Annotated in this window: 56 protein-coding genes (2 of these 56 cut by a window edge); 33 read left to right on the top strand and 23 right to left on the bottom strand. The window is 70.5% G+C overall.

The window, feature by feature from the left end; translation table 11 throughout:
- Positions 1-376, top strand: partial view of a hypothetical protein gene (locus BJY18_RS34625; protein ID WP_184784042.1) — the 3' portion only. The gene continues 182 nt to the left of window position 1, outside the view; the window shows 376 of its 558 coding nt (coding positions 183-558); the start codon falls outside the window, past its left edge; the stop codon is at positions 374-376.
- 217 nt (positions 377-593) lie between these two features.
- Here the strand turns inward: BJY18_RS34625 and BJY18_RS34620 are convergent, their stop codons facing one another.
- Together BJY18_RS34620 and BJY18_RS34615 are read right to left on the bottom strand one after the other, a co-directional pair.
- Positions 594-1,583 (bottom strand): CPBP family intramembrane glutamic endopeptidase, encoded by a 990-nt coding sequence (locus BJY18_RS34620; RefSeq protein ID WP_184784041.1) that lies wholly within the window; start codon positions 1,581-1,583, stop codon positions 594-596.
- A gap of 29 nt (positions 1,584-1,612) precedes the next feature.
- Positions 1,613-1,825: a hypothetical protein gene (locus tag BJY18_RS34615; protein ID WP_184784040.1), complete on the bottom strand. Its 213-nt coding sequence runs from the start codon at positions 1,823-1,825 to the stop codon at positions 1,613-1,615.
- A 164-nt stretch (positions 1,826-1,989) separates the two neighbouring features.
- On the opposite strand from BJY18_RS34615, the gene BJY18_RS34610 reads away from it, so the two are divergent.
- The 4 genes from BJY18_RS34610 (at position 1,990) to BJY18_RS34595 (ending at position 5,543) form a co-directional block, all read left to right on the top strand.
- Complete coding sequence (locus BJY18_RS34610; protein ID WP_184784039.1) at positions 1,990-3,261, top strand: sensor histidine kinase; 1,272 nt, start codon at positions 1,990-1,992, stop codon at positions 3,259-3,261.
- Between the two features lies 1 nt (position 3,262).
- Positions 3,263-3,922: a response regulator transcription factor gene (locus BJY18_RS34605; protein WP_184784038.1), complete on the top strand. Its 660-nt coding sequence runs from the start codon at positions 3,263-3,265 to the stop codon at positions 3,920-3,922.
- A gap of 174 nt (positions 3,923-4,096) precedes the next feature.
- Positions 4,097-5,317 carry a cytochrome P450 gene (locus tag BJY18_RS34600; protein WP_184784037.1) on the top strand — a complete coding sequence of 407 codons (1,221 nt, stop codon included), beginning with the start codon at positions 4,097-4,099 and terminating at the stop codon, positions 5,315-5,317.
- Between the two features lie 25 nt (positions 5,318-5,342).
- A complete protein-coding gene (locus BJY18_RS34595; RefSeq protein WP_184784036.1) occupies positions 5,343-5,543 on the top strand; it encodes a ferredoxin in 201 nt (66 codons plus the stop codon).
- 45 nt (positions 5,544-5,588) lie between these two features.
- Here the strand turns inward: BJY18_RS34595 and BJY18_RS34590 are convergent, their stop codons facing one another.
- Genes BJY18_RS34590 through BJY18_RS34580 form a run of 3 tightly spaced genes read right to left on the bottom strand, consistent with a single transcriptional unit; the run spans position 5,589 to position 10,258 of the window.
- Positions 5,589-7,355, bottom strand: a complete 1,767-nt coding sequence (locus tag BJY18_RS34590; protein ID WP_184784035.1) for a 3-keto-alpha-glucoside-1,2-lyase-like domain-containing protein — start codon at positions 7,353-7,355, stop codon at positions 5,589-5,591.
- A gap of 48 nt (positions 7,356-7,403) precedes the next feature.
- Positions 7,404-9,218: a glycoside hydrolase family 2 protein gene (locus tag BJY18_RS34585; RefSeq protein WP_312874064.1), complete on the bottom strand. Its 1,815-nt coding sequence runs from the start codon at positions 9,216-9,218 to the stop codon at positions 7,404-7,406.
- Positions 9,215-10,258, bottom strand: a complete 1,044-nt coding sequence (locus BJY18_RS34580) for a LacI family DNA-binding transcriptional regulator (RefSeq protein WP_312874063.1) — start codon at positions 10,256-10,258, stop codon at positions 9,215-9,217. The genes BJY18_RS34585 and BJY18_RS34580 overlap by 4 nt, the downstream gene beginning before the upstream one ends.
- A 157-nt stretch (positions 10,259-10,415) precedes the next feature.
- Between BJY18_RS34580 and BJY18_RS34575 the strand changes: the two genes are divergently transcribed.
- Both BJY18_RS34575 and BJY18_RS34570 read left to right on the top strand, forming a co-directional pair.
- Entirely contained in the window at positions 10,416-11,768 is a 1,353-nt protein-coding gene (locus BJY18_RS34575; RefSeq protein WP_184784033.1) for an MFS transporter, read from the top strand.
- Positions 11,765-13,219 (top strand): sulfatase family protein, encoded by a 1,455-nt coding sequence (locus BJY18_RS34570; protein ID WP_184784032.1) that lies wholly within the window; start codon positions 11,765-11,767, stop codon positions 13,217-13,219. The genes BJY18_RS34575 and BJY18_RS34570 overlap by 4 nt, the downstream gene beginning before the upstream one ends.
- Positions 13,220-13,291: 72 nt before the next feature.
- Here the strand turns inward: BJY18_RS34570 and BJY18_RS34565 are convergent, their stop codons facing one another.
- Entirely contained in the window at positions 13,292-14,377 is a 1,086-nt protein-coding gene (locus BJY18_RS34565) for a saccharopine dehydrogenase family protein (protein WP_184784031.1), read from the bottom strand.
- Between the two features lie 90 nt (positions 14,378-14,467).
- Between BJY18_RS34565 and BJY18_RS34560 the strand changes: the two genes are divergently transcribed.
- Entirely contained in the window at positions 14,468-15,043 is a 576-nt protein-coding gene (locus tag BJY18_RS34560; protein ID WP_184784030.1) for a TetR/AcrR family transcriptional regulator, read from the top strand.
- Positions 15,044-15,047: 4 nt separating this feature from the next.
- On the opposite strand, the gene BJY18_RS34555 is transcribed toward BJY18_RS34560, so the two are convergent.
- Both BJY18_RS34555 and BJY18_RS34550 read right to left on the bottom strand, forming a co-directional pair.
- Positions 15,048-16,205 carry an exo-alpha-sialidase gene (locus BJY18_RS34555; protein WP_184784029.1) on the bottom strand — a complete coding sequence of 386 codons (1,158 nt, stop codon included), beginning with the start codon at positions 16,203-16,205 and terminating at the stop codon, positions 15,048-15,050.
- A 123-nt stretch (positions 16,206-16,328) separates the two neighbouring features.
- Positions 16,329-16,973, bottom strand: coding sequence for a DUF1345 domain-containing protein (locus BJY18_RS34550; protein WP_184784028.1), 645 nt, complete (start codon positions 16,971-16,973; stop codon positions 16,329-16,331).
- 221 nt (positions 16,974-17,194) lie between these two features.
- Between BJY18_RS34550 and BJY18_RS34545 the strand changes: the two genes are divergently transcribed.
- The 10 genes from BJY18_RS34545 (at position 17,195) to BJY18_RS34500 (ending at position 28,669) form a co-directional block, all read left to right on the top strand.
- Complete coding sequence (locus BJY18_RS34545; RefSeq protein WP_246459060.1) at positions 17,195-17,707, top strand: MarR family winged helix-turn-helix transcriptional regulator; 513 nt, start codon at positions 17,195-17,197, stop codon at positions 17,705-17,707.
- 463 nt (positions 17,708-18,170) lie between these two features.
- Positions 18,171-19,439, top strand: a complete 1,269-nt coding sequence (locus BJY18_RS34540) for an FAD-dependent monooxygenase (protein ID WP_184784027.1) — start codon at positions 18,171-18,173, stop codon at positions 19,437-19,439.
- A 42-nt stretch (positions 19,440-19,481) separates the two neighbouring features.
- The gene (locus tag BJY18_RS34535) at positions 19,482-20,873 is read left to right on the top strand and encodes an MFS transporter (RefSeq protein WP_184784026.1); all 1,392 of its coding nucleotides are present in this window, start codon (positions 19,482-19,484) and stop codon (positions 20,871-20,873) included.
- On the top strand, positions 20,870-21,739 hold the full coding sequence (locus tag BJY18_RS34530) for an FAD binding domain-containing protein (protein ID WP_184784025.1): 870 nt from the start codon (positions 20,870-20,872) through the stop codon (positions 21,737-21,739). The genes BJY18_RS34535 and BJY18_RS34530 overlap by 4 nt, the downstream gene beginning before the upstream one ends.
- Positions 21,736-24,135, top strand: a complete 2,400-nt coding sequence (locus BJY18_RS34525; protein ID WP_184784024.1) for a xanthine dehydrogenase family protein molybdopterin-binding subunit — start codon at positions 21,736-21,738, stop codon at positions 24,133-24,135. Before BJY18_RS34530 ends, BJY18_RS34525 begins: the two co-directional genes overlap by 4 nt.
- On the top strand, positions 24,132-24,638 hold the full coding sequence (locus BJY18_RS34520) for a (2Fe-2S)-binding protein (protein ID WP_184784023.1): 507 nt from the start codon (positions 24,132-24,134) through the stop codon (positions 24,636-24,638). Before BJY18_RS34525 ends, BJY18_RS34520 begins: the two co-directional genes overlap by 4 nt.
- On the top strand, positions 24,635-25,312 hold the full coding sequence (locus BJY18_RS34515; protein ID WP_184784022.1) for an SRPBCC family protein: 678 nt from the start codon (positions 24,635-24,637) through the stop codon (positions 25,310-25,312). The genes BJY18_RS34520 and BJY18_RS34515 overlap by 4 nt, the downstream gene beginning before the upstream one ends.
- On the top strand, positions 25,299-26,810 hold the full coding sequence (locus BJY18_RS34510; RefSeq protein WP_184784021.1) for an isochorismatase family protein: 1,512 nt from the start codon (positions 25,299-25,301) through the stop codon (positions 26,808-26,810). Before BJY18_RS34515 ends, BJY18_RS34510 begins: the two co-directional genes overlap by 14 nt.
- 33 nt (positions 26,811-26,843) lie before the next feature.
- The gene (locus BJY18_RS34505) at positions 26,844-27,890 is read left to right on the top strand and encodes a 2,5-dihydroxypyridine 5,6-dioxygenase NicX family protein (protein ID WP_184784020.1); all 1,047 of its coding nucleotides are present in this window, start codon (positions 26,844-26,846) and stop codon (positions 27,888-27,890) included.
- The gene (locus tag BJY18_RS34500; RefSeq protein ID WP_281393732.1) at positions 27,887-28,669 is read left to right on the top strand and encodes a maleate cis-trans isomerase family protein; all 783 of its coding nucleotides are present in this window, start codon (positions 27,887-27,889) and stop codon (positions 28,667-28,669) included. Before BJY18_RS34505 ends, BJY18_RS34500 begins: the two co-directional genes overlap by 4 nt.
- A 35-nt stretch (positions 28,670-28,704) precedes the next feature.
- On the opposite strand, the gene BJY18_RS34495 is transcribed toward BJY18_RS34500, so the two are convergent.
- A complete protein-coding gene (locus BJY18_RS34495; RefSeq protein ID WP_184784019.1) occupies positions 28,705-29,688 on the bottom strand; it encodes an alpha/beta hydrolase family protein in 984 nt (327 codons plus the stop codon).
- 230 nt (positions 29,689-29,918) lie between these two features.
- Here BJY18_RS34495 and BJY18_RS34490 point away from each other — a divergent pair, with 230 nt between their 5' ends.
- Genes BJY18_RS34490 through BJY18_RS34475 form a run of 4 tightly spaced genes read left to right on the top strand, consistent with a single transcriptional unit; the run spans position 29,919 to position 34,867 of the window.
- Entirely contained in the window at positions 29,919-31,229 is a 1,311-nt protein-coding gene (locus BJY18_RS34490) for an MFS transporter (protein ID WP_184784018.1), read from the top strand.
- A 28-nt stretch (positions 31,230-31,257) separates the two neighbouring features.
- The gene (locus tag BJY18_RS34485; RefSeq protein WP_184784017.1) at positions 31,258-32,034 is read left to right on the top strand and encodes an SDR family oxidoreductase; all 777 of its coding nucleotides are present in this window, start codon (positions 31,258-31,260) and stop codon (positions 32,032-32,034) included.
- A 29-nt stretch (positions 32,035-32,063) separates the two neighbouring features.
- Positions 32,064-33,509 (top strand): FAD-binding oxidoreductase, encoded by a 1,446-nt coding sequence (locus tag BJY18_RS34480; protein WP_184784016.1) that lies wholly within the window; start codon positions 32,064-32,066, stop codon positions 33,507-33,509.
- Positions 33,509-34,867: an FGGY-family carbohydrate kinase gene (locus BJY18_RS34475; protein WP_184784015.1), complete on the top strand. Its 1,359-nt coding sequence runs from the start codon at positions 33,509-33,511 to the stop codon at positions 34,865-34,867. The genes BJY18_RS34480 and BJY18_RS34475 overlap by 1 nt, the downstream gene beginning before the upstream one ends.
- 1 nt (position 34,868) lies before the next feature.
- Here BJY18_RS34475 and BJY18_RS34470 read toward each other — a convergent pair whose 3' ends face one another.
- Positions 34,869-35,426 (bottom strand): glycerol-3-phosphate responsive antiterminator, encoded by a 558-nt coding sequence (locus BJY18_RS34470; protein WP_184784014.1) that lies wholly within the window; start codon positions 35,424-35,426, stop codon positions 34,869-34,871.
- 96 nt (positions 35,427-35,522) lie between these two features.
- Here BJY18_RS34470 and BJY18_RS34465 point away from each other — a divergent pair, with 96 nt between their 5' ends.
- Positions 35,523-35,912 (top strand): hypothetical protein, encoded by a 390-nt coding sequence (locus tag BJY18_RS34465; protein ID WP_184784013.1) that lies wholly within the window; start codon positions 35,523-35,525, stop codon positions 35,910-35,912.
- Positions 35,913-35,921: 9 nt separating this feature from the next.
- Here the strand turns inward: BJY18_RS34465 and BJY18_RS34460 are convergent, their stop codons facing one another.
- The gene (locus BJY18_RS34460) at positions 35,922-36,362 is read right to left on the bottom strand and encodes a nuclear transport factor 2 family protein (RefSeq protein WP_184784012.1); all 441 of its coding nucleotides are present in this window, start codon (positions 36,360-36,362) and stop codon (positions 35,922-35,924) included.
- 1 nt (position 36,363) lies between these two features.
- Positions 36,364-37,239, bottom strand: coding sequence for a TIGR03619 family F420-dependent LLM class oxidoreductase (locus BJY18_RS34455; protein WP_184784011.1), 876 nt, complete (start codon positions 37,237-37,239; stop codon positions 36,364-36,366).
- Between the two features lie 140 nt (positions 37,240-37,379).
- Here BJY18_RS34455 and BJY18_RS34450 point away from each other — a divergent pair, with 140 nt between their 5' ends.
- Positions 37,380-38,192 carry a hypothetical protein gene (locus BJY18_RS34450; protein WP_184784010.1) on the top strand — a complete coding sequence of 271 codons (813 nt, stop codon included), beginning with the start codon at positions 37,380-37,382 and terminating at the stop codon, positions 38,190-38,192.
- A gap of 685 nt (positions 38,193-38,877) precedes the next feature.
- On the opposite strand, the gene BJY18_RS34445 is transcribed toward BJY18_RS34450, so the two are convergent.
- Complete coding sequence (locus tag BJY18_RS34445; protein WP_184784009.1) at positions 38,878-39,687, bottom strand: Fpg/Nei family DNA glycosylase; 810 nt, start codon at positions 39,685-39,687, stop codon at positions 38,878-38,880.
- Entirely contained in the window at positions 39,687-40,160 is a 474-nt protein-coding gene (locus BJY18_RS34440; RefSeq protein WP_184784008.1) for a ribose-5-phosphate isomerase, read from the bottom strand. The genes BJY18_RS34445 and BJY18_RS34440 overlap by 1 nt, the downstream gene beginning before the upstream one ends.
- 97 nt (positions 40,161-40,257) lie before the next feature.
- Between BJY18_RS34440 and BJY18_RS34435 the strand changes: the two genes are divergently transcribed.
- Complete coding sequence (locus BJY18_RS34435; protein ID WP_184784007.1) at positions 40,258-41,049, top strand: MBL fold metallo-hydrolase; 792 nt, start codon at positions 40,258-40,260, stop codon at positions 41,047-41,049.
- A 42-nt stretch (positions 41,050-41,091) separates the two neighbouring features.
- Here the strand turns inward: BJY18_RS34435 and BJY18_RS34430 are convergent, their stop codons facing one another.
- The gene (locus BJY18_RS34430) at positions 41,092-41,709 is read right to left on the bottom strand and encodes a mycothiol-dependent nitroreductase Rv2466c family protein (protein ID WP_184784006.1); all 618 of its coding nucleotides are present in this window, start codon (positions 41,707-41,709) and stop codon (positions 41,092-41,094) included.
- Positions 41,710-41,893: 184 nt separating this feature from the next.
- Between BJY18_RS34430 and pepN the strand changes: the two genes are divergently transcribed.
- Positions 41,894-44,461 carry an aminopeptidase N gene (pepN, locus tag BJY18_RS34425; protein WP_184784005.1) on the top strand — a complete coding sequence of 856 codons (2,568 nt, stop codon included), beginning with the start codon at positions 41,894-41,896 and terminating at the stop codon, positions 44,459-44,461.
- A 76-nt stretch (positions 44,462-44,537) separates the two neighbouring features.
- Here pepN and BJY18_RS34420 read toward each other — a convergent pair whose 3' ends face one another.
- A complete protein-coding gene (locus tag BJY18_RS34420; protein ID WP_184784004.1) occupies positions 44,538-45,032 on the bottom strand; it encodes a DUF5130 family protein in 495 nt (164 codons plus the stop codon).
- A complete protein-coding gene (ctaJ, locus tag BJY18_RS34415; RefSeq protein ID WP_184784003.1) occupies positions 45,019-45,270 on the bottom strand; it encodes an aa3-type cytochrome oxidase subunit CtaJ in 252 nt (83 codons plus the stop codon). The genes BJY18_RS34420 and ctaJ overlap by 14 nt, the downstream gene beginning before the upstream one ends.
- A gap of 420 nt (positions 45,271-45,690) precedes the next feature.
- Here ctaJ and BJY18_RS36495 point away from each other — a divergent pair, with 420 nt between their 5' ends.
- Positions 45,691-46,008, top strand: a complete 318-nt coding sequence (locus tag BJY18_RS36495) for a hypothetical protein (protein WP_221458106.1) — start codon at positions 45,691-45,693, stop codon at positions 46,006-46,008.
- A gap of 175 nt (positions 46,009-46,183) precedes the next feature.
- Here BJY18_RS36495 and BJY18_RS34405 read toward each other — a convergent pair whose 3' ends face one another.
- Positions 46,184-46,681 (bottom strand): HNH endonuclease, encoded by a 498-nt coding sequence (locus BJY18_RS34405; protein ID WP_184785029.1) that lies wholly within the window; start codon positions 46,679-46,681, stop codon positions 46,184-46,186.
- 365 nt (positions 46,682-47,046) lie between these two features.
- On the opposite strand from BJY18_RS34405, the gene BJY18_RS34400 reads away from it, so the two are divergent.
- Genes BJY18_RS34400 through BJY18_RS34390 form a run of 3 tightly spaced genes read left to right on the top strand, consistent with a single transcriptional unit; the run spans position 47,047 to position 50,019 of the window.
- Positions 47,047-48,024, top strand: a complete 978-nt coding sequence (locus tag BJY18_RS34400) for a mechanosensitive ion channel family protein (protein ID WP_312874062.1) — start codon at positions 47,047-47,049, stop codon at positions 48,022-48,024.
- A gap of 34 nt (positions 48,025-48,058) precedes the next feature.
- Positions 48,059-48,448, top strand: coding sequence for a globin (locus BJY18_RS34395; protein WP_376774747.1), 390 nt, complete (start codon positions 48,059-48,061; stop codon positions 48,446-48,448).
- Positions 48,448-50,019, top strand: a complete 1,572-nt coding sequence (locus tag BJY18_RS34390; protein ID WP_184783999.1) for a glycoside hydrolase family 13 protein — start codon at positions 48,448-48,450, stop codon at positions 50,017-50,019. The genes BJY18_RS34395 and BJY18_RS34390 overlap by 1 nt, the downstream gene beginning before the upstream one ends.
- Positions 50,020-50,094: 75 nt before the next feature.
- On the opposite strand, the gene BJY18_RS34385 is transcribed toward BJY18_RS34390, so the two are convergent.
- Both BJY18_RS34385 and BJY18_RS34380 read right to left on the bottom strand, forming a co-directional pair.
- Positions 50,095-50,538: a DUF6292 family protein gene (locus BJY18_RS34385; protein ID WP_184783998.1), complete on the bottom strand. Its 444-nt coding sequence runs from the start codon at positions 50,536-50,538 to the stop codon at positions 50,095-50,097.
- A gap of 137 nt (positions 50,539-50,675) precedes the next feature.
- Positions 50,676-50,933 carry a hypothetical protein gene (locus BJY18_RS34380; RefSeq protein WP_184783997.1) on the bottom strand — a complete coding sequence of 86 codons (258 nt, stop codon included), beginning with the start codon at positions 50,931-50,933 and terminating at the stop codon, positions 50,676-50,678.
- Positions 50,934-51,099: 166 nt separating this feature from the next.
- On the opposite strand from BJY18_RS34380, the gene BJY18_RS34375 reads away from it, so the two are divergent.
- The 3 genes from BJY18_RS34375 to BJY18_RS34365 are packed head-to-tail and all read left to right on the top strand — an operon-like array spanning position 51,100 to position 53,009.
- Positions 51,100-51,639, top strand: coding sequence for a YbaB/EbfC family nucleoid-associated protein (locus BJY18_RS34375; protein WP_184783996.1), 540 nt, complete (start codon positions 51,100-51,102; stop codon positions 51,637-51,639).
- A complete protein-coding gene (locus BJY18_RS34370) occupies positions 51,632-52,084 on the top strand; it encodes a hypothetical protein (RefSeq protein WP_184783995.1) in 453 nt (150 codons plus the stop codon). The genes BJY18_RS34375 and BJY18_RS34370 overlap by 8 nt, the downstream gene beginning before the upstream one ends.
- Before the next feature lie 4 nt (positions 52,085-52,088).
- Positions 52,089-53,009: a hypothetical protein gene (locus tag BJY18_RS34365; protein WP_184783994.1), complete on the top strand. Its 921-nt coding sequence runs from the start codon at positions 52,089-52,091 to the stop codon at positions 53,007-53,009.
- Positions 53,010-53,013: 4 nt separating this feature from the next.
- On the opposite strand, the gene BJY18_RS34360 is transcribed toward BJY18_RS34365, so the two are convergent.
- The 3 genes in view from BJY18_RS34360 to BJY18_RS34350 are tightly spaced (each overlapping or abutting the next) and all read right to left on the bottom strand, a layout consistent with a single transcriptional unit that may run on beyond the window.
- Complete coding sequence (locus BJY18_RS34360; RefSeq protein ID WP_184783993.1) at positions 53,014-53,652, bottom strand: DUF8010 domain-containing protein; 639 nt, start codon at positions 53,650-53,652, stop codon at positions 53,014-53,016.
- Positions 53,645-54,067 carry an acyl-CoA thioesterase gene (locus tag BJY18_RS34355; protein WP_184783992.1) on the bottom strand — a complete coding sequence of 141 codons (423 nt, stop codon included), beginning with the start codon at positions 54,065-54,067 and terminating at the stop codon, positions 53,645-53,647. Before BJY18_RS34355 ends, BJY18_RS34360 begins: the two co-directional genes overlap by 8 nt.
- Positions 54,064-55,737: the 3' end of an NAD-glutamate dehydrogenase gene (locus BJY18_RS34350; protein ID WP_184783991.1), read on the bottom strand. It continues 3,300 nt past the right edge of the window; only the last 1,674 of its 4,974 coding nucleotides appear in the window; its start codon lies off the right edge, out of view — the gene reads right to left on this strand; the stop codon is at positions 54,064-54,066. Before BJY18_RS34350 ends, BJY18_RS34355 begins: the two co-directional genes overlap by 4 nt.

Here is a 55,737-nt window from a genome sequence, read left to right as displayed (position 1 = left end):
CTCCGGAGCCACGCTCCGCGCAGGGCTCGCACTCGGCATCGGGCTCACGCCCGGTACCGGGGCCGCACTCACCGTGGGGACCGCGCTCGCCGCGGGAACCGCGTTCGGCACCGCACTCCCGCCCTGCATCGGGGCCGCGCTCGAAACTGCGCTCGGCACGGCACTGCCGACCGGCACCTGCGCCCCACTCGGCACCGCGCCCCCACTCGGCACCGGACTTCCGCCCGGGACCGGAGCTGCAGTCGGTACCGTGGCCGCGGGCGGGGCTGGAGCGTCCTCGGCACCGGTGCGGGCCTGGGGGACGGCGGCTGGGGTGGGTACCGGTGCGGGGCCGGGCTGGGGGACCGCACGGGGTCCGTCGGGCTGGGGGTCGTAGCCGCCGTCGTTGTGGAGCATTTCCGGGGAGACTCGCGGCAGCATGAGCGGCGTGTGCGCCGCGTCGGCGTTCGGGAGCGCCGGTTCCTGCGCGACCGGGTAGCGCGCCAGCGGATCACGTCCGGCCGGCGACCGGGCCGCGGCCGCGCGGAGCACGCCGTACACCCCGGGCAGTCCTGCCAGACCCACCAGTCCCCACCAGGCCGTCATGACGCTCCTCACTTCCCTCGTGCCAACGGGTCCGCACCGAATAACCGGTCATCGCCCGGACAACCGTCATCCACCCGGATGAGTGACAAGTCGTCCCGGTCCCGCCTCGGCACGCCGAGCCGGCCGCGGGTGAGGGCCAGGACGAGCACCGCCGCCACCGCGGAGGTGAGCAGGAACGCGTGGGTCGTGACGTCCGGCGCGACGTTCGGGAACATCGACGCCCACGCCACCGAAACGAAGTTGTTGACGCTGGTGTGCACCAGCATGACCAGCGGCATGCTTCCCGCACTCCGGTTGAAGACCCAGGTCATCACGAAACTGAAGGCCACGACGGTGACCAGGAACTCCACCGGTTCGACGAGGCTGCGGGCCGGGCCGCCGCCCCAGTCGGTGAGGAACAGCGGCAGGTGCCAGGCACCCCAGATGACGCCGACGGCGAGGGTGGCGGCGACCGGCCCGAGGCGACGCTGCATGCGCGGCATCGCGAACTCGCGCCAGCCGGGTTCCTCGGCCAGGCCGGTGGTGACCATCTGCAGCACCAGCCCCGGCAGGAACGCGGCCAGCACGGTCGCCGGGGGCACCAGCGGCGCCTGACCGCTGAGCACGACGGTCCCCAGTGTCAACGCGGCCGGTACCGCGAGCAGCACCACGAGGTACCAGTACCAGCGCACCCGGAAATTGGTCATTCGCCGACGCCAGACGCGCAGCCCGGCGCGGCCCTCGGTCGCCGCGGTCACGATGAGGGCCGAGGCGATCGGGCCGAGATAGGCGCCGGGAAGCACGCCAAGGAGCTGGCTGCCCAGCGCCTCACCGGGGAACGTGAAGTGCCACACCCCCAGGCCGTTGCGGGACAACACATACGGCACCCAGGCCAGCCAGCTGAGGGTGATCGTCAGCACGAAGAACGAGAGCAGCGGGCGGCGGCACAGGACGTTGTTCCGTGGGGCGGCCGGGGATCGCCGGTCACGCCTGTCCTCGTTCGGGGCGTTCGTGGTCATTTCTGTCCTTTCCGGACGGTGCGGGTTCTTCAGCTCCGAAGCCGGGTCACGAGCAACGCGGTCGCGCAGGCGGCGGTGACGAGCCCACAGGCCAGATGCGGCCAGGTCGGGACGTCGATGAAGGAGGCGACCATGTTGGCGAGCACGCTGATCACCAGCAGTGCCCACAGCAGGGTGCGGACGACGCTGCCGCGCGATACGGGAGTCACGTCGTGCCGCGGCGGCGGTTGTGTATTCGTCATTGCTTCTCGCCTTTCGTGGTGTGCCCTGTCGTCCGGAAACGCTATGAGCTGCGAAGGCGCCCTCCCATCCCGTAGGCGGCCCACTCGCAGGTACAGCAGGCTGTACTTCCGTAGCCGCCGAAGCGCCGGGGCGCTTAAGGTTGCCCACGACGGAAGGAGGGCGGATGGCAGCGCGCGCAGAGGCGTCCGAAGAGCGGAAGCCGGGGTTCGGGCAGATCGTCCGGCGTTCGGCGAGCGCCGGCGGCACCGCGCTCGGGCACCTCGGCAGTGGGCTCACCACGGCGGCCCCGGCGCTGGGCGTCCTCGTCCTCGCCGTGCTCGCCGCGGTGTCCTCTGTGGTCGGTGTCGGTCTGCTGCTGGCACCGCTGGTGCTGCGTGCCGTGCACGCCCTTGCCCGCCGGGAACGGCAGCGGCTCGCCCGGATCGGTGCCGAGCTCATCCCCCCGGACCGTCCTCCGCTGCGGCTGCGGCTCGCCGTCGCGGACCCGGTCACGAGGCGGGAGCTGCGCTGGCTCGCCCGGCATGGCACAGCTGGTCTGCTGCTGGGGCTGCTCGGTGTCGTGCTGCCGATGCTCGCCGTGCGAGACCTCGCTTTTCCGCTGTACTGGCGGTTCGCCCCGCAGGACACGACGGCCACTTCGCTCGGTTTCGGTGTCGCACACTCCTGGCCGGACGCGTTCGCCGTCGCCCTGCTCGGAGTGGGCTGGATCGCGCTCATCGTGGGATTCGGGCCGGCACTGGCCCGGCTCCAGGCGAACCCGGGCCGGCGGCTGCTCGCGGCCGACCCCGGCACCGACCTCTCGATGCGGATCTCGGAACTGACCGCCAGCCGTGCCGCCGCGCTGGACGCGCACGCCGCGGAACTGCGCAGGATCGAACGTGCACTGCACGACGGGAGCCAGAACCGGATGGTCACGGTGACCGTGCTGCTCGGTGCCGCACGCCGGCAGGTCACCCGCGATCCGGACCACGCCGGGGAAATCCTCGAGCGCGCGCAGTCGGCCGCCGAACAGGCGCTGGCGGAACTCCGTTCGGTCGCGCGGAGCATCCTGCCCCCGGTGTTGACCGACCGGGGTCTGGAGAGCGCGCTGTCGGGGCTGGCGGCCGAGTCGGTGGTGCCGTGCCGGATCGACGTGGACACGCCCGAACGGTGCGCCGCCTCGGTCGAGGCGACTGCCTACTTCGTCGCGGCCGAAGCCTTGACGAACGTCGCCAAGCACAGCGGCGCCGGCCAGGTGACGATCACCGTCCGCGCGCGCGGCGGCCGGCTGCGTCTTGTCGTGACCGACGACGGCCGGGGTGGCGCCGACGAGAGCGGCGGTTCCGGGCTCACCGGTATCCGCCGCCGGCTGGCCGCCCAGGATGGCACCCTCCGCCTGGACAGCCCGCCTGGCGGCCCGACGATCCTCGAAATGGAACTGCCCAGTGGAGCGTGACGTGCGCATCGTGATTGCCGAGGACGACCCGTTGCTGCGTGAGGGGCTCGCCCTGCTGCTGCGCGCCGAGGCGCTCGACGTGGTCGCCACCGCCGGCACTGCCGACGGCGTGCTGTACGCCATCGAGGAGCACCGGCCCGACATCGCCATTCTCGACGTCCGGATGCCGCCTTCGCACACCGACGAGGGCATCCGCGCAGCCGTCGAGGCCCGGCGGCGCAGGCCCGAGCTGGCCGTGCTCGTCCTGTCCGCCTACGTCGAGCAGAGCTTCGCCACCGAACTGCTCGGCAGCGGGGCCGGCGGGCTCGGCTACCTGCTCAAGGAGCGGGTCGGCCGGGTCGAGGAGTTCCTGACGGCGCTGCGGCGGGTGGCCGCCGGCGGTACCGCCATCGATCCCGAGGTCGTCGCCCAGCTGTTCACCCGCTCCCGCCAGGACGACCGCCTGGAACGGCTCAGCCCGCGGGAACGGGACGTGCTCGCGCTGATGGCGCAGGGACTGGGCAACACCGCGATCGCCGAACGGCTCGTGGTCACCGACGGCGCCGTGCACAAGCACATCCGCAGCATTTTCGCCAAACTCGACCTGTCCCCCGCCGACCAGGTCGACCGGCGGGTGGCCGCCGTCCTGCGCTACCTCGAGAACGCCCGGCGCCGGAACTGAGCGCGAGACGGGCCGAGCCCGTGCGGGCAGCCCGTCGCGTGGCGAGAACCGTGGGGCACTACTTTCCGCGCACTCTCTCATTACCGCACCGCCATCGCTAAGTCAGCTGATTGACTTATCGTGGCTCCTCGGCCATGCTCGGGCGCAGAGGCCACAGGCGAGGAGGAGTCCGCGATGACCCGGAGTGACATCGAGCAGCCGCCGCGTTTCCCGTTCGAAGCGGCGGGCGCGCTGGACGCACCGGCGGAATGGGCCGAGTTCCGGGAACGCTGCCCGGTCGGGAAGGTGGTGCTGGCCAGTGGCGACGAGGCCGCGCTGATCACCCGCTACCAGGACGTGAAGGCGGTGCTGTCCGATCCGCGGTTCACCCGGCCCACGCCGGGCGACGACGCGGCCCGGGTCGCCGACACCGAGAGCGGCGGAGTGTTCAACAGCGACATGGCCGCCGTGATCCCGCAGCACGGGCCCGCGCACCTGAACTGGCGCCGGACGATCGGGAAGTGGTTCACCGCCAAGCGGATGAACGCGTTGCGGCCGGCGATCGCCGCGATGGCCGAGCAGCTGATCGACGAGATGACCGCCGCGGGCGCACCGGCGGACCTCAAGGCCGGCCTCGCGTTTCCGCTGCCGGTGTGGGTGATCTGCGATCTGCTCGGCGTCCCGGACACCGACCGGGACCTGTTCGCGCACTGGTCCGACGTGATGCTCAGCATGACCCGCTACACCCAGCAAGAGTTCGACGCCGCGCAGGCGGAGTTCGGCCGGTACCTGGGCGGGCACCTCGCGGTCAAGCGCGCCGACCCGGGCGAGGACCTGCTCAGCGCGCTGCTCTCGGAAACCGACGCGGACGGCGAACCCTGGTCCGACGCGCTGCTCGCCGCCACCGGCATCGGGTTGCTCATCGCCGGGCACGAGACCACCGCGAACATGATCGCCAAAATGGTGGCGATGCTGCTCGTCGACCGCACCCGGTGGGAGGCGCTGCTCGCCGACCCGGCGCTGGTGCGCACCGCGGTCGAGGAATCGCTGCGCCTCGACGCCAACGCGGGCGTCGGCATGTCGCGGTACCTCACCGAGGACCTCGAGGTCGGTGACGCGGTGCTGCCGAGCGGCACCACCGCGATGTGCAGTATGGCCGCGGCCAACCGGGACGAGCGCGCGTTCGGCGGCGCCGCCGAGATGGACCTGCGCCGCAGCCCGAACCCGCATCTCGCGTTCGGCGCCGGCGCGCACGCCTGTCTCGGCCAGCCGCTGGCGCGCACCGAACTGCAGGTGACGCTGGAGGTTCTGCTGCGCAAGCTGCCGGGACTCGAACTCGCCGTGCCGGAGACCGGGCTGCGCCGGGTCGAAGGCCTCGCGGTCGGCGGATTGCGGGAACTGCCGGTGCGCTGGTGACGACTGTGCCAAGGAAGGAACGAGGATGAAGGTCACTGTGGACGAAGACCGGTGCTGCGGCGCCGGAACGTGTGTGCTGCTCGCGCCGGAGGTGTTCGACCAGCGCGAGGAGGACGGCATCGTGCTCCTGCTGGACGAGCAGCCGGGCGAGGACAACCATGCACTGGTGCGCGAGGCCGCCAGCGTGTGCCCCGGAGCGGCGATCACGGTGGCCGGAGAGGCGTGAACGGCACGGATCCGGTCTCCGGCGGAGACCGGATCCGTACTTGGTTCAGGCACGCACGCTGAGGTTCCGCCAGCTCGCGGTACCTGACTGGGCGCGGACGCCGATCGCGCCGTGCGTGGCCGCGCAGCCCGGATCGGTGTGCGTGAAGTGCGCCTGCTCCGGTGAATCCGGGCGAGTGCCGGTCACGGTGAAGGTGCAGCCCTTCGCCTGGACAGAAACGTGGTACCAGGCACCGGTGGCCAGCCCGCCGGGGATCGGCGCCGAGGCCAGTTCGGTCCAGGAACCGTTCTCCCGGCCGAGGAACAGCCGCGAAGCGGTGGCGCCGACGTAGTAGCCGTGGAGCGCGTCGGCGCCAATGCCAGGATCCGTCGCGCGCACCACGAACCCGGCCTGCGTGCCTTGGTCGATGCGGACGTCGCCGGTGAGCGTGTAGTCACCCCACCCGGTCGAACCGGCGAGTGACTTGTTTCCCCCGTCGCCGCCGCAGGTTTCGGACAGCACACCGTCCGAAGTGGACCAGCAGCCACCGTAGTCGATCCAGCCGGACCGGCTTCCGCCGAACGTCGCCGGCAGCGCGGCGACCGAACCCACGGCAGTGCCCTCCATACAGCCGCTCGCGCCGGACGCGGTCGCCGTGGTGTAACGCACGCGTTCGCCGTCGGGGCTCAGCAGCAGGTCCGGGCTGTAGCTGGTGCTGCAGTTCGAGGCGGTACGCGGCTGAAACGGCGCCGGCATCCACGACCACGGGCCCTTGGCGCCGCTGGTGCTGACGAAGATCGCCTGCCGGTCCTCCGGGGTGAACGCGTTGTCCGCGGCGTAGCGGGTGCGCATGCCAGTGAGCAGCAACCGGCCACCGCCGGCCGGGCTCCACACGAGATACGGGCTGCTGCCGAGATAGCGCCCGTCGGTGGTGACCGCCTCGGTGCCCAGATCCGACGGACCGGCACCCCACGTCTGACCGCCGTCGGATGAGGTCTTCACGTGCGCCTCGCAGTTGCGCCCGTCGCCGCAGATCTCATACGCCATCGCGATCGTGCCATCGGGCAGCTTGGCCAGCGTCGGCATACCCGGACGGTCGGTCGGCGAGGTGCTCTGCACGTCGATGACCCGGCCGGGGGCGAAGTTCGTCGAGCCGTCGGGGTGGGCGCTCCAGGTGACTCCGCCGTCCTCGGACACGATGTGCGCGAGCACCTGCGCGTGCTCGGGTTCGGTGCGCTCGTCGGAGAAGTACAGGGCCAGCCGGCCCGCACCGTCCACGATCACGAACGGCTCCCACACACCGGAACCGCCGTGTGGTGCGCCGACACTGCCGCCCCCGGTCTGGATCACCGACTGGAACTGCCAGGTGGCGCCGTGGTCGGTACTGCGCCACGACACGAAATCGGTGCGTTTCTTGGTGCTCGGTGCGACATTGCCGAACAGCAGCAGGGTGCCCGCGGGAAACGCACCCATCGCGGTGGGCAGTTCGAACAGGAACGGCTGCCACATCTGGTCGGACGGGTGGTCCGGACCGGTCAGCGGATCGCCGAGGGTGGTCTTCGTCGTCCACGTCGCACCGTCGTCCGTGGACTCCCGCAGCACGAACTCGGCCGGCGCACCGTCCTTTCGCGCGTGCTCGAAGCTGCCCAGCAGTGTTCCGTCGCGGGAACCGCTGTGCTGTAACCGGATCACCCGCGCGTACGCGAGCAACTCGGCGTCCGAGGACCGGGTGTACATGCTGTCGCCGCGGCCATTGGCCGAGGCGACCGGCGGGGCGAACGCCCCGAACAGCAGTGTGGCGAACAAGAGCAGCAGTACGCGTGAGCTTCGCATCCGTGTCCCTTTCCCAGTCCTGCAACGGAAACGCACCGGTTACTCAGGTTATCGCTCGGGCGTGTCGAGCCCCAGCAGCTCCGCGGCCACCGAACGGGCCGGGCGTGCGGTGATCTCGCGCAGTACCGCCGGATCGGCCTTCGGCTCACGGGCGGCGGTGAGCAGGCCGTTGGTCTCCTGCTCGGTGTCGGTCAGCTGCGTGTAGCAGAATCCGGCCACTGCGGCGCAGTCGAGCAGCGCGGTGGTGAGGTCGCGGTAGCGCTCGACCAGGTCGTCGGCGGAGGCCGCGGTGCTGTAGTTGTACCAAAGCTCGTCGCCCGGCGCGTAGCTCACACCGCCGTACTCGCTGAGCATGATCGGCTGCCCGTCCCGGCGCACGTCGCCGAGATGCAGCCGGCGACCGCCGGGCCGGATCGTGCGCAGGACGTCGTTGATCGCCGCCGGGTCGGCGTAACGCCGGCGCAGCACGTCCCCGGCCGGCGCGTAGTCGTGCACGGTCCAGATGTCGCTGCTGACGTGCTCCCAGCCGTCGTTGGAGATCACCGGACGGCTGGGGTCGAGCGCACGGGTGAGCCGGTACAACGCGGCCACGTAGTCCTGCTGGTCCCGCCGGGTGGCCACTTCGGACACTCCCCAGCTCTCGTTGACCGGTACCCAGGTGACGATCGAGGGATGACTCGCGTCGCGCTCGAGCACCTCGGTCCACTCGCGACTGAACCGGTCGATCGCGGACGGCGAGAAGGCGAAGCTGCTCGGCATCTCCCCCCACACCGCGAGGCCGAGCCGGTCGCACCAGTACAGGAAGCGGGAGTCCTCGACTTTCTGGTGGATGCGCACGCCGTTGAAGCCGAGCGACTTGATCAGCTCGACCTCCTCACGCAGCGCTTCGCCGCTGGGCGCGGTGAGCTGGCTCTGGGGCCAGTAGCCTTGCTCCAGCACCATCCGCAGGAAGTAGGGACGCCCGTTGAGCAGGAAATGCCCATCCGAGGTCCCGACCTCGCGGAGTCCGAAGTAGCTGCGCACGGAGTCGGCACCGGCGCCCTCGCTGAGCAGGGTGATCTCGGCGTCGACCAGCGCCGGATGCTCGGGGCTCCACAACAGCCGGCCGCCGCTCCGGCTGTCCCGTGCGGCGGGAATCGCGATCCGCTCGGTGAGCTCGCCACCTTCGGGCAGCCGGAACGTGCTGTCCGCCAACGTTTCCTCGCCGAGCCGGAGCACGACGCGGACTGCCGCGCTCTCGTTCCGCTTCACTCGCGCGCGCAGTCGCAGCGCGACGCTGCCGTCCGGCACGTCCGGGGTCCAGCGGAGGGCTTCGATGTGCCGGGCCGGCACGGTCTCCAGCCACACCGGCTGCCAGATCCCGCTGGTGCGGTGGTACCAGATGTCCGTGGGCGCGTCGTCGGAGTGCTGTTTGCCGCGCGGCTGCGTCGGATCACGCGGCTCGTCCTCGGCACGCACGACGACGACCTGGTCCTCGTCCGCGGGACGCAGCGCGGCGGTGATGTCGGCGTGGAAGCCGACGTGCCCGCCCTCGTGCGTGGTCACGACGTGGCCGTTGACCCAGACGGTGGCGCGGTAGTCGACCGCGCCGAAGTGCAGCAGGACCCGCTCCCCCGGCTTCGCCGCGACGCGGAACTCCCTGCGATACCACAGGATCGGGTGCTCCCCGCGATCACCGATCCCGCTCGCGGGGGACTCCGGCGGGAAGGGCACCGTGATGGTCCGGGAGAAGGCGTCCCGGCCCCGCCACCAGTGCCCGTCGCGGCCCTCGTCGGTGTCGTCGTAGCCGAACTCCCACTGTCCACACAGGTCGGTCCAGTGCTCGCGGACGAGCTGCGGGCGGGGGTGCACCGGGTCAGTCACAGGGAACCTTTCGTCGTCCGGGCGGGTGCGGAGCTTTCCCGCACCATGAGTTCATAGCCGACCTCGGTGCGCACGGGCTTGCGCCCCGGGCGGCCCTCGGAGTCGATCCGATCGGCCAGCAGCGCCACCGCCTGCCGGGCGATCTCGGGCTTGTCGGGCGAGACCGACGTCAGCGAAGGAACGCCGTAACGCCCCTCCTCGGTGTCGTCGAAGCCGGCGATCGCCAGGTCCTCGGGCACCCGGACGCCGGCCTCGTGAGCCGCCCGCAGCGCACCGAGCGCGAGCATGTCGCTGAAGCAGAAGACCGCGTCGGGCGGCTCGGGCAACGCGAGCAGCTGCCGCATCGCCTCGGCCCCTTCGGTGGGGGAAAACTGGGTGGCCGGCGCCATCAGCTCGGGCAGCTCCGGCGCACCGGCCGACCGCACGGCCTCCTGGTACCCGCGCATCCGCAGGTGCGCGGTGGCCGATGCGGGACCGCGCTGCGCCCCGATCGCCGCGACCCGCTTCCGCCCGGTCGCCAGCAGGTGCGCGGTGGCCTCCCGGGCCGCGGCGACGTTGTCGATCAGCACGTGGTCGAAGGTGTGCGCGTAGTCCCGCTCCCCCAGCAGCACCACCGGCACCCGGCCCGGCTTGCCCGAGAGGTCCGCCTGGCTCAGCGCGAGCGGGCTGAGGATCACCCCGTCGATCAGGGTGGATCCGAGACCGCGCGCCATCGCCAGCTCGGCACTGCGCTCACCGCCGGTGACCTCGATCAGCACCGTCATCGCGTGCCGCCGGGCCTGGGCGATCACGGCGGTGGCGAGCTCGGCGAAGTACCGCGCGGCCAGGTCGGGGACCGCGAGCGCGATCACGCCGGTCCGGCCGGAGCGCAGCTGCCGGGCGGACAGGTTCGGCCGGTAGCCGAGCTCGTCGATCACCGCCTGCACGCGCAGCCGCGTCTCGGGGGCCACCCGGTCGAAATCGTTGACCACATTGGACACGGTCTTGATCGAAACCCCGGCCCGCGAGGCGACGTCCTGCAACGTGACTCGTCCACCCACGAGCCGGACATTACAACGTTGTACAGCATTCTCGCAATGCAACCACCTGGTACATAACTCAGTCCATGGTCGAGGGTTGACTATCAGCACGGTACGGCTTACAACGTTGTAATCGGTGGCGCCCGCCACCCCGCTCCCCCGGTTGGAGGCAGCACGCATGCCCGCACGCAGCACCGACGCCGCGGACGGCCCGGCCACCGGCGCGCCGCCCATGCGGCGCGTGGTCGTCGCCAGTTTCCTCGGCGCGACCTTCGAATGGTTCGACTTCGGCCTCTACGGCACCTCGGCCGCGATCGTGTTCAACAAGGAGTTCTTCCCGACGATGACCCCGCTGGTCGGAACGCTGCTGGCGTTCGCGACCGCGGCCGTGGGCTATCTGGCCCGGCCGATCGGCGGGCTCATTTTCGGCCACTTCGGCGATCGCCTCGGCCGCAAGTCGATGCTCACCACCACGATGCTGATCATGGGCGTCTCGACCGTCCTCATCGGCGCGCTCCCGACCTACGGCACGATCGGCGTCACCGCCACGTTCCTGCTCGTCGGGCTCCGCGTGCTGCAGGGCATCGGGCTCGGCGGGGAGTACGCCGGTGCCGCGCTGAACACGCTGGAATCCGCGCCCGAGGGCCGGCGCGGGTTCTTCGGCAGCCTGCCCCAGGTGGGCAACCCGGCCGGCGGGCTGCTGGCCACCCTGCTGGTGGCCGCGTGCGCCACCATGCCCGAGGACCAGTATCTGCTCTGGGGCTGGCGCATCCCGTTCCTGCTCAGCGCGGTACTGCTGGTGTTCGGCCTGTACTTCCGGCTGCGACTGACCGAGCCGAAGGAGTTCGCCGAGGTCAAGCGCGCCGGTAAACAGGCGAAGGTGCCGGTTCTGGAACTGCTGCGCACCTGCCCGCGCAACTTCTTCCTGGCACTGGGCGCACGGGCCGTCGACGCGGTGGCAGGCAACGTGTTCGGCGGACTCGCCATCGCCTACGGCGTGACGGTGATCGGCGTGGACCGCGACGTGGTGCTCTTCGCCAGCGCCGCGGCGGCCGCGGTCGAGATCGCCTACGTGCCGTTCATCGGCCGCCTCGCGAACCGCGTGAGCCGCAAGCGGATCTACCTCTTCGGGGTCGCGCTGATCGCGGTGATGTCGTACCCGTTCTTCCTGGGTATCGGCAGCGGGAACGCGGTGCTGATCGTCCTGGTGATGATCGCCAGCCTATCGTTCGCCAGTGGGACCGAGTTCGCGGTGCAGAGCACGCTGCTGGCCGAGGTGTTCCCGGTGCATCTGCGCTACACCGCGATCTCGCTGGTCTACCAGCTCACCGCGACCCTCGGCGGGCTCAGCAACCTGGCCGCGGTGTCCATCCTGATCGCCATGGACGGCAGTCCGTGGCTCGTGGCCGGGCTGCTCGTCGTGATCGCCGCGATCGGCTTTTGGTGCACGGCGAAACTGCGGCCCGCGACCAGCCCGGCCACCGCAGCACTGCCCGCCACCACCCGAGCCCTACCTGGAGCAGCCGAATGACCGCGCGGAACATCGTCGTCGTCGTCAGCGACCAGCAGCGTGCCGATCTGTGTGCCCGCGGGGGTTTCCCGCTCGACACCACGCCGAACACCGACCGGCTGGCCGGCGAGGGGGTGTGGTTCGACCGCGCGTACACCACGTCTCCGCTGTGCTGTCCCGCGCGCACCAGCCTGCTGACCGGCCGCTACCCTGGTGCGCACGGCGTGCGGGAGAACCCCGCGATGGACCTGGCGCGCTTCGAACAGGACCTGCCCGGCCTGCTGCGGTCGGCGGGCTATTCCACCGCACTGGTCGGGAAGAACCACACCTACCTGACCGCCGACGACGTCGACTACTACGAGCCTTACTTGCACGGCGGCGCGCTCGGTCCGGTGAGCGAGGACGAGGCCCGGTTCGACCGGTGGCTGACCGAGTTGCGCCATCGCACACATCCCGAGCCGACGCCGTTCCCGGTGGAACTGCAGTGTCCACATCGGATCGTGACTTCCGCGCAGCGGTGGGTGGACAGCGTCGGCGACCAGCCGTTCTTCCTCCTGCTCTCGTTTCCCGAACCACACAACCCTTACCAGGTCCCGGAACCGTATTTCTCCCTGTTCCCGCCCGAATCGCTGCCGCCGGTCGCCACCGGTCCGCAGGACACCGCCGGTCGGTCGTTCCCGTGGCAGTACCTGCGCCGGCTCGAGGAAGCGGCGAATCCTTCGCTGGCCGAATCGATCCCTCGTGCCCGCGCCAACTACCTGGGCATGCTGCGGCTGATCGACGACCAGATCCAGCGGTTCACCGGATTCCTCGGGGAACGCGGGCTGCTGGAGGACACGCTGCTGGTCACCACGGCCGACCACGGCGACTTCGTGGGTGAGTACGGGTTGCTGCGCAAGGGACCTGAGGTGCCCGAGGTGCTCTGCCGGGTCCCGCTGACCATCCGCGGTCCGGGCGTCGTACCGCGGCCGGAGCCAAGTTCCGCGCACGTGTCCCTGGCCGACCTCCTGCCCACGCTTGCCGACGCCGTCGGGCTCGCGGTCCCGGACGGCGTGCAGGGCCGCAGTTTCTGGCCACTGCTCACCGGCGCTGTCGCGGACCCGGGCGAGTTCACCAGTGCCTACGTGGAACAGGGCATCGGCGGGCGCACCTACACCGCCGCCGACGTCCCCGATCCGATGCCCGGCCTCGGCGGGCCGGCTGACCTGTTCGACTTCGACGAGCTCAACGCGGTCACCCAGGGCGGTCACCGCCGGATGATCCGCCGCGGCGACTGGAAACTGGTCGTCGACGAGTCCGGTGCGGGCCAGCTGTATCACCTGGCCGAGGACCCGTTCGAGACCGAGAACCTGTGGTCCGCGCCCGAGCATTCGTCCACTCGCGACTCACTGCTCGTGGAACTCGTGCAGTGGCTGCTGCGCACGCAGGATCCGTTGCCCGTACCCGAACGCGGATATGCAAGAAAACACTGACCCCCACCGACTTGCCGTCGTGAGCGGCGTGGCCGGTGAGAACCGGCTGTTCGCCGCTCACGAGGGGAAGCGTCAGGCGGGGACGAACGTGCCACCGGCGCTGACCGCCACGTCCGCTCCGAACGCGGCGGCCGGGGTGTACGCGCCGGGCCTGCCCTCTCCGCGCGCGAGTCGTTGTGCCACTTCGGTGATGACGGCGGCGGTGTAGTCCATTCCGTCGTCGGCGCGGAGCCAGCCCTCGCGCACGGTCCCGTCGGGCCAGGTGACCACGGCGTGTCCCCAGGAGTGCCGGCGCGGCCGTGGCGAGGCCTTCATCTTCGCCTGAGCCATCTGACGAACCAGGAACCGGCGCAAAGGCAGGATCGAAAGGAGCGCACCGGCCACCGGGAGGACCGCGCGCACCACCGGAGAGGTCGGCGCCAGCGCGGACGTCGCGGTGACCGCCGGCGCCCCGCTCACCCGCTGCGCGGCGAACAGCTCGCCCGTCGCAGCGCCGGCGGATTTGGCGGTCTCACCGTCCGGCAGCGTGAGAGTCTTCGGGTCGGCACCGAGGCGGGTTTTCACCAGCCGGCCGTTCTCGTAGCGCAGCCCGCCGTTCCTCATCCCCTCGATCATCGACGACGCGAACGCCTCACCCACCACCCCTGCCTCCATGGCGACCGACGCCAGCGCGTCGACCCGGACGTGGTCGGGCACGGGACGGTCGGCGCACAGAGCCGCCACCACCGCTTCCGCGGCGAGCACGCCGAACCCGGCTCCGGTGACCAGCGTGCTGCCCGCGTCGACGGCCTCACCGTGCCGGTCGAGCACCTGCGGGACGGCGACCGGATCGGCGGCCAGATCCACGTAGTGACCGCCGGGCAGGACCGCGTCGGCGAACACGCGAGCCGTTTCGGCGTAATTCCCGATGAGGTTGACCACGACGGCCGGACGGCCGGCCCGAAGCGCGTCCGCGATCGCCTCCGTCCCGTCGGCGACGACGATCTTGTCCGCGTTTTCCCGGCCGGATCCGGCCTGCAGGGCGACCAGGGCCGCACGGCGCCTGCCGACCAGGACCGGATCGACGCCCTGCCGGGCCAGCCCCGCCACCACCGACCGGCCGATCCGCCCGGTCGCCCCCAGCACCCAGATCTCGCCGGACCGCGTGTGCTCCGCCATCCCGCGCCTCCTCCCACGATGTCTCACTGTGTCATCACCAACCGTAGCACAGGTGACGGCACAGTGAGACATCACTGGTAGCCTGACCGGGTGGCAAGGTGGGATCCGGGGACCGAACAGCGACTGACGCGAGCCGCGTTGGACCTGTTCAGCACCCATGGCTACGACGAGGTCACCATCACGCAGATCGCCGAGCGCGCCGGGATCACCCGCCGCTCCTACTTCCGCTACTTCCCGGACAAGCGCGAGGTGCTGTTCGCCCGCAGCGAGCAGCTACCGCCGGTGATGGCCGAGGCAGTGCGCGCGGTCGAAGCGGAGGCCGACCCGCTGTCCGCGGCCCTGCGCGCGATACGCGAAACCGGCGCCCTGCTGGTGACACGGATCGAGCGGACGGCCGAGCGACGCGCGGTGATCTCGGCCAGCGCGGAACTGCGGGAACGCGAGCGGACGAAGCTCGCCGCGGTCACCGCCGTGCTCGGCGAGGCGCTGCAGGATCGCGGCGCCTCGCCGGCAGAAGCCGAACTCGTGGCCCGGATCGCCGGGCTCGTGTTCGAGAACGCGTTCGCGCGATGGATCGACGCGGGCGGCCGGGACAGCTTCGCCGTGTGCGTGGACGAAGTCACCACGACCTTCCGCGAGGTGGTCGCGGGAATGCCGGACGAGTGACGGCTCAGGGCATCGGCACCGAGCCGTAGAACGGCTTGCAGACGTCCCCGTCGTGGTCGTTGGCGATCTCGATCAGCGTGCTGCCGTCCGTCGGTACGGCGAGCGTGGAGCTGTAGTTCGCGCACGGTTCGTTCTGCGGGTTCGCCACGGCCACCGGAGCCGCCACGGCACGCCAGGCGCCGACCCCGCCGTTGTCGTTGATCAGCACTGTGTTGCCGCTGCCCGGGTCGAGGTCGCCGTTCGCGTTCCGCAGTTGCTGCCCGACCACCGCCAGCCGCGTGGGTCCGGTGCCGGTGTCGATGCGGTTCACGGTCGGGGCATGCGCGAAGTACTGACCCGAGTCCGAGGCGAGCAGCTGCCCGAGATCGTCGGGCGGGCCCCAGTCGGCCCCGTCCGCCGACGTGCGGAAGTACGTGCCGCAGTCGTACTGGTCGCCGCTTCCGCAGATTTCGTAGACGAGGATGTAGCTTCCGTCCCCGAGCCGGCGCACCGTCGACATTCCCGGGCGCAGACCGGCATTCGCCGGCGCGACGGTCGGGGCAGGGGCGCTCCAGGTGACTCCGTCGGTGGAGAACGACTCGCGCAGCTGCTGGCTGTGCGCCGCATCGGTTTCGTCGGAGTAGTGGCAGACGAGCCGGCCACCCGCGTCCACCGACAGCTCGGGTTCCCAGATGCCCCGGTCGTTCTCCGCGGTGCGGCACACCGAAAGCGACTGCCAGGTACTGCCCTGGTCACGGCTCTGCCAGATGGGCACCGACATCCGCCGGTCGGCAGCGTCCGCGCCGACCGACGCCGCCCACAGCAGGGTTCCCTCGGGCAGATCGCCGACCGCGCTCGGCAGCTCGTACAGGGTCGAGCAGCAGAGCCCGCCCTGGGCCGCCGGATCACGGACGGTACCGACCTCGGTGAACGTCGCACCGTTGTCGGTACTGCGGTAGATCACCCCTTTGCCGCCCTGGTCGTCGAAATCGACCACACTCGCGATCAGGTTTCCGTTGGCATCGCCGGAATGTTCCAGCCGGATCAGCCGCGGGTACAACCCGGTCCCGTCCCGCAGCGGGGTGCGGTCGAGCGCGGCACCGGCCGGCGGGGCGCCGGTCACCAGCGCGATCAGCAGGAGAACAGCAGCGCCGCAGCGGGCGGCGAAAGTGGTGGCAGGCATCGGACGTCCTTTGCCGAAACCGGACCGGAATGGTCCGAACCACTTCGATGATCACCAGGGTCGCCTGCCCCGGCAATCCGCCGTTCGCCCGCGCCGCTGCGTCCGATCGGCGGATCAAGCCGCTCAGGAAGCCGCGATGTACGAGGTCAGGATGGTGAGCGCGGCGGCGAGGATCAGGGTGTTGAAGAAGAACGCGAGCACGCCGTGGACGAGCACATGGCGGCGCATCCGGCGGTGGGTCACCGTGACGTCGGTGGTGCCGAAGGTCGTGCCGACTGAGACCGCGAAGTAGAGGAAGTCGATCGCGACCGGCTCCTCGTCGCCGGGGAAGTCCAGCCCGCCCTCCCGCGCGTGCAGGTTCACGTAGGCGATCACAAAACCGGCCTGCAGGACCAGCCATGAGCAGAAGACCGCGAGGATGCAGACCGCGAGCACCAGACCCGGCGCAGTGCCCAGGGTCCGCGCCTGCGGCATCGCGAGGACCGTCGCGAGCAGCGCCGCCCCCGCCGCGGACTGCGAGACCTGCTCCGGCCGGGAGACGAACCAGCGCGTCGTCGCGCGCCGCCCGCCCGGTTCGAGCGCCACCGCACGCAGGCTCGCGTGATCACGCCCGCGGAAGGCCAGCCAGACCAGGCCCAGGTAGCAGAGCGAGTAGACGTCCCAGACGGCGAGCACCTTCACGACCGGACCGCCCGGGACCAGCAGGCCCAGCAGGGCGGGCGGCAGCGCCAGGAGTTGACGAGTCGATTCACGGTTCGGCCGGCGCATGGTTCGACACCGTATCGGTCCCCGCGGCGGGTTCGCCGGTCGCGGACGTGCGCTGCTGCCGCCCGGCGACCCTCCACTGTGGTCACCGTCGGGCCGTATCCGTACGGTCCGGAGTGGACATACCGGCCGTGAGCGGGCGAATCCGCCCAGTTGATCCGAGGGCGTATCATCGGGGGGACAAGACGCGTCGGGAGCGAAGAAAAGGTAGCCGGGGTCGAAGGATGTCAGCAGCAGTCGGCGGGTCATCGAAGAACGGTTCGCGACCGCGGCGGCGCGTCAGCCCGCCGGTTCCGCCGGACCTCGCCGCCGCCCCCGGGTACGGCGCGCGGCGGATGTATCAGGCCTATCTTGCCGCCTGGAGCCGCCACGTCGACCCGGTGCTGACCGGTCCGCAGTTCGCGGTGCTCTCCGCGGTGCGCGCCTATCCCGGCTACGACCAGACCGCGCTGGCCAACGCGGTCGCACTGGACACCTCGACCATGGCCGACGTGTGCCGCCGCCTGGAAAAGCGCGGCCTGATCGCCCGCGGCCCCGCCCCGCACGACGCCCGCGCGAAGGTCCTCACCCTGACCGACGAGGGCGACGAGGCCTTCCTCGAAGTCACCCGGCGCACCCGCCACCTCGACGAGGCCCTGCTGGCGAACTGCCCGTCCGGCCGCCGCGAGGAGGTGGCGGAACTGCTGAACGACCTCGGCCAGCTGTGGGAAGCCGTCGCCGAACGTCCGGAACTCTGACCACGCTGGCCGCCCGACCACGCTGCCTCACCTGACCACGCTGGCCGCCTCGGACCGGCAACGCTGTCTCACCTGACCACGCTGGCCGCCTCGGACCGGCAACGCGGTCTCACCAGACCACGCTGGCCGCCCGACCACGCTGGCCGCCTCGGATCGGCAACGCGGCCACCGAACATCGGTCCCGCGCAGACCCGCGCCGCCACGTCTGTCCCCATGCTGGTCTTCGCGCCGCCACACCTCTCCTCGGCTGACTCGACACCACCGCACAAGCCCGTACCACCGCCGGCTCCGGCACCGCAGCACCCCAGCCAATCTCCCGAACGCATCCCACCCTCGCCCTGGCAAGCCCGCACCCCACCGCACCCGCATCCGAAATCCCCGAGCGGAAACTTCCCGTCGACTATTGCGCATCCGGATAATACGTGTTCGGATTATCCGCGAACCGACGACGACAGGAGGTCCCGTGGCGGCGAAGCAGTCTTTCGAGGTGGTGGTCGCCGGGGGTGGCCTTGGTGGCCTCTGCGCGGCGCTTTCCCTGCGGCAGCGCGGCCTGCGGACCACCGTCGTGGAGGCGGCCCCGCAGCTCGGCGAGATCGGGGCGGGCATCCAGACCGCGCCGAACGCGAGCCGGATCCTGCTCGGGCTCGGGCTGCGGTCCCGGCTGGAGCGGATCCGGTGCGCACCGCAGGACCAGGTCCGGCGCCGCTGGGCGGACGGCAGCATCATCGCCCAGCTTCCGCTCGGCGAACGCGTCGTCGAGCAGTACGGCGCGCCCTACTGGCACTACCACCGCGCGGACCTGCACCGCGTGCTGCTGGACGCCTGCACGGATCCGGACGGTCCCGGCCCGGCCGTGCAACTGGCGACCGACGCAAAAGTCGTGGGCCTGGACCGGGCGAATCCGCAGAGGCCGGCCGTGCGCACCGCGGACGGACGGCGGTTCGAGGGCGACCTCGTGGTGGGTGCGGACGGAATCCGTTCCGCGGTACGGGATCTCGCCGGTTTCGACGACACGCTGGCGTTCTCCGGGGAGATGGCTTACCGCGCGCTGATCCCCGGAGACAGCATCGCCGCCGATCCGGCCACCCGGTTCCTCGTCGACCGCTACCACTCGACGATCTGGTACGGCCCGGACAAGCACCTGGTGCACTACCTCATCCGCGGCGGCCAGTACCTCAACGTCGTCGCGATCGTGCCGTGCACCGACAGCGTCGAACGGGACTGGAGCGGGCCGGCGACCGCGGAGCAGCTGGCCGGTGAGTTCTCCGAATGGGACGACCGCGTGCCCGCGATGCTGTCCAAGGCCAAGGACGACGTCTCGGTCTGGGCGATGTACCGGCGCCGCCGCGATCCGGTCTGGGTGGACGACCGGGTCGCACTGCTCGGCGACGCCTGCCACGCCATGCTCCCCTACCAGGCACAGGGCGCGTCCCAGGCGATGGAGGACGCGGCCGTGCTCGCCGAGGAGCTGGGCCAGGTCACCCGCGACGGGATCGACGCCGCGCTGGCCCGGTACGTGCACCGCCGGGCCAAACACGCCGGCATGGTGCAGGACGCGTCCTTGCGGAACATGAGTTTCTACCACCTGCCCGACGGTCCGCAGCAGCGCGTGCGGGACGAGAAGCTACGCAGTTTCGACGGCGAGTCCGACGTGTCCTACGACTGGCTGTGGAACGGGACCCCGCTGCGGGACCCGGACAACGAGTCCATCCGCTACCAGTTCGCGCGCTGACACCGAACACCGAGCACGCACACTTCGCGAAGGAGTCAAGCCATGCGTACCGGAGACCAGGTCGTGCAGGACCTGCCCTGGCGGTGGCCGGTGCAGGGGAAGATCTTCCTCATCGGCGGCCTCGGCTACATGTTCGACGCCTGGGACGTCGCGCTCAACGGCTTCCTGACCCCGTTGGTGGGCACCGAGTTCGGTCTGTCGGCCACGCAGAAGGGGCTGGTCGCCACGGCCAACCTCATCGGCATGGCGGTGGGCGCGGTGATCTGGGGAACGGTCGCGGACCGGATCGGGCGCAAACGCGCGTTCAGCATCACCCTGCTGCTGTTCGCCTTCTTCTCGGTGTTCGCCGCGCTCTCGCCGAACGTCGAGGTGTTCCTGGCGCTGCGGTTCCTGGCCGGGGTCGGGCTCGGCGGCTGCATCCCGGTCGACTACGCGATCGTCAGCGAGTTCTCGCCACGCCGCCAGCGCGGCCGCGTACTGTCCGCAATGGACGGCTGGTGGCCGGTCGGCACGACGCTGGCCGGTGCCTCGGCCACGCTGCTGGTGCCGGTCTCCGGGAGCTGGCGCTGGATGCTGGTGCTGATGATCCTGCCCGCGCTGCTGCTGTTCTGGGCCCGCCGGGGCGTCCCGGAGTCGCCGCTGTACCTGGTGCGCAAGGGCCGGGAGGCGGAAGCCCGGCTGGTCATCAACGACCTCGTCGCCCGGACCGGCGCCCCGGTCGAGCCGTACCGGATCCCGCCCGCGGTCGCCGAGGACACCCGCGGTGGAGGCCTGTTCGCCGCGGTCGACCAGCTCCGTCGCGTGTGGACGTTCAACCCGCGCGTCACCGGGGTCGCCTGGGCACTGTTCGTCACGGTGATGCTCGTGTACTACGCCGCGCTCAGCTGGATGCCGTCGATCCTGCGGTCGCAGGGGTTCGGGCAGATCGCCGCGTTCGCGTCGACCACGCTGATGAACGCGCTCGGCATCGTCGGCGTGGCGATCGCGGTGCTGCTGGTGGACCGGATCGGCCGCAAGCGGATCATCGCCGTCGCGGGTCCGCTGGGCGCGCTCACGCTGGTGGTCTTCTCCCTGGTACTGGGTTCGGCCGGCGCGGCGGTGACGGCGATCGCGGCGTTCGGATTGTTCTCCCTCGTGGTGATCCCGGTGATGTACGCCTACGTTTCGGAGCTGTACCCGACGGAGCTGCGAGCATCCGGGTTCGGCTGGGCGTCCTCGGCGAGCCGCGCGGTGACCGGGTTCGCGCCGTTGCTGTTCGGCAGTGTGCTGTGGCCGGTCCTGGGCCTGCCACTGACGTTCACGCTGCTCGGTCTCCTCGTGGTCGCGGCGGTGCTGTTCATGATCTTCGGCGCGCCCGAAACGCGCGGACGCGAACTCGACCGGATCACGGTCGAGGCCGAGCCGTCGGCCCCGGAGGTCGAGGTCAAGCCGTGAAGCCCGCCGCGTTCGACTACCACCGGGCCCACGACCTCGCCGACGCCGTGGACCTGCTCGCCGACCTCGCGGAGCGGGGCCGGGAGCCGAAACTGATCGCCGGCGGGCAAAGCCTGATGCCGATGATGAACTTCCGGCTGGCCCGGCCCAGCGACCTGGTCGATCTCGGGCGGGTGCGGGAACTTCCGGACCTGAGCGAGATCGAACCGCTCGGCACGCAGCTGCGGCTCGGCGCGCTGGTCACCCACCGGCAGGTCGAGCTGGCCGATCTCGGTGCGGAGTTCGCCGTGCTGGCCACAGCGATGCGCTACGTCGGGCACCTGCCCATCCGGTCGCGCGGGACAGTGGCGGGCAGCCTCGTGCACGGTGATGCGACCGCCGAATGGTGCCTGCTGGCCCTCCTGCTGGACGCGGTGATCGTCGCCCGGGGTCCGCACGGCACCAGGGAGATACCGGCCGCGGAGATGTTCCACGGCTTCTACACCACCGCCGTCGAGCCGGACGAGGTGGTCAGCGAGGTGCGCTTCACCCGGCCGGCCCGGCACGCGCAGCTGACCGAATTCGCCCGACGCGCCGGGGATTTCGCCACCGTGGCGGCCGCGGTGGCGCTGGACACCGGGCCGGTTCCGGGCGGCAGGGTGGTGCTCGGCGGAGTCGCGCCGGCGCCGATCCGGATTCCCGAGGCCGAGGCGGTCCTCGCCGGCGAACCCGCCGGGCCGGAGGTGTTCGCCGAGTGCGCTCGCGTGGCCGCCGATGCGATCGATCCGCCCAGCGACGCCGCGGGCAGCGCGGACTACCGCCGTGCGCTCACGAGAACGCTTGTGGCGCGCGGCCTCGAACAGGCATGGACAGGAGGTGACCGATGAGCGGTCCGGACTTCGACGGCCGCCGCGGACGCTGGATCGGTGCGCCGGTGCGGCGCCGCGAGGATCCGCGGCTGGTCACCGGCCGGGGCCGGTTCCTCGACGACATTCACCTCACCGGGTTGCTGCACGCCGGGTTCGTTCGCGCGACGGTCGCGCACGGCCGGGTCCACGAGGTCGACCTCACCGCGGTACGCGAGGTCGAAGGTGTCGTCGCCGCGTATTCCGCGGAGGACCTCGGACTCGGTGACATCGTCGCGCTGCTCGACCGGCCGCCGGAGGAGTACACCCCGACCACGATGCCGATCCTCGCCCGGCACAAGGTCCGGTTCGCCGGTGAGCCGATCGCCATTGTGATCGCGAAGGATCCGTACGCCGTGGAGGACGGGATCGAGGCCGCACGCGTGACCTACGACGTGCTCGACGCGGTGGTCTCCGAAGAAGCGGCGCTGGCCGCGGATGCGCCGCTGGTACACGAAGACGCGCCGAGCAACGTGCTGCTCGACGTGACCTCGTTCGACACTCCCGGAGTGGACGAAGCCTTCCAGGAGAGCGGTTGCGTGATCGACCTCGTCACGCGCAGCGCCCGGCAGAACGCCCTTCCGCTGGAGACCCGCGGCGCGATCGCCTCCTGGGACGAGCGCGACGAACAACTGCTGGTCCAGACCTGCAGCCAGGTGCCGCACCAGGTGCGTACAGTGCTCGCCCGCTCGATGCGCCTTCCCGAACAGTCGGTGCGGGTCACCGTTCCGGACATGGGTGGTGGATTCGGGCAGAAGTGCGTTGTCGGGCGCGAGGAAATCGCGGTGGCCGCGGCCGCGAAACGGCTCGGCCGCCCGGTGAAGTGGATCGAGGACCGCCGCGACGCGCTGACCGCCGGCTTCCTCGCCCGCGAGCAGCGATACCGCACCCGCGCGGCGTTCACCGCCGAAGGCAAGCTGACCGCCATCGACGCGGACATCGTGTGCGACATGGGCGCGTACTCCTGCTATCCGTTCACCGTCGGCATCGAGCCGCTGATGGCGGCCGCGGAAATGCCGTCGGTGTACCAGCTTCCCGCCTATCGGGTGCGGGCACGGGCGATCGCCAGCACCAAAGCACCGACCGCGCCGTACCGCGGAGTCAGCCGTCCCCAGTACGTGCTGGTGATGGAGCGGATCATGGACCTGGCGGCCCGGCGGCTCGGGCTCGATCCGGTCGAGATCCGCCGGCGCAACCTGATCACCGAATTCCCGTACCGCGGCGTCAACAACGTCACCTACGATCCCGGCAGCTACCTGGAATCGCTGGAGCTGGCGGAGAAGACGCTGCGCGCCGAGGGATGGTACGAGCTGCGGGAGCGGGCCGCCGCTGAAGGCCGCCACCTCGGTATCGGCTACAGCTGCTTCTCCGAGCGGACCGGCTACGGGTCGGAGGCGTTCGCCAAGCGCAAGATGACCGTGGTGCCGGGCTTCGACATCTCCGAGATCCGGATGGACCTCACCGGATCCGTCGTGGTCACCAGCGGCACGATGAACCACGGGCAGTCACACGAGACGACGTTCGCCCAGCTCGTCGCCGAACGCCTCGGTCTCGACCTCGCCAAGGTCAAGCTGCGCCAGGGCGACACCGAGCGGATCCCGTACGGCTGGGGCACCTTCGCCTCGCGTTCGGCGACCATCGGCGGTTCGGCGGTGGCGACCGCGGCCACCCGGCTCGGCGAGCAGCTGTGCGTGATCGCCGCGCACCTGCTGGGCACCCGGGTCGAAAACGTCGAGCTCGACGGGGACGGTGGGGTCGTCCAGCTCGACGACCCCACCCGGCGGATGGCTTTCGAAGAGCTGGCCGACGTCGCCTACCTGCGCAGTCACCTGCTGCCCAAGGAAACCCCACCGACGCTGACCGCGACCGCCGCCTTCGACGTCCCCGGCGACGGCACCTTCTCCAACGCCACGCACGCCGTGGTGGTGGAGGCGGACCCGGGGACCGGGCAGGTGAAGATCCTGCGTTACGCCTGCGTCGAGGACTGCGGCGTGGTCATCAACCCGAAGGTGGTCGAGGGGCAGGCGCGTGGCGGGATCGCCCAGGGCATCGCCGGCGCGCTGTTCGAGGAGGTCAGCTACGCGGACAACGGCGAACCCTCGGCGGCGAGCTTCATCGACTACCTCGTGCCGACCGCCACCGAGATCCCGGACATTTCGGTGGACCACCTCGAAACCCCGTGCGCGTTCACCGAAAGCGGGGCCAAGGGGGCCGGCGAGGGCGGCACCATCGGCGCACCCGCGGCGGTGCTGAACGCGGTCAACGACCTGTTGTGGCACACCGGTGTCCAGCTGGAGAGCACTCCGGTCCATCCGGAGGCGGTGCTGACCGCGCTCGCCGGCGCGCACCGGCACGAGAAGGCGAGCACCCCGGTATGAGCGACAAGCACCTGATCGTCCTGACCGTCAACGGCATCGACCACGAACTGCTCGTCGAGGCCCGGTGGACCCTGCTGGACGTGCTGCGCCACCAGGTGGAGCTGACCGGTACGCACGTCGGCTGCGAACACGGGGTGTGCGGTGCCTGCACGATCCTGGTCGACGAGGAGCCGGTCCGGGCCTGCCTGGTGTACGCCGTGCAGGCCGAAGGACACGCGATCCGGACCGTCGAATCCCTCGGCACGCCCACCGAACCGAACGACCTGCAGGAGGCGTTCTCCGCGCGGCACGGCCTGCAGTGCGGGTTCTGCACCCCGGGGTTCCTGATGCTCGCCGAGGGATTCCTGACCCAGCGACCCACTCCCTCCCGCGAGGAGATCCGGGAGGCGGTGTCGGCCAACCTCTGCCGCTGCACCGGCTACCAGACCATTGTGGACGCGATCGAGGACACCGCCCGCCGCCGCGCGGGCCAGACCGATCCCGAACCGGAGGCAGTCCGATGATCCTGGAGAACACCCTCGACCTGCCGGGCGATCCGGACACCGTGTTCGCCTTGCTCAACGACGTCGAGCGCGTGGCCGGCTGTCTGCCCGGCGCGACGCTGGACGGGCAGGACGGGGACGCCTATCTCGGCAAGGTGAAGGTGAAAGTCGGCCCGGTCAGTGCCGCCTATTCGGGCAAGGTCCGGTTCACCGAGGTCGCCGAAGCCGAACACCGGCTGCGGTTGTCCGCACGCGGCGCGGACAGCCACGGCAGCGGCGACGCCGAGGCCGACGTCACGGTCACCATCGCACCCGGACCCAGCGGCTCGGTGCTGAACCTGCACACCGACCTGGTGATCCGCGGAAAGATCGCACAGTTCGGCAAGGGCGCGATCAGCGCGGTGTCCACCCGGATCCTCGACCAGTTCGCGCGCAACCTCGCCGGCCTGCTGCAGAACGACGGCACCGCGCCGGGCGGCGCCCCCTCGGTTCCGGCGGCCCCGCCCGGCGCGGCGATTCCGGCACCCGCCGCCACCGAAGCGCTCGACGGGCTGGCGATGGTCGTTCCTCCGCAAGCGAAACGCTTTCTCGCCATCGCCGCGGCCGGCGCGCTCGGGCTTTTCCAAGGCTGGCTGCTCGGCCGGATCCGCACCCAGGACAAACTGATCGAGGAGCTGCGCCGTGACCGCGGATGAACCAGGACTGCACGGGATCGACACCGACCGGACCTACGCCAGGGCGGGCTTCGGCGGGGCCGTGCCCCGGGGAGAGCGTCCGGCGCTCGTCGTGGTCGATCTGACCCGGGGCTTCACCGAACCGGATTTCCCGCTCGGCGCGGATCTTTCCGACGAGGTCGCCGCCGCGGACGACCTCGTCCGGGCCGCGCATGCCGCCGGGGCACCGGTCGTCTTCACCGCGATCAGCTATTCCGAGTCCGAAGTGGACGGCGGGGCGGTCGCGTGGCTGCGCAAGGCGCCCGGGATGCGTGGCCTCCGCGAGGGTGGCGAGGAGGTCACCCTGGATCCCCGGCTCGACCGGTGGGCCACCGACCACTTCCTGGTCAAGAAGGGCGCCTCCGCTTTCCACGGCACGGGATTGGCCGCGTTGCTCACTTCCCTGCACGTCGACACCGTCGTGGTCTGCGGTGCCACGACTTCCGGATGCGTCCGCGCGACCGCCGTCGACAGCGTGCAGTCCGGTTTCGACACGCTCGTCGTCCGCGAAGCCTGTGGTGATCGCGCGCGAGGTCCGCACGACGCCGCACTGTTCGATCTGCAGGCCAAGTACGCCGACGTCGTCCCGCTCGCCGAAGGCCGGTCCGCGCTCTCCCCCGAAAGGCCTCCCCCGATGGCATTCACCAGCAAGGAGCGACTGCTCACCCCGTCCGCGCTGGCGGACCTGGCCGATCTCGACGCCACCAGCACCTGGGCACGGTCGGGGAACGCACGGGTGCACGTGCTCGACTACGGTCCCGCCGGGGCACGGCCGCTGCTCGTCGTTCCCGGCATCACCAGCCCGGCGATCAGCATGGACTTCGTCGCCCGGGAGCTGAAAGACCTGGTGCGGCCACTGGTGCTGGACGTCCGGGGCCGCGGACTGTCCGACGACGGCCCTTACGACCTCGCTTCCCACGCCGCGGACGTCGACGCGGTGATCGAGCAGCTGGATCTGCGGGATCCCCTGCTGCTCGGGCATTCCATGGGCGCCCGGATCGCCGCGCAGGTCGCAGTGTCCGGCCACAGCGCACTCGGCGGGCTGATCCTGGTGGATCCGCCGATGAGCGGCCCCGGCCGGCCGTACCCGACCACGCTGGCGACCTTCCTGGCACAGCTGGACCAGGCTCGTCGCGGAACCGACGCGGACGAGGTGGCCGCGGCCTGGCCGCGCTGGCCTCGGCGGGAACAGGAACTACGCGCCCGCTGGCTGGCTTCCTGCTCCCCTGCCGCGATCGCCGGCACCCACGCCGGGTTCGAGTCCGAGGAGTTCCTTCCACTGTGGACACAGCTCACGGTGCCCACGATCCTGCTCTACGGCGCGGAAAGCCCGGTCGTCACGTCCTCGGACGTGGACGAGCTGAAGAAGGCGAATCCGGAGCACCAGCTGATCGGCGTCGAGGGCGCCGGGCACATGGTCTTCTGGGACGAACCCCCGGGGGCCCTGCGCACTCTTCGCGCCGTTCTCCAGCCCCAGTAAGACGAATCCGGACAACCACGGAGGTGGTCGGTAGTGGACCAGAACCTGTTCAACGACATCTGCCTGCAGCAGTTGCGGCTTTCCGCTGTGCACGAAGGGGAAACCGTCGTCGTGCTGACCCGCGGCAACGACCGCGCGGAGTACGCGGACGCGTTCCTGTGGGCTGCCCAGCAGCTCGGCGCGGCGACCTACCACATGCGGCTGCCCTCGCCGGCCAGCGCGTCCGGGGCCTGGGCGGTCGGTGATTCGGGGCTGGACAAGCTTCCGCTGGCCGTCGAGGCGCTGAAGGCCGCGGACCTGGTGGTGGACTGCACGTTCCTGCTCTTCAGCGAGGAGCAGTTCGCGATCCAGGCCGCGGGAACCCGGATCCTGACCGCGATCGAACCGCCGGAGCTGCTCGCCCGGCTGATGCCGACGAAGGAACTGCGCGAGCGCGTCGAGATCGGCGCGGAGCTGCTGGCGAAGGCGAAGACCATGCGGATCACCAGCCCGCACGGCACGGACGTCACCTACCAGCTGGGTGTCTACCCGACGCTGAGCGAGTACGGCTACACCGACCAGCCCGGCCGCTGGGACCACTGGCCCGCGGCGTTCGTGTTCACCGGCGGCTCCGACGACGGAGTGGACGGCAAGATCGTGCTCGCGCCCGGGGACGTCCTGCTGCCGTTCAACACCTACGTGCAGACGCCGGTCGAGCTGACCATCGAACAGGGCTTCATCCGCGACATCCGCGGCGGCGCCGGCTCTTCCGGGCTGGACGCGGACCTGCTGCGCAGCTACATCGAGTCGTTCCACGATCCGCGCGGCTACGGCATGTCGCACGTCGGCTGGGGTCTCGACGAGCGCGCGCACTGGCACGGCCTGACCCAGTTCCCCGGCGGCATGGGCATGGAACTGCGCAGCTTCTACGGCAACGTGATGTTCTCCATCGGCCCGAACAACGAGCTGGGCGGGCCGAACGACACCGCCTGCCACTTCGACATCCCGATGCGGGGCAACAGCCTGTACCTCGACGACGAGCTGATCGTGGACGCCGGCGCACTCACCGTGCCGGAAATGCGGCCGGCGGGCAGCCGATGACCTCCGACCACCACATCGGGATGATCGTGCCCAGCTCGAACCTCACCATGGAGACCGAGCTGCCCCGGATGCTGCGGGCCCGCGAGGAAATTTTCACCGACGACCGGTTCGTGTTCCACGCCGCGCGAGCCCGGATGCAGCACGTGACGCCCGAACAGCTGCGGGCGATGAACGCGCAGTCCGAACGCGCGGCGGCCGAGCTCGCCGACGCGCGGCCTGACGTCGTGGCCACGGCGTGTTTGGTCGCGATCATGGCGCAAGGGCCCGGTTATCACTGCACCGCGGAGGACTCGATCACCGCGGCGTTGCGGGCGGAAGGCTCCGAGGCACCCGTCGTCTCGTCGGCGGGTGCCCTGCTGGCCGGGATCGCCGCGCTGGGCGCGAAGCGGGTCGCGATCATCACGCCATACCTGAAGCCGCTCACTCAGGCTGTCGTCGAGTACCTGCAGGACGCGGGGATCGAGGTCGTCGACGCGCTCTCCCTGGAAGTGCCCGACAACCTCGCGGTGGCCCGGCTCGATCCGACCGATCTGCGCGAGCACTACCGCAAACTCGACCTGAGCGAGGCGGACGCGCTGGTGCTGTCGGCCTGCGTGCAGATGCCGTCGCTGCCGTCGATCCAGCCGGTCGAGGACGCGGTCGGCATGCCGGTGCTCTCCGCGGCCACCGCCACCGCCTTCCGGATCCTGAGTGAACTCGGGCTCCGTCCGGAGGTGCCCGGCGCGGGACATCTGCTCAGCGGCGCCGTGGCGGATCCCGCCGTCACCACGGCCGCGTGACGGAGGGGCCCCGGTGACCTGCTGGGGCCCCTCCGTCAGCCGAACAGCGCGTTCCGGCCCGGTTCGGAGTCGAACATCGCGCCGCTGTCGTGCCCGACGCCAGGGACGAGGACCTGCTCGTGCGGCGCATCCGGACAGGCCTTGTGCAGTGCGGAAAAGTAATTCTCGCCGCGTTCGAGTCGGTGGTGCCCTTGGGCTTCGGCTTCGCAGGACTGGTCGATGCCGTGGTCCTGGTGCACGTCGTCACCGCCGAGCAGGTAGGTCACCTCGCGCGCGGTGTACTGCCGCGCCAGCGCTCCGGCGGGATAGCCGCTCAGGTAAGGGTTGAGCTGCTTCAGGCCGTACTTGTAGTCGTCGTACCCCGGGCACGAATCGGGCAGACCGCCGGCGACCGGCCGATCGGGCGTGAAGTACAGATAGGACGACGGGTTCGCCGGGACGAAGTGGAACGACACCCCGGTCAGCCGCGCCGGCGCCTTGCCACCGGCCGCGTACCGCTGGGTGAACTGCCCGCCCGCCGAATGCCCGGCCAGGGTGATCCTGGCCAGCTTCGGGAAAGCCTTCCTGTCGGCCAGTTTCGCCAGGATCTCGTCGACCACGGTGAACGAGCTGACCCGCGGCGAGGAGACCGAATCGCCACCGTCCTTCCACGAGGTGTCGCCGCCGTTGGTCCAGGTCACCTCGTCGTCGCCGGGATCGTCGTCCGACGTCTGGAAGTGCGGGGCCACGATCTCGGTGCGGTCCCCGGCACCGGCGTCCCCGGTGGCCTCGACCATGCGCTCGAAGTACCCGTCGGCGTTGCGGCCGGCTCCGTGGATCACCACCACCGCTTCGGTGACCGTGCTCGCGCCGGTCAGCGGATAGCTGGCAAGGTAAGGAATTTCGCCACCGCCCGCCAGGTCGAACGTATGCGCGCAGTCCGCCCCGGAAGTGCACGGCCCGTCCGCGGCGGCTGCCGGCACCGCGCAGCCCAGCGCGAGTGCACCCGCGGCCGCCACGACGGCCGAACGTCGGATCATCGAACGCTCCCTTCCGCTTCCGGCCGGACCACCACGACCCGGCCGAGAGGGACGCTAACGAGCATGATCGGGACCGGTCCCCACCGCCCTTCAGGGCGCGCCGAGTGACTTCTTGACAGCCTCGTCCGGCCGTGGTTACGCTTCGACGGAGCACAACTGAAAAAAATGTTACTAGAGACGCAGAGAACAGTAACCCCATTCCGCAGACGGGGCGACTGTTCTCTTTTTTTGTGTCCAAATCCCCCGGTGAGGTGGTCGAGGTGAGCGGTACCCGCGCGCGGCTGAGTTATCTGCTGCTGTGCATTTCCTGCGGAATCGTTTTCCAGGTCGCCTATATTCGTTTCGTATTCCTGGAACCCACTTGTCACGCGCTCGGCCTCACCGCGCAGGAATACGGCGGCATCATGTCGGTGTTCGGCGCGGTGGCCGCGGTGATGTACTTCGCCGGCGGATGGTTCGCCGACCGGTTCTCGCCCCGGGTGCTCGTGGTGTCCGGCCTGGCACTGACCGGAATTGCCGACCTGGCGCTCACCGTTTCCCCCGGCTACCTGACCGTGCTGCTCGCGCACATCGTGATGGCCTTCGCCGGGATGGCGCTGTACTGGCCCGCGCTGGTGAAGGCCATCGGCTCGTTCGGCTCCGCCGGAACACAGGGACGTCTCTTCGGCTTCCTGGAGGCGATCCGCGGCGTCACCTCCACGCTGATCGGCGGGCTCGGCGCGCTGCTCATCGGCACCCTGCTGGCGCCGTCGGCCGGTGTACTGACCCTGATCGCCATTTACGGCGTACTCGCCCTGGTCATCGCCGCGGCACTCTGGTTCACCCTGCGCGGCCAGACCGGGCACACCCCCGGAAGCGAGCGCTCCGCACTGTCACTGCGCCAGCTGGTGGCCGCCGCGCGGAACAAGTACACCTGGCTGCTCGGCGGTTCGATCATGCTGATGTACTGCTTCTACACCACCCTCGGCTACTTCTCCCCCTTACTGCAGCACGATTTCGGCCTCACCGCCGGGTTGATCGGGGTGCTCGGTGTCGTCCGCAGCTACGTGTTCCAGTTCGTCGCCGGGCCGATCGGCGGATTCGGCGTGGACAAGGTGACCCACTCGACGCCGCGTTTCCTGCGGCTGGCCTTCGCCGGCGCGACGGTGTGCGTGGCGGTCCTGCTGTTCCTCCCCGGCACGCCGGCGCTCTCCTGGGCGGCGCTGACGCTGATGTTCGTCTTGTCCCTCATGGTGTTCGCCAGCCGCGGGGTGTACTGGGCGAGTATCACCGAGGCGCGGATCCCGGCCGAGCAGCGCGGCGGCGTGATCGGGCTGGCCTCCGGACTGGCCTACCTGCCGGACGCGTTCCTGCCCGGGCTCGTCGCGTGGTGGATCGGCGATCCGGGCGCCGGCACCGCCGCGCACGGCGGCTACGGCATGCTGTTCGGATTCCTCACCGCGGCCGGCGTGCTCGGTCTCCTGCTGACCACCGTGACCCTGCGGGTGCAGCGGCGGGAACCCACCGAGCGCCCGGCCCCGCACACCACCGCACTGACCTGAACCCCGTTCCGCCAGAAAGGCACTTCCGTTGGAAATCCAGGATTTCTCCCTCGACCTGTTCTCACTGCGGGGCCGCAACGCCGTGGTCACCGGCGGCAACACCGGCCTCGGCCGCGCGTTCACCGTGGCGCTGGCCAAAGCGGGTGCGAACGTCTTCGCGCCGACCGTGGTGGACGACGACGGCGAGACCCGTCAGCTGGTCGAGGCGGCCGGGGCCCGCCTGGAAACGCTGACGATCGACCTGACCGAACCCGGTGCGCCCGCCGAAGTGGCGGAGTCCTGTGTGGACCGTCTCGGCTCAGTCGACGTCCTGGTCAACTCCGCGGGAATCTCGAAGCTCGCGCCGGTCGCGGAATTCGGCCGCGACCAGTGGGATCCGATGCTGGCGCTCAACCTGACCGCCCCCTTCGAACTCGGTCGGCTCGCCGGCAGGCACATGGTGGAACAGGGGCACGGGAAGATCATCAACATCGCCTCGCTGTTCTCGTTCCTCGGCGGGCAGGGTTCGCCCGCCTACACCGCGACGAAGCACGGCATCGTCGGCTTCACCCGCGCGTACGCCGATGAACTCGGCGCGCACAACGTCCAGTGCAACGCGATCGCACCCGGCTACTTCGCCACCCCGATCACCGCGCAGACGCGCGCGAACCCGGTCACCAACCAGCGCGTGCTCGACCACATTCCGGCCGGGCGGTGGGGCGAGCTCGGCGACCTGATGGGCGCGGTGGTCTTCCTGGCGAGCCGGGCGTCCGACTACGTGAACGGGCACGTCCTCACCGTCGACGGCGGCTACCTCACCCGATGAACCGAATTCCGAACGGAGCAAAGGAAACCATGGACACGACCGCCATCCTCGACCGGCTGCGTGAGCTCACCGGCGCCGACCGTGTGGACACCGACGAGCAGCTGCTGCGCGAGGCGAGCGTCGACCGGTTCAAGAAGTACACCGCCGTGCACGGGATCTACGACGGCCCGTTCCCGATCGCGATCGTGCGTGCGGGAAGCACCGAAGAGGTGGCCGCGGTCCTGGCGTTCGCGAACGAGCACGGCGTCAACATCGTGCCGCGCACCGGCCGTACCGGCACCGAAGGCGGACTCGAAACGAGTTTCGAGCGAACGATCGTGCTCGACGGGTCCGAAATGGACGAGATCGTGCGAGTCGATCCGGTCGACATGCTGGCGACCGCGCAGTGTGGCGTCCCGCTTCGGGTGTTGGAAGAGCGGGTGCGCGAACTCGGCCTCACCACCGGCCACTCGCCGCAGTCGAAGCCGCTGGCGCAGATGGGCGGTCTGGTCGCGACCCGGTCGATCGGCCAGTTCTCCACGCTCTACGGTGGAATCGAGGACCTGGTCGTCGGGCTCGAGGCGGTGTTCCCGGACGGCAGTGTCAGCCGGATCAAGAACGTGCCGCGCCGGGCCGCGGGCCCGGACATCCGGCACGTGGTGATCGGCAACGAGGGTGCGCTCTGCTACGTCACCGAGGTGACGGTGAAGCTGTTCAAGTACCAGCCGGAGCACAACCACTTCCACGGTTACCTGCTCGACGACGTGCGCACCGGCCTCGAGCTCCTGCGCGAGGTCGTCACCGAGGGATACAACCCGTCGGTCGCGCGGGTCTATTCCGAACAGGACGCCGCCCAGCACTTCTCGCACTTCGCCGGCGGCAAGTGTGTCGCGGTGTTCCTCGCCGAGGGCCCGGCCCGGCTCGCCGAGGCAACCAGCGAGGCCATCGAGGAGATCGCCCGGCGGTACCGGACCGAGCGCGTGGACCCGCGGCTCATCCGGGAGTGGTTCGACGATCTCAACTGGGGCCCGGACAAGATCCGCGCCGAACAGGAGACCATGCTCGCCGAACAGCGGCTCGGCTACACCACCGAGGTGTCCGCGAACTGGTCGGTGATCGGCGACGTCTACGATGCGGTGATCGCCCGGATCAGCAAGGAATACCCGCATTTCGGCGACCTCACCATGCTGGGCGGGCACTCGTCGCACAGCTACCAGAACGGGACGAACATGTACTTCGTCTACGACTACCGGATCGACTGCGAACCCCGCGAGGAGATCACGAAGTACCATCTCCCGCTGAACGCGATCATCGTCGAGGAGACGCTGGCCCGCGGCGGTTCCATGGTGCACCACCACGGCATCGGCAAGTACCGCGCGCCGTGGACCGAACAAGAGCACGGCAGCGCGTACCCGATCCTCCGCAAGCTCAAGGACGTCTACGACCCGAACGGCATCATGAACCCGGGCACGATCTTCCCCGCCGGGGACCGCTGATGAGCCGCTACCTGCTCGGCATCGACAACGGCTCGCAGAGCACCAAGGTGACCGTGTTCGACGAGCACGGCGTCCCGCAGGCGCGGGCGCGGGTCGCGTTGCGGCCCAACGACACTCCGCGCCCCGGGGTGGTCGAGCACCCGGACGACGACCTGTGGGACTCGATCGGCGCGGCCACCCGGGCGGCGCTGGACTCGTTCGACGGCAGGCCCGAGGACATCGCCGGGGTCGGTCTGTGCACGATCCGGTTCTGCCGCGCGATGCTGCGGGCCGACGGCACGCTCGCACAGCCGGTGCTGAGCTGGATGGACGACCGGGTCTCGCGACCCTACGAGCACACGAATCCCGACGTGCGCTACGTGACCACGTCCTCGGGCTACCTCACCGCGCGGATGACCGGGCGGTTGCGCGACACCGCGGCGAACTACCAGGGCGTGTGGCCGATCGACACCGACGCCTGGTCCTGGGTGGACGAGCCGGACATTCCCCGGGAAATGCTGTTCGAGCTGGTGCAGCCGGGCGAGCTGCTCGGCACGGTCACCGCGGAGGCCGCGGCGCACACCGGCCTGCCCGAGGGTGTGCCGGTGTTCGCGACCGCCAACGACAAGGCGGTGGAAGCGCTCGGCAGCGGGCTCGCCGACGACCGCACGCTGCTGCTGTCGCTGGGCACCTACATCGCCGGAATGACCACGGGCACGCGGAATGTCCTCGACGGCACGGCATTCTGGTCGAACTTCGCCTGCCGTCCGCGGCAGTACCTCTACGAGAGCCACGGCATCCGGCGTGGCATGTGGACGGTCAGCTGGCTGCGCGACCTGCTCGGCGAGCAGGAATGGCTCAACGCCGGCGCTGCCGAAGTGCCCCCGGGCTCGGACGGCCTGATCGCGGTGCTCGACTGGCTGGCGCCGGTCGAGGCGCCGTACCGCAAGGGGGCGTTCCTCGGCTTCGACGGCAGGCAGGGCCCGTTCCACCTGTACCGCGCGGTGCTCGAGGCGATCGCGCTCACCTTGTGCGGCAACGGAAACGCCATGGCCGCCGAACTGGGCACGGACTTCGACCAGGTGCTGGTCTCCGGCGGCGGGGCCGATTCGGAGGTGATGATGCAGATCGTGGCGGATGCCTTCGACCGGCCCGCGCGTCGCGCGCACGGCGGCGCGGAACTCGGTTCGGCGATCTGCGCGGCGGTGGGCCTCGGCGTCCACCGCGACTTCGACGAGGCGGTGGCGGCGATGGTCCGGCCGGGCAAGCAGTTCTCCCCGGACGCAGCGACGCACGCGCAGTACCGGGAACTGCACCAGGTGCACCAGGAGGTCCGCGACTACACCGATCCGCTGTTCCGCCGGCTGTCCCGGCGCTGAGCTACATCGCCCAGACGTCCACATTGGACGTCGCGATCGCGGTGGCGCCGGCGCCGAGTGCGGCGAGCACGTCGTCCTTGTCGCACACCAGCCCGCCGGCGATGATCGGCACCTCGGTGTCCGCCTTCAGCCAGGTGATCACCCGCGGCACGCAGCCGGGCAGGATCTCGATGTAGTCGGGCCGGGAGATCGCCAGCTGCCGGCCGAGGTTGTGGTAGGAAATCGAGTCGACGAGGAAGAACCGGTGCACGGCGAGCAGGCCACGGGCCTTGGCCGCCTTCACGAGGGCGGCCTTGCTGCTGAGCACCCCGTCGGCTTTCGTCTGCTGTGCCACGAACTCCACGGCGATGTCCCGGCTCACCAGGCCCTCGACCAGGTCCACGTTCACCAGCACGGTCTTGCCCGCGGCGCGCAGCCGCTCGACCAGCCCGGGCAGCGTGAGGATCGACCCGAAGAGCAGGAACACCACCGGCGGTTCGGCGTCCACGGCGGCACGCAGCCCGGCCTCGTCCTTGACGCTCGCGACGACCGGGTGGTCCAGCAGGAGTTCACGCACCATCCCACTATGACACCGCTCGCCCGGATGGCGGTACCCGTCTCCCCGGCGGTCGGCGAGGTTGCGAACCCTACGGAACACCATTCCTGGGGGAAAGTCATGAAACGAACCGTCATCGGCCTCGTCCTGTCCGCGGTCGCCACGCTGAGTGGCGCGAGCCTCGCGAACGCGGCCGCCTCTCCGTCGTCGGACTTCGGAGGCGACATCAGCGGCGGCCGCACCGGGGGCACGATCACTCGGTACAACCGCTCGGTCGGGGTCACCGGATTCGTCCGCGACGATCCCGCGCCCGGCAGCACCACGGTCATTTTCGTGTTCCGGCAGGGCACCACGGTGTTCGACGAGCAGACGCGGACCGTGTCGGACGGTCAGCGGAACTTCGGCTGGACCGAAGCCGGGCCGGTCGGCGGGTTCAGCCTCGTCGACATCCACCTTTCACACGCAGGCGGCACCAGGATCTTCATCGCCTCGGTGCCGCGCAAGGCCTGACCAGCCGGGTCAGACCTGGCGGGCGGTGGCCATCGCCCGCTCGGTCTCCCAGAACGCGCGCATCGACGTGACGAGCCCGGCCTCGTTCACCCGGTAGACGAACACCCCGTCGGTGTCCACCCGGTAGCCGCCGGGCAGGAACGTGGTGATCGTGCCGACGTTGGCCACCTCGGAGCCGGCCGCGAACGAATCGCGGATCACGAACTTGAAGCGTTCCACGTTGGCGATCGTGAGGTCCCAGAACGCCGCGATGCCCTCGTGCCCGTGGTGACCCTTGCCCTGTTCGTCGAACATGGACGGACCCACCGGGTCCTCCACCACCGCGTCCGGCGCGAACAACGCGATCCACGCGTCCTTGTCACCGGCCGTGACGGCGGTCATCGACGCGTACGCGGCGACACGTGCAGGCGGCTGCTGCACGCCGGTGTCCCAGCTGACCTCGATGCCCATGTCACTCCCCGAACTTCGCGATGACTTCGTCGCCGAATTTGCGGATGGCGTCGACCTTCGGGCCCACCTCGGCGCCGAACCCGAGGCCCTCGAACACCCACGGCATGGTGATCGCGTCGGTGACACCGGCTTCTTCCTGCTCGCGGAACCCGTCGAGCCCGAACCGGTCGACGCACACCGCCTGGTACTCGAACGGGTCGTTCTCCCGGCCTCGTTCGGCGAGCAGCGCCTTCAGCGTGCCGATGGTCTCGCGCAGCTGCTCGAGCGTCATCATCGCCGACGACCAGCCGTCGGCCACCCGGGCGGCCCGGCGCAGCGCGATGTCGGTGTGCCCGCCGATGTAGAACGGCACCCGCTTCGGCGGCGTCGGGCTCATGCGCAGCTTCTCGAAGTCGAAGAACTCGCCGTGGTACTCGACCATCCCGCCGTCGAGGATCAGCCGCAGCACCTCGATCGCCTCGTCGAAGCGCTTGCCGCGGCGCGCGTAGGGCGCACCGCACCATTCGAACTCCTCCGGCGACCAGCCGATGCCCAGCCCCAGGCCGAACCGGCCGCCGGTGAGCACGGCCACCGAGTTGACCTGCCGGGCGAGCAGCACCGGATTGCGTGAGCCGAGCTTCAGCACCGAGGTGTAGAACTCGAGCCGTTCGGTGACCGCGCCCATCGAAGCGGTCGCCACGAGCGGGTCCACCCAGGGCGTCTCCTCGTCCCAGAAGCGGCTGCCGTCCGGGGTGTAGGGGTAGTCCGCGGACACCTTCTCGGAGTAGAAGAGCGAATCCGGCAGCACGACCGAGGAGAACCCGGCCTGCTCCGCGGCCCGGGCGAGCTCGCCCAGCTGATCGAGGGGACTCATCGCGACCGACAGGGAGAACTTCATGCCGCGAACTATAACTTGTTCTACTTTACCTGGCCACCGGCCGGGCGGGCGGTGAGGGGAACTTTTCGCGTGCTGTCCGCGTTGTCCGGATCAAGAGGTGGCCCTGTGCCGCCGAGTCAGCGGAAGACACGGAGTGACCCATGGGCACCGCGATCCTGTTGATCGTGCTGGTCGTCGTCATCGTCGGGGGCGGGCTGTACTTCGCCCGGTCGCAGCGCGCCGCGCGGCAGCGGCAGCTGGACGACGCGAAGGCGGACGCGCGGCGGCTCGTCGAGCGCCTCGGCGGCCAGGTGCTCAACATCACCGGCACCGACACCGCGTCCCAGCAGGCCATGGCCGACGCGAGCGAGCGCTACACCGCGGCCGGCTCGCAGCTGGAGCAGGCGAACACGGCGGAGCAGGCGCGGCTGGTCAAGGAGACCGCGATCGAGGGCCTCTACTACGTGCGCGCCGCCCGTACCGCGATGGGCATGGACCCCGGCCCGACCCTGCCGGAAGAGGCCGAGCGCGAACGGGCAGGCAAGGTGACCGAGCACCGGGCGGTGGACGTCGAGGGCCAGCACTACGAGGCCTCTCCGGATCCGGGCCAGGACACGCCCTACTACTACCCCGGCGGCCGCGTCGCGGGCCGCCCGGTGCCGCAGGGCTGGTACAGCGAACCATGGTGGAAGCCCGCGCTGGTCGCCGGCGCCTGGGGCCTGGGCTCGATGTTCCTGTTCAGCGCGATGTTCTCCGGAATGGGCGGCATCGCGAGCGCGTCGGCCTGGGAGTCGGGCTACGACGCGGGCCAGCAGGACGCCCTGGAATCCGGTGACGGCGGCGGCGATGGCGGAGACGGTGGCGACGGCGGGGACTTCGGCGGCGACGGCGGCGGTTTTGACGGCGGCGGTTTCGATGGAGGCGGCTTCGACGGCGGGGACTTCGGCGACTTCGGCGGCGGCTTCGACTTCTGACCCTCGCCGGACCTCCGCCGTGGCCGGTCCACCGAAGCCGAACAGCCGAGGCCGACCGGACGCGAATTCCCGAGGCCGGAACCACCCTCAGCCCACCGAACGTCCCGAGCACGACTCCACACCCCACGCACGAACAACCCTCAACCCACCGAACGTCCCGAGCATGACTCCACACCCCAGACCAGACCAGACCACGTCGCCGGGCCGTCTCCGACCACGCACACCCGGACGATCACGAGCCCAGCACAGATTTCGGCCGCCCCGCTCCGCCGGGGCGGCCGAGCCATTTCCCCGAACCGGCGCAGCACCGCCCACCCCAGCTCCCGGCAGCGCCACTTCCCCAGGCCACTGCAGCCACACAGGCCACCGGCCGAAGCCACCGCAGGCTCACGACGCCACTCCTCCAGGTCGCGGCGGTCCACGGCGTCATTCACCCGGACACCCCACGCCCCGGCGCCACCCACCTCAGGCCCCGACGCGACCCAACCCGAGGTCGCCCCACTCCACGTGTCCAGCGAACGGGAACAAGTTCAGTCAGGCGTGGACGTCGGCCGGGCTCACCGGCCCGACGCACGCTCTGCGGGCAAGAAGCGGCACATCCGCACGCTCCACGTGCAAGAACTCCCCCGCGCCACGAACCCGTCCGCAAGACCAGTCCGCAGGGCCCCGCCGCAAGTCCGCGAAGTCAGGACGGCTGGCAGGTCGGGCACCAGTAGAGCTTTCGCCCCGCCAGTTCCTGGTGCGCCACCGGCGTTCCGCACACCAGGCAGGGCATTCCGGCGCGGCGGTAGACGTACACCTCGCCGCCGTGGCGGTCCTCGCGGGGCGCTCGGCCCATCGCGGCGGGCAGGTGCTTCGGCGCGACCGTGTCGATGCGGCCCACCCTTACCCCGGCGCGCATCAGCTTCACCAGATCCGCCCACATCTCGTCCCACAGCCCGCGATCCAGCGCGCGGCCCGGCACCAGCGGGGCCACGCCACGGCGGAACAGCACCTCGGCCCGGTAGACGTTGCCGACCCCGGCCAGCACGGCCTGGTCCATCAGCAACGCGGCCACCGACGTGCGCGAGCGCGAGATCCGGTCCCACGCCCGGTCCGGTTTCGCGTCGCGACGCAACGGGTCCGGCCCCAGACGCGCCCTGATGGCGTCCACCTGGGCGGGGTCGAGCAGTTCACAGCGGTTCGGGCCGCGCAGGTCGGTCCAGTGCGTCCGGCCGGACAGCCGCATCCGCACCTGGCCGACCGGATCCGCTTCGGGCAGCGGCGATTCGGCGAACGTCCCGTACAGGCCGAGGTGGACGTGCACCGTCCCCAGTGGACCGTAGTGGTGGAACAGGTGCTTCCCGTGTGCCTCCGAGGCGACGAACACCTGCCCGTCCAGCTTCGCGGCTTCGGCGGAGAACCTCCCCTGCGGGCTGCTGACCGCGACCGCCGCCCCCGCGTACCGGCGCTGGTGCAGACGGGCCAGCCGGTGCAGCGTGTGCCCTTCGGGCATCAGGCTTGCGGCAACGGCGGCGGGGTGCCGGTGCGCTCGTAGTCCAGCAGCTGCCGGACCCGCCGGGCGTGCCGTTCGTCCGGCGACTGCGGGGTGGCCAGGAACGCCTCGACGATCTCGGTCGCCTGCTCCGCGGTGTGCATCCGCGCCCCGACGCCGAGCAGCTGGGCGTGGTTGTGCTCGCGGCACAGCTTCGCCGTCTCGACGCTCCAGCCGAGGCCGGCGCGTGCGCCGGGCACCTTGTTGGCGGCGATCTGCTCGCCGTTGCCGGATCCGCCGATGACGATCCCCAGGCTGCCCTCGTCGGCGACCACGCGCCGCGCGGTCTCCACGCAGTAGGCCGGGTAGTCGTCGGCCGCGTCGTAGACGTGCGGGCCGACGTCGACGATTTCGTGCCCCTGCTCGCCGAGGTGGCGGGCGAGGTGGTTCTTCAGTTCGAAACCGGCGTGGTCGGATCCCAAGTAGACGCGCACAGGGCGGAGTCTGCCACCTCGGCGCGCACCGGGCATGCTCCGGGGGTGGACAGCACACCGGGCCGTCCACGCTGTCCGGCGGAACCCTGGAGGCTGCATGACCTGGATCGAGGTGGCCGACGGAGTGCGCGCCCGCCGGTACGGGGAACTCGACCTGACCACCGGCCTCGTGCTCGGCACACGCCGGTGCCTGGTGATCGACACTCGCGGCGACGTCGACCAGGGCGCCGAACTCGCCGCCGCGGTGCGAGAGGTGACCGACCTCCCGTGGACTGTGGTCTACACACACGCGCACTTCGACCACGCCTTCGGCACCACGCCGTTCCTGCCGTGCGACGTGTGGGCACAGGCCGGGTGCCTGACCGAACTCGTCGAGCACGGCGAAGCAGCGAAACGGGACCAGGCCGCCCGCTACCGCGAAGAGGGCAAGCCGGAACTCGCCGAGGCACTCGGACGGACCGGGATCATGCCCCCGGACCGGCTGGTGCAGGAGCACGCGGACCTCGATCTCGGCGGCCGCACCGTGGCGCTGCGCCACCCCGGACCCGGGCACACCGACCACGATCTGCTGGTGCACGTCCCGGACGCCGGCGTGGTCTTCGCCGGCGACCTCGTCGAGCACGGTCCGCACGGGTTCACCGCGGACTCGTTCGGGCCGGACGCCCACCTCGCCGAATGGCCGGCCGCGTTGGACGCACTGCTCGCGCTCGCCCCGCGAATCGTCGTCCCCGGCCACGGCGACCCGGTGGACGCCGCGTTCGTGCGACAGCACCGAGACGGCCTGAGCACCCTCGCCGCGCTTCGAGCCGCCGACGCGACGCCGGCCGAGGCGATCGCCGCCTCGCCTTACCCGGCCGACGTCACCCGAGCCGCCCTTGCCCTCCGGTGAGTGACGAAGCCGGCGAGAACCGGCCTCGCCACTCACGAGGGGTCAGTCGAAGTTCAGCTCGCCGCTGCGGGTGCGCTTGAGTTCGAAGAAGTCCGGGTAGCTCGCCATCGCGACCGCGCCGTCGAAGATCCGCAGCGCGTCCTCGCCCCTCGGGATGGAGCTGAGCACCGGGCCGAAGAACGCCACCCCGTTCACGTGGATCGTCGGCGTGCCGACGTCCATGCCGACCGGGTCCATGCCCTCGTGGTGGCTCTTGCGCAGCGCCTCGTCGTACTCGGTGGATTCGCCCGCCGCGAACAGCTCCGGGGCGCCGACGGCGTCCAGCGCCTCCTTGAGCACCGCGACGCGATCCTTGTTGCCCTGGTTGTGGTAGCGGGTGCCGAACTCGGTGTAGTAGGCGCGCACCGCCGCCTGGTCCCTGTGCTGGGCCAGCGCGGTGGCCACCCGGACCGGCGGCCAGCCCTCGCTGAGCAGCGCCTTGTAGTTCTCCGGCAGCTCGTCACGTCCCTCGTTGAGCACCGACAGGCTCATCACCCGGAAAGTGAGGTCCAGATCGCGCTGCTTCTCCACCTCGAGAATCCAGCGGGAGGTGATCCACGCGAACGGGCAGATCGGGTCGAAGTAGAAATCCACCTTCGTGGGCTGGGACGCGGCAGTCATGTCTCAGGAACTCCTCGGGACGTTCACCACCGGCGGTGTGCCGGAACGGCGGGGCAGGCCCCCGCACAGCTGGCCAACGCACGCGACCGGGTGGCTTGTTCCCTTCTCGCCCCCGCGGGTGCGGCCATGATTGGATGCTCGGCAGTGTGGAAACCGTAACCGGAAACGAAGACCAGAGGTGCCCGTGCCCGCCCCCAACCTGACTCGTGACGAAGCCAAGCAGCGCTCCGGCCTGCTGGAAGTCGCGTCCTACGACATCGAGCTGGATCTGACCGACGGCCACGGCGGACCCGGGGAGAAGACCTTCCTCTCCACGACCACCGTGCGCTTCTCCGCCGTCCGGCCCGGCGAGACGTCCTGGATCGACCTCGTCGCCGAAGGTGTCCGCTCCGCCGTGCTCAACGGCACCGAGCTCGATGTGCGCGGCTACGCCGAGGACAAGGGCATCGCGCTGCCCGCTCTCGCCGCGGAGAACGAGCTGGTGGTCATCGCCGACTGCCAGTACACCAACACCGGCGAGGGCCTGCACCGCTTCGTCGACCCCGTCGACGACGGCGTGTACCTCTACACCCAGTTCGAGACGGCCGACGCCAAGCGCATGTTCGCCTGCTTCGACCAGCCGGACCTGAAGTCGGTCTACCGGATCACCGTGCACGCCCCGCGGGACTGGAAGGTCGTGTCGAACGCGCTGGCCGCCTCGTCCGAGGACACCGCCGACGGCGGCCGCCGGGTCCGGTTCGCCGAATCCGAGCGGATCTCCACGTACCTGGTGGCGCTCATCGCCGGCCCGTACGCCGAATGGCGCGACGAGTTCCGGGACGAGCACAAGACGATCCCGCTGGGCCTCTACTGCCGCGCGTCGCTGGCGCAGTACCTGGACACCGACCGGCTCTTCACCGAGACCAAGCAGGGTTTCGCCTTCTACCACGAGAAGTTCGGCACCCCGTACCCGTTCTCCAAGTACGACCAGCTGTTCGTGCCGGAGTTCAACGCGGGCGCGATGGAGAACGCCGGCGCGGTCACCTTCCTCGAGGACTACGTGTTCCGCAGCCGGGTCACCCGCTACGCCTACGAGCGGCGCGCCGAGACGCTGCTGCACGAGATGGCGCACATGTGGTTCGGCGACCTGGTCACCATGCGGTGGTGGGACGACCTGTGGCTGAACGAGTCGTTCGCGACCTTCGCGAGCGTCTTCTCCCAGGCCGAGGCCACCGAGTACCGCAACGCCTGGACCAGCTTCGCCAACATCGAGAAGTCCTGGGCCTACCGGCAGGACCAGCTGCCCTCCACGCACCCGATCGCGGCCGACATCGTCGACCTGCACGCGGTCGAGGTGAACTTCGACGGCATCACCTACGCCAAGGGTGCCAGCGTGCTCAAGCAGCTGGTCTCCTACGTCGGTATCGAGCACTTCCTCGACGGGCTCAAGCTGTACTTCGGCAAGCACGCGTGGGGCAACGCCACCCTGGCCGACCTGCTGGCCGCGCTGGAGGAGGCGTCCGGACGCGATCTTTCGTGGTGGAGCGCGGAATGGCTGGAGACCACCGGCCTCAACTCGCTGAGCCCGCGGTACGAGATCGCCGCCGACGGCACGTTCTCCTCGTTCGCCGTCGTGCAGACCGGTGCCAAGCCGGGTGCCGGCGAGCTGCGCACGCACCGCGTCGCGGTCGGCGTCTACGACGAGGACGGCAGCGGCCGGATCGCCCGGATCCGCCGCGTGGAGCTGGACGTGTCCGGGGCCCGCACCGAGGTGCCGGAGCTGGTGGGCCAGGCAGCGGGCCAGCTCGTGCTGGTCAACGACGACGACCTGACCTACTGCCGGATGCGGCTCGACCCGGCGTCGCTGACCACGCTGATCGACCGGATCTCCGACATCACCGAACCGCTGCCGCGCACCCTGTGCTGGTCGGCCGCGTGGGAGATGACCCGCGAGGCGGAGCTCAAGGCCCGGGACTTCGTCACCCTGGTGGCCCGCGGCATCCACGCGGAAAGCGAGGTCGGCGTGGTGCAGCGGTTGCTGCTGCAGGCGCAGACCGCGCTGAACTCCTACGCCGACCAGAAGTGGGCGGCCGAGCAGGGCTGGCCCGCGCTGTCCGGGCGGCTGCTGGAGCTGGCCCGCACCGCCGAGGCGGGATCGGACCACCAGCTGGCGTTCGTGAACTCGCTGGCCGGCGGTGTGCTCGACGACGAGGCGCTGGCCGCCGTCGCGGGCTGGCTGGACGGCTCCGCGCCGCTGCCGGGCCTGACCGTGGACACCGACCTGCGCTGGCGGCTGCTGCAGACGCTCGTCGCGCACGGCAGGGCGGACGTGCCGGAGATCGACGCCGAACTCGCCGAGGACGACACCGCCGCGGGCCGCCGGCACGCCGAACGGTGCCGTGCCCTGCGGCCGACCCCGGAGGCCAAGGCGGAGACCTGGCAGCGGGCGATCTACGACGACGAGATCCCCAACGCCGTCAGCGACGCGCTCATCTCCGGCTTCTCCCACCCCGGGCAGAAGCACCTGCTGGGTGACTACGTCGCCCGGTACTTCGAGGTGATCGACGACGTGTGGGCACGCCGGTCCAGCGAGCGGGCACAGCCGACCGCGGTCGGGCTGTTCCCGTCATGGGCGATCGAACCGGCCACGGTGAGCGCGTCCGACGAATGGCTCGAGGGCCAGCACTCGGCCGCCCTGCGCCGGCTGGTGTCCGAAGGCCGGGCGGGCATCGTACGGGCGCTCGCCGCCCGGGACTTCGACAGCCAGGCCTGAGCACCCGGAGACAGCTGAAGGCCCCCTCGCGGATTTCTCGCGAGGGGGCCTTCAGCGTTCCAAGTACGGGGCGACGTCAGCGCTTCGGGTCGGGACCCGCCTGGTCGCTGAGCATGCGCAGGGCGTTGACGAGTCCACCGACCAGGTCGGCCTCCTTGAAGGAGGCGACCATGCTGGCCACCGCGAGGTTCGCGCCGCGGTCCGGGAGCCGCAGGTGCGCCCGCTGCCCGGTGACGATCTCGATCGCGCGCTGCGCCGGGGACACCGCGATCAGCACCGCGTTGCCCGGGTCCTCGGTGGAGGCGTGCAGCCGCTCCGCCTCGGCGCGGGTGTCCTCGCCGAGGTCACCGAGGTAGACGCTGAAGGCGAGGGCCGTTTCGCGGCTGGCGAACGTCAGCGCCTCGTCGAGCCGGGCGAGCTGCTGCACCGTGAACGGGCTGGTCGCCGTGTCCGGCTCGTACATCTTCGCGGCCGAACGGCGGCCGCTGTTCGTGATCACCTCGCCGAACGGGAGGTCCTTCTCCGCCACGTCGGCCGTGCCGGCCGCGTGGGTGAGCTCACCACTTGCCACGAGCGCCTCCCGCTGCCGTCGCGGCACCCGCGGGCGCCGCACCTTCCGCACCGGCTCCGTGCCCGGCGCCGACGCCGTCCGGATTGCCGGTCCACCACATCGCGGGGTACTCCCAGGGCTGGCCCGGCCGGTACCGCGGCGTCCCCGAGTGCCTCTTGCGCAGGGTGGCCGCTCCGACCACCAGGTAGATCGCCAGGGGGATGACCGCGTAGACCAGGATCGTCTCGACAACGTTCACGCCGGTGAGCGTATCGGATGGCCGGTGCGGGCACGTCCGCGGCGCGCCTACCGCTCGCCGCCGGGCAGGGGCCGTCCGCCGCTTGGCTCGCCCGCACTCGCACGTTGGGGCGAAGCACCCCGGGCCGAATGATGGCAACTCACCGTACAGGCGGCCGTACCGGTCGATGGCGTCTTGTCGGAACGCTGAAATGCTCGTAGCTTTTTCACCTGTACGGGCCTTGCGCCCCACTCCCACGCCCCAGCAGGTTACGCACCGGTCCCAGGAGGCCCCGTCATGCAGAGCGCACAGTCCCCCGCTCAGGCGACCACCGCACCCTTTTCATCACCCAACGACGTCGAATTTTTCGCCGGAACGGGTGTGACCTCCGGCACAAGGGTTACGCGCGGCACTCGGGTCACCCGCGGAACGCGGGTCACCATGGGCACGCGGGTCACCCGCGGCACCCGCGTGACGATGGGGACCAGGGTCACCAGGGGCACCCGCGTCACGATGGGGACCCGGGTCACCAGGGGCACCCGGGTCACGATGGGGACCCGCGTCACGATGGGCACTCGGGTCACCAGGGGCACCCGCGTCACGATGGGGACCAGGGTCACCAGGGGCACCCGCGTCACCATGGGCACCCGGGTCACCAGGGGCACGCGCGTCACCATGGGCACCCGGGTCACCCGCGGCACCCGGGTCACCATGGGCACCCGCGTCACCTGCCAGGCGGACTACAGCCTCGCCGCCTGACCAGCACCCGCGCACCCGCCGCGGGAAGCCCACGGCTCACCCCGGCCGCCGCAAGGCAGCCGGGGTGCCGGCGTGTCCGGGCCGGTACTCCGCCGGAGGCCGGACAGGCCGTTGACGCTCCCGGGCCCGCAGCGACGCCGGGCCGGCGCGCCGCCGTCCCGCAGGCGGATCGTCCTCAGGCCGCCGAACCCAGGTACGGCTGCCACAGCGGGTCGGCTTCCTTGGAATGGGCCAGGAGCCGCCAGTGCGGGCCGTGGGGAGCGCGAGGCACCACGCGCAGCCGCCAGCCGATCTCGGACAGCATGCGGTCGGCCTTGCGGTGGTTGCACTTCGCACAGCAGGCCACGCAGTTGGTCCAGCTGTGCGGGCCGCCGCGACTGCGGGGCACGACGTGGTCGATCGTCTCCGCCCGGCCACCGCAGTAGGCGCAGCGGTAGCGGTCGCGGTGCATCAGCCCGGCGCGGGTGAGCGGGACCTTCGCGCGGTAGGGCACCCGCACGTACGTGCTGAGCCGGATCACCGACGGCACGGGCAGGGACACCTTGGCGGCGTGCAGCTGCACTCCCGCCGGGTCACCGTGCACGACCTCGGCCTTGCCGCACATCACGAGCACCACCGCGCGCCGCATCGGCACCGCGGTCAGTGGCTCGAAGGTCGCGTTCAGCAGCAGCACGCGACGACGGCCCCAGGCCGGGGCCGCGGGCTCGGCAGCTCTACGCTGTCCGGGCGGACGGATGACTCCCCCTGGCCGGGTCCCCGGCCCGTACGGATCAGCTCCGCCGGATGCGGAACCTCCCGCTCGGGCACGCAGGACCACCTCCGGCGGCTCGTCGGCCATGGCTTGGCCGCCGCCGCCGAGGGGGACGGGTTGTCGGTCTGGCACTCGACCACCTCCACCGGTGCAGGCATAGTCGACCACACATCAGGCCCCCGGCGCACGTGTGTTCCATGACGTGTCACACAGCCGCAGCCCGCAGGCCACCCACCGGCCGCCGCGGAACGCCGGGAAAAAACGCGACGAAAGGACTTCCTCAGCTCGTGAATGCCGTGCTCAGCGCCCCACCCTCGTGCATCTCCGACCCGAGCACGTTCTGCTCGCAGGTCTTCGCGGTCACGCACAACGAGTGGCTCGCCGGCTCGACGGGCTGGCTGGTCACCAAACCGCTGCGGATCATCCTGATCCTCGTCATCGCCTTCATCGTGCGCTATCTCACCCGACGGCTGATCGACCGGGTGACCAGGCTGCCCAGCACCGGCGGCAAGTTGCCCGCACTGCTGCGCCCGCTGCGGGAACGCGCGCCGGACATGCTCGGCCCGGCGGTGCTCGAACGCCGGCTGCAGCGTGCCAAGACCATCGGCTCGGTGCTGAAGTCGGTGTCCAGCCTCCTGATCTACGGCACCGCGTTCTGCCTCGTGGTCGGCGAACTCGGCTACGACCTCGCGCCGCTGATCGCTTCGGCCGGCGTCGTCGGCGTCGCGCTCGGATTCGGCGCGCAGAACCTGGTCAAGGATTTTCTGTCCGGGATCTTCATGATGATCGAGGACCAGTACGGCGTGGGCGACATCGTCGACGTCGGCGAGGCGAGCGGCACGGTCGAGGCCGTCGGCCTGCGCATCACCACGCTGCGCGACCTGCAGGGCACCGTCTGGTACGTGCGCAACGGCGAGGTGCTGCGCGTGGGCAACTCGAGCCAGGGCTTCGCGGTGGCGGTGGTCGACGTCCCGGTCGGGTACTCCGCCGACGTGGACCTCGCGACGACAGTGCTCGGCGAGGCCGCCACCAGGGCCGTGCAGAGCGAGGCGCTATCGGCCCACGTGCTGGAGCAGCCGGAAATGCTCGGGGTGGAGAAGGTCACCCCGGAGAGCATCCAGCTCCGGCTGACGGTGAAGGTGCGGCCGGGCAAGCAGTGGGCCGTGCAGCGTGCGCTGCGCGGGCAGCTGATGGGTGCGCTGGAGGAAGCGGGCTTCGAGCCGCCGCTCGGCCGGTACCTGTCCGCCCCGTCGGCCGACAAGTGACCGGCGGGCAAGGCAAGATGGAGGAGTGTCGACTGTGAGTGGCCCGGAACCGGCGAACCTGTACGAGGCCGTGGGCGGTGAGCCGACCTTCCGGCGGATCGTCGCGCGGTTCTACCAGGAGGTCGCGCGGGACGAGATCCTGCGCCCGCTGTACCCGGAGGAGGACCTCGGCCCGGCCGAGGAGCGGTTCCGGCTGTTCCTCATGCAGTACTGGGGCGGTCCGCACACCTACTCCGACCGCCGCGGCCACCCCCGGCTGCGCATGCGGCACGCGCCGTTCAAGATCGGCCCGATCGAACGGGACGCCTGGCTGCGGGCGATCCGGGTGGCCGTGGACGAGGAGAACCTGCCCGAGCCCTACCGCGAGCAGCTGTGGGCCTACCTCGAGATGGCCGCGCACAGCATGATGAACAGCTTCGTCTGATGGGCGGTGCGCCCGGGCCGTCGTGGTGGTCCGACGCAGTCTTCTACCAGGTCTACGTACGCTCGTTCGCGGACTCCGACGCCGATGGCGTGGGTGATCTCGAAGGCCTCCGCAGCCGCCTCGGCTACCTGGAGCTGCTGGGCGTGGACGCGCTGTGGCTCACGCCGTTCTACCGGTCCCCGATGGCCGATCACGGTTACGACGTGGCCGATCCCCGTGACGTCGACCCGATGTTCGGCACGCTGCGCGACTTCGACGAGCTGCTGGCCGAGGCGCACCGGCGCGGCATCCGGGTCACCGTGGACGTGGTGCCGAACCACACCAGCAACCAGCACGCCTGGTTCAAGTCCGCGATGGCCGCCGCCCCCGGCAGTCCGGAGCGGGAGCGCTACGTCTTCCGCGACGGCCGTGGCCCGGACGGCGCCGAACCACCCAACAACTGGGTCAGCGTGTTCGGCGGCCCGGCCTGGACGCGGGTGCCGGACGGCCAGTGGTACCTGCACTTGTTCGCCCCGCAGCAGCCGGATCTGAACTGGGCCGACGCCGAGGTGCGCTACGACCTCGAGCGCACTCTGCGGTTCTGGCTGGACCGCGGGGTGGACGGGTTCCGCGTCGACGTCGCGCACGGCATGGCCAAACCCGCCGGGCTGCCGGACATGGACCGGCGCCTGGCCGGCTCGGACGGCGAGCAGCACGGCGAACCGTACGATCCCCGTTTCGACGACGACGGCGTGCACGACGTGCACCGGATGATCCGGAAGGTGCTCGACGAGTACCCGGACACCATGGCGGTCGGCGAGATCTGGGTACGTGACGAGGAGCGGCTGGCCCGCTACCTGCGCCCGGACGAACTGCACCTGGCGTTCAACTTCCGCCTGGTGCTGACCCATTTCGACGCGGACGCGCTGCGTACCGCGATCGAACGCTCGCTGGCCGTACCGCGGGCAGCCGGGGCGCCCGCGACGTGGACGCTGTCCAACCACGACGTGTGGCGCACGGTGAGCCGGTACGGCGGCGGCGCGACCGGGGTGCGCCGGGCGCGTGCGATGGCGTTGGTGGAGCTGGCGCTTCCGGGCGCGGTGTACCTCTACAACGGCGAAGAACTGGGGCTGCCGAACGCGGATCTGCCGGTGGAGGCGCTCACCGATCCGCGGGCGCGCACGCAGGGCCCGGAGTACGGCCGTGACGCCGAACGCGTGCCGATGCCGTGGGAAGGTGCTTTGCCGCCGTTCGGGTTTTCCCGAAATCCGCGCACCTGGCTGCCGATGCCGCCGGACTGGGCCGAGCTGACCGTGGAACGGCAGCTGGAGGACCCGGATTCCACGCTGTCGCTGTACCGGCGCGCGGTGGAGCTGCGCAGGACCCATCCGGCGTTCCGTGCCGGTGACGAGCTCGAATGGTACGGCGCGCCGGCCGGCTGCTTCGCGTTCCGCCGCGGGCGGGGCGGGCTGATCTGCGCGGTGAACACCTCGGCCAGCTCGATTGCCCTGCCACCCGGGGAAATCCTGCTCAGCAGCAGCCCGCTCGAGCAGCGCCGGCTGCCGCCGGACTCCGCCGCCTGGCTCGTCTGACCGCGTTCGGGTCGTCCACAGTGGACAGCTGACCTCGCGGCCGTACCGCGGGGTTTTTCCCGCACCACGGCTCGTTCAGGACGATGTGGCGGTGGCCTCCAGCCGCCGTCTCAGCTCGCCGTGGTCCAGCACGGCGCGCGCCGGGATTCCTCCGGTCTCGTCCGGCATGCTCAGCAGTTCGGCCACGAACCGGCGTACCCGGGCCGGTTCCGGCGTCACCTCGCCGCGCAACCGGGCCACCACGACGGCGGGTTCGGCGGGCACCGTCTCGACCGACAACGTCCAGCCCTGACCGGCGTTCCACAGCAACATCAAGTCCCGCCCCGGAAACCGTGGCGAACGGCCGTTCAGCGCCACGTACGCGGTGACCGTGTCGGCGACCTCGCACGAAGTGCACTCCGGCGACACCCCCACTGCCGCGGCGACCTCGCGCACGTACGCGACGAGCACCCGTCGTAAGGCCTGCGGATCGTCCGCGGCGGGCAGGGACATCGGACGGTCGGGACCGGAGCGCAGCATGGTTCTCCTCTTCCGCCGCCCGCGGGCGGGAACGGGCGGGCACGGTGATCGGGGTGCGCCGAATCAGACATCCGGCTGATGAACCGGCATCGACTCTACCTGCCGGGGCAAGGGGCATGCGGGAGTTCAGCGGGAGTTCAGCCCTGCTGGCCGCCGCCCGGATCCCCGTTCGCGGCGTCGGCCACCGACGTCGCGAGCCACGCGGCGAACAGCCCCGCCTGCACGTACGGAGCGGCCTCCCCCACCGCGCGCACCACCGACCGCGCCCGGCCGGGCGAACGCTCCGGCCGGTCCGGTTCCGGGGCGTCCGCCGGACGTTCCGTGCGCCACGGCGTCTCCTCGGTCCGGACTTCGGCGAGGAAGTCCGCCGTCGGGTCACCGTCGGGATCGCTCATGCCTTCACCCTGACACCGCGCGTCCGCGGATGCCACCACCACAAGGAAACCGCAAGGTTTGGGCGGCACTACGCCAAGCGGCGCAGATCGGCTCGTTTTCCCGCGGGCCGGGTGCCGAAGTCGTACCCTGCCCGGCAGCAGCATCACCGGTGATGCGGAGGAGGACATGACGGACGGCCCAGCGGCGCAGCCCGGTCTGGAGCGGCTTGCCGCCGTGCAGCAGAATCTGCTGAAGGCGCTCGAACGCACCCGGCAGGAGGGCGCCCAGGCGGCGGACGCCCAGCAGGCACTCGCCCGGATCTCCGGCCGGGCCAGCAGTCCGGACGACGCGATCACCGTCGTCGTGGATTCCAGCGGCGCGCCCCAGGACGTCACCTTCACCGAGAAGATCAGCGAACGCAGCCCGCAGCAGCTGGGCGCCGAACTCATGCACTGCCTTCGCCAGGCCCAGGCCCAGCTCGGGCAGGCGTTCGCCGATCAGGCCGGGGACGATCCGTTCGCCGCCCGGATTGCGGCGAAGTTCGAAGAGCGTTACCCGGCACCGGAACCCGATCCGGACACCGCCGGACAGGTGAACGAGGTGGCACTCGGACAGCTCGACGAGGAGCCCGCGCCGACGACGGCGCCACCACCGAGACCCCGGCGGGAAGGAAACGACGAAGACTTCGGCGAGACCGATTTCCTGCGGGGGCCGGATCGTGACTGAGGGAAACACCGGCGGATACACCGTCGAAACCGACAAGCTGGACGCGCACCGCGCCGACGTGGAAGAGGCGGTCAAGACCGCCGACCGGGTCGTGGACGCCGGCCACCAGGTGACCCCCGGCGGCTGGGACAACGCCTTCGGCCTGATGTTCCAGGCGTTTCCGGTGGCCACGCATCCGATCGCCGAGGCTTTCATCGACTTCGCCAAGACCGCTTCGCAGGCACTGCAGTACACCTCCACCGCCCTCGGCACGGCAGCCGTGGACTACCAGCGAACCGAGCAGCACACCGCGGACATCCTGCACCAACTGGAGAAGAAGATCGCCGACGTGTCGGAAATGCAGGTGGGCAACGGCGCTCTGCCCCCGGAGGACGTGGCCGAACCACACACCCCGGTGATCGGTGCCCCCGCGAAGAACCGGGCCACCGACGAGCAGGAGGACTGACGCCATGCCGGAAGGCAACTCACTCGTCGACAAGAACGCCACAACGGACTTCAACCAATACAACCCGTTGAATTCCGACACCGGGTGGGGCCCGTTCATGCCCGGGCCGGGAGCCGGTGTCGACGACCCCAACCAGCACTGGTTGTCCGGACTTCCGCTCCTGGCTCCGGCCGAGAACGTGTGGCACGACCTGGAGGGCGGCGACTACTTCAGTTTTGTTTTCGACGCACTGAACACCATTCTCGACGGCGCCAGTTTCGCCGGCAGCCTGGCGGAGGCGACCAGCCCGGGCGGAGTGGTCGCCACCATCGTGCAGCCGCTGCTCGCGTGGATCATGGACCACCTGAAGCCACTTCGGCTCGTCATGGACGAACTGGTCGGCAACTCGGCGACTGTGGCAGGGGTATCCGCGACCTGGGCCAATATGGGCCAAGCACTCGGCCAGGCCGCGGACAAGTACGACCAGGTCGCGCAGGACACCCAGCGCTACTGGCGGGGAGCGGCCGCCGATGCCTACCGGAAACGCGCGCGTGGTCTCGCGGTCGGCATCAACAGCATCGGGCTGCTCTGCGAGATATGGGCGTATCTGCTCGACAGTGTCAGTGGCATGGTCCAGGCGGCGCACGACCTGGCGCGCGATCTCATTTCCGGGCTCGAGGCCGAGTTGATCGGAATCGCTGCCGACGCAGTCCTCGCCGGACCGCCCCCAGCCGACCTGGTTGCGATGGCCAAAGACGCCGCTGTCTACCTCGCCGAGGTGGAAATCGACTTCGCGAAAATGCTGGTCAAACTCGGCGAAGGCATGACCAAAGCGATGGCTCTCGTCGGCAGCATACTTTCAGCGATCCAGCAGATCGCCACCGCGATCAAGCGGCTGGTCGAGTTCGCCGGCCAAGGTGGCCACGCGTCGCAGGCGCCCCGCTGAGTTCCTAGAACAGCAGCGGCAGCAGCGCCTGTCTCCGTTTGAGCACCGCGCCGTAGCGGGCGTCGAGGCGGAGCCAGGAGTCGGTGGCGGTCACGCGGACCACGTCGCCGCCGATGGACGAGTCGAACAGGCCCATCCCCGACAGCGCGAACAGACAGCGCATCTGCACCTTGACCTCGAGGTCGCCGCCGGTGACGGTGAGCACCGGCTGGTCCATCAGTGACGCCGGCGGGGTGCCGTGCGGGCCGGCGTTGTCGCGGGCCAGCGACACGCCCCGGTCGGCCAGGTCCGACACGATCCCGACCGGCAGATCGTCCACCAGCTGCCATCGGCCGGACGCGGGAAGCTCGGAGTGCCACAACAGATCGCGCGGCGGGCCAGGGTCCATCACCTCGCCGCCGGCGACGGTGAGCGCGGCCAGCAGCTCGTTGCCGGACACCGTGACGTCGGCCGGCGTGACGGTCCCCGCCACCGCGCGGGTGGCGAGGACCTCGAACGGCGTGGCCGTCCACGCTTCCACGATCTCCTCGCCGGCACGGCGGCGCAGCCGCACCGCCGTGCTCCCGTCGAGACGCACCGCGCGGGCCACGAATGCGCCCAGCGTCTCCCGGTCGCCCGGATCCGGGATTCGCAGCTCAGGCATCGGCGAACACCCGCTTGAGGAATTCGCTCTCCGCCGCGGTGAGCCGGCGCGGCCGCAGTGCGCCGGTGTCGTACGGCGCGAGCACGGTTTCCGCGGTGACGGCGACCGGGTCACTCTCGTCCGGGCCGGCGTGCACGCGGTAGCCGAGGGTCACGGTCGCCGCCTTCAGCTCGGTGAGCGCGATCTCCACGCGCACCGAGCTGTCCGGGGTGGCGATGATCGGCGCGCGGTAGTGCACGGCGAGCTTCACCACGACGACGCCCTTCGGCAGTTCGGTGAGACCTTCGTTCACCGCTTCGCCGAACAGCACCGGAATCCGCGCCTCTTCGAGCAACGTCACCATGTTCGCGTGGTTGACGTGCCCGTACACGTCCATGTCCGACCAGCGCGGCCGGACGTGGCTGACATAGGTCACCGCACAGTGCTCCGGATCTGGCGCGCGGCCACGGACAGCGTCGCGAGGTCGAGCCTCCCGGAGCGGGTGATCTCGTCCAGCGCCACGCGGGCCCGCGAAAGCCGCGACGCGTTGGCTTTCTCCCACTGCGCGATCTGCTCATCGACGGAACGGTCCTGATCACTCTGCCGCAACGCGTCGAGCGTGATCGCGCGCAGGGAACCGTACACGTCGTCACGCAGCGACAGCCGCGCGAGGGCATGCCAGCGGTTGCCCCGCTCCAGCGCGCTGATCTCCGTGAGCATCTTGTCGACGTCCAGGTGGTCCGACAGCGCGAAGTACAGCTCCGCGGTGTCCGCGGGGGTGTGCGTGGCGTCCAGGCCGACCTGCTGCTCGGCCAGCTCCGCCACCTCGACCACGTCGAGCAGGCCGTAGCTGTGCAGCAGCAGCGCGACCCGGCGCGCCAGGTCCGCGGGCACGCCCTGCTCGGACAGTCCGGCCGCGTCCTGCTCCACCGACTCCAGCTCACGCCCGCGCATCAGGTCGCCCAGCTTCGGGACGAGGTCCGCGAGCACCGGCCCGAACCGGGTGATCTCGGCCAGCGGCGCCAGCGGCTGCGGGCGGTTGGTGAGGAACCAGCGCGCGGCGCGGTCCAGCAGCCGCCGCGTCTCCAGCACCATCCGGTCCGCGACCTCGGTGGGCACCACGTTGTCCAGCGTCTCGATCTCCGACCACAGCTTCGGCAGGTCGAAGACGTGGGTGACCACGGCGTAGGCGCGCACCGCGTCGGTGGCGGTCGCGTTCATCTCCTCCATCAGCCGGTGCACGAACGAGATGCCGCCGCCGTCGACCAGCTCGTTGGTCACCAGCGTGGTGATGATCTGCCGGCGCAGCGGGTGCTGGGCGATCGAGGCGGCGAAGCGCTCCCGCAGCGGCTCCGGGAAGTACTCCGGCAGCCGCCGGGCGAACACCTCGGAATCGGGCAGGTCGGACTCGAGCAGCTCGTCCTTGAGGTCGAGCTTCACGTGCGCGAGCAGGGTCGCCAGCTCCGGCGAGGTGAGCCCCTCGTCCGCCTTCTCCAGCGCGCGGAACTGCGAGTTGCTCGGCAGCGCCTCGAGCTTGCGGTCGAACGCACCCTTGGCCACCAGCGCGGCGACCTGCCGGGCGTGCACCGACACCATCGGCGCGGCGTGTGCCCTGCTGACGCCGAGCACCGCGTTCTGCCGGTAGTTGTCCGCGAGCACCAGCGCGCCGACCTCGTCGGTCATCTCGCCGAGCAGCTCGTTGCGCCGGGTGTGCTCCAGCTCGCCGCCTGCCACCAGGTGATCCAGCAGGATCTTGATGTTGACCTCGTGGTCGGAGCAGTCCACGCCGGCCGAGTTGTCCAGCGCGTCGGTGTTGATCTTGCCGCCTGCCCTGGCGAACTCGATCCGACCGAGCTGGGTCAGGCCCAGGTTGCCGCCCTCGCCGACGACCTTCACCCGCAGCTGGTGGCCGTCGACCCGGATCGCGTCGTTGGCCTTGTCGCCGGCGTCGGCGTTGGTCTCCGTCTCCGCCTTCACGTAGGTGCCGATGCCGCCGTTCCACAGCAGTTCGACCGGAGCCAGCAGGATCGCCTGGATCAGGTCCATCGGCGCGAGGTGCGTGACGTTCTCGCCGAGCCCGAGAGCCTGCCGCACCTGCGGGCTGAC

The sequence above is a fragment of the Amycolatopsis jiangsuensis genome, from assembly GCF_014204865.1.
In the GTDB taxonomy this organism is placed as follows: domain Bacteria; phylum Actinomycetota; class Actinomycetes; order Mycobacteriales; family Pseudonocardiaceae; genus Amycolatopsis; species Amycolatopsis jiangsuensis.
This window is presented reverse-complemented; position numbering and strand designations above follow the sequence as displayed.

Excerpts from the sequence above, each read along its gene's own strand:
- BJY18_RS34620 (WP_184784041.1), bottom strand. The coding sequence starts at position 1,583 with ATGACCACGAACGCCCCGAACGAGGACAGGCGTGACCGGCGATCCCCG.
- BJY18_RS34615 (WP_184784040.1), bottom strand. The coding sequence starts at position 1,825 with ATGACGAATACACAACCGCCGCCGCGGCACGACGTGACTCCCGTATCG.
- BJY18_RS34610 (WP_184784039.1), top strand. The coding sequence starts at position 1,990 with ATGGCAGCGCGCGCAGAGGCGTCCGAAGAGCGGAAGCCGGGGTTCGGG.
- BJY18_RS34600 (WP_184784037.1), top strand. The coding sequence starts at position 4,097 with ATGACCCGGAGTGACATCGAGCAGCCGCCGCGTTTCCCGTTCGAAGCG.
- BJY18_RS34595 (WP_184784036.1), top strand. The coding sequence starts at position 5,343 with ATGAAGGTCACTGTGGACGAAGACCGGTGCTGCGGCGCCGGAACGTGT.
- BJY18_RS34590 (WP_184784035.1), bottom strand. The coding sequence starts at position 7,355 with ATGCGAAGCTCACGCGTACTGCTGCTCTTGTTCGCCACACTGCTGTTC.
- BJY18_RS34575 (WP_184784033.1), top strand. The coding sequence starts at position 10,416 with ATGCCCGCACGCAGCACCGACGCCGCGGACGGCCCGGCCACCGGCGCG.
- BJY18_RS34570 (WP_184784032.1), top strand. The coding sequence starts at position 11,765 with ATGACCGCGCGGAACATCGTCGTCGTCGTCAGCGACCAGCAGCGTGCC.
- BJY18_RS34565 (WP_184784031.1), bottom strand. The coding sequence starts at position 14,377 with ATGGCGGAGCACACGCGGTCCGGCGAGATCTGGGTGCTGGGGGCGACC.
- BJY18_RS34555 (WP_184784029.1), bottom strand. The coding sequence starts at position 16,205 with ATGCCTGCCACCACTTTCGCCGCCCGCTGCGGCGCTGCTGTTCTCCTG.
- BJY18_RS34550 (WP_184784028.1), bottom strand. The coding sequence starts at position 16,973 with ATGCGCCGGCCGAACCGTGAATCGACTCGTCAACTCCTGGCGCTGCCG.
- BJY18_RS34545 (WP_246459060.1), top strand. The coding sequence starts at position 17,195 with ATGTCAGCAGCAGTCGGCGGGTCATCGAAGAACGGTTCGCGACCGCGG.
- BJY18_RS34535 (WP_184784026.1), top strand. The coding sequence starts at position 19,482 with ATGCGTACCGGAGACCAGGTCGTGCAGGACCTGCCCTGGCGGTGGCCG.
- BJY18_RS34525 (WP_184784024.1), top strand. The coding sequence starts at position 21,736 with ATGAGCGGTCCGGACTTCGACGGCCGCCGCGGACGCTGGATCGGTGCG.
- BJY18_RS34520 (WP_184784023.1), top strand. The coding sequence starts at position 24,132 with ATGAGCGACAAGCACCTGATCGTCCTGACCGTCAACGGCATCGACCAC.
- BJY18_RS34515 (WP_184784022.1), top strand. The coding sequence starts at position 24,635 with ATGATCCTGGAGAACACCCTCGACCTGCCGGGCGATCCGGACACCGTG.
- BJY18_RS34500 (WP_281393732.1), top strand. The coding sequence starts at position 27,887 with ATGACCTCCGACCACCACATCGGGATGATCGTGCCCAGCTCGAACCTC.
- BJY18_RS34495 (WP_184784019.1), bottom strand. The coding sequence starts at position 29,688 with ATGATCCGACGTTCGGCCGTCGTGGCGGCCGCGGGTGCACTCGCGCTG.
- BJY18_RS34480 (WP_184784016.1), top strand. The coding sequence starts at position 32,064 with ATGGACACGACCGCCATCCTCGACCGGCTGCGTGAGCTCACCGGCGCC.
- BJY18_RS34475 (WP_184784015.1), top strand. The coding sequence starts at position 33,509 with ATGAGCCGCTACCTGCTCGGCATCGACAACGGCTCGCAGAGCACCAAG.
- BJY18_RS34470 (WP_184784014.1), bottom strand. The coding sequence starts at position 35,426 with ATGGTGCGTGAACTCCTGCTGGACCACCCGGTCGTCGCGAGCGTCAAG.
- BJY18_RS34465 (WP_184784013.1), top strand. The coding sequence starts at position 35,523 with ATGAAACGAACCGTCATCGGCCTCGTCCTGTCCGCGGTCGCCACGCTG.
- BJY18_RS34460 (WP_184784012.1), bottom strand. The coding sequence starts at position 36,362 with ATGGGCATCGAGGTCAGCTGGGACACCGGCGTGCAGCAGCCGCCTGCA.
- BJY18_RS34455 (WP_184784011.1), bottom strand. The coding sequence starts at position 37,239 with ATGAAGTTCTCCCTGTCGGTCGCGATGAGTCCCCTCGATCAGCTGGGC.
- BJY18_RS34450 (WP_184784010.1), top strand. The coding sequence starts at position 37,380 with ATGGGCACCGCGATCCTGTTGATCGTGCTGGTCGTCGTCATCGTCGGG.
- BJY18_RS34445 (WP_184784009.1), bottom strand. The coding sequence starts at position 39,687 with ATGCCCGAAGGGCACACGCTGCACCGGCTGGCCCGTCTGCACCAGCGC.
- BJY18_RS34435 (WP_184784007.1), top strand. The coding sequence starts at position 40,258 with ATGACCTGGATCGAGGTGGCCGACGGAGTGCGCGCCCGCCGGTACGGG.
- BJY18_RS34430 (WP_184784006.1), bottom strand. The coding sequence starts at position 41,709 with ATGACTGCCGCGTCCCAGCCCACGAAGGTGGATTTCTACTTCGACCCG.
- BJY18_RS36495 (WP_221458106.1), top strand. The coding sequence starts at position 45,691 with ATGGGCACGCGGGTCACCCGCGGCACCCGCGTGACGATGGGGACCAGG.
- BJY18_RS34390 (WP_184783999.1), top strand. The coding sequence starts at position 48,448 with ATGGGCGGTGCGCCCGGGCCGTCGTGGTGGTCCGACGCAGTCTTCTAC.
- BJY18_RS34385 (WP_184783998.1), bottom strand. The coding sequence starts at position 50,538 with ATGCTGCGCTCCGGTCCCGACCGTCCGATGTCCCTGCCCGCCGCGGAC.
- BJY18_RS34380 (WP_184783997.1), bottom strand. The coding sequence starts at position 50,933 with ATGAGCGATCCCGACGGTGACCCGACGGCGGACTTCCTCGCCGAAGTC.
- BJY18_RS34375 (WP_184783996.1), top strand. The coding sequence starts at position 51,100 with ATGACGGACGGCCCAGCGGCGCAGCCCGGTCTGGAGCGGCTTGCCGCC.
- BJY18_RS34365 (WP_184783994.1), top strand. The coding sequence starts at position 52,089 with ATGCCGGAAGGCAACTCACTCGTCGACAAGAACGCCACAACGGACTTC.
- BJY18_RS34360 (WP_184783993.1), bottom strand. The coding sequence starts at position 53,652 with ATGCCTGAGCTGCGAATCCCGGATCCGGGCGACCGGGAGACGCTGGGC.